Source organism: Terriglobales bacterium (genome assembly GCA_035487355.1).
Lineage (GTDB): Bacteria > Acidobacteriota > Terriglobia > Terriglobales > Acidobacteriaceae > QIAW01.
This window is the reverse complement of the sequence record DATHMF010000115.1, coordinates 57,672-115,342: the sequence shown is the minus strand read 5'-3', so window position 1 is coordinate 115,342 and position 57,671 is coordinate 57,672. Positions and strand designations below refer to the sequence as shown.

The 57,671-nt window shown below is 54.9% G+C and carries 39 protein-coding genes (2 of these 39 cut by a window edge); 21 read left to right on the top strand and 18 right to left on the bottom strand.

Annotated elements, in window-relative coordinates; all coding sequences use genetic code 11:
* The 15 genes from VK738_21240 to VK738_21170 form a co-directional block, all read right to left on the bottom strand.
* Positions 1 to 48: the start of a hypothetical protein gene (locus tag VK738_21240; GenBank protein HTD25188.1), read on the bottom strand. The gene continues 153 nt to the left of window position 1, outside the view; the window shows 48 of its 201 coding nt (coding positions 1-48); it begins with the start codon at positions 46 to 48; the stop codon falls past the left edge of the window.
* Between the two features lie 105 nt (positions 49 to 153).
* Positions 154 to 1,953, bottom strand: coding sequence for a sodium:solute symporter family protein (locus tag VK738_21235; protein ID HTD25187.1), 1,800 nt, complete (start codon positions 1,951 to 1,953; stop codon positions 154 to 156).
* A 119-nt stretch (positions 1,954 to 2,072) separates the two neighbouring features.
* On the bottom strand, positions 2,073 to 4,223 hold the full coding sequence (locus VK738_21230; protein ID HTD25186.1) for a glycoside hydrolase family 3 C-terminal domain-containing protein: 2,151 nt from the start codon (positions 4,221 to 4,223) through the stop codon (positions 2,073 to 2,075).
* A 455-nt stretch (positions 4,224 to 4,678) separates the two neighbouring features.
* Positions 4,679 to 7,207: a glycoside hydrolase family 3 C-terminal domain-containing protein gene (locus VK738_21225; protein HTD25185.1), complete on the bottom strand. Its 2,529-nt coding sequence runs from the start codon at positions 7,205 to 7,207 to the stop codon at positions 4,679 to 4,681.
* Between the two features lie 203 nt (positions 7,208 to 7,410).
* Positions 7,411 to 11,070 (bottom strand): carboxypeptidase regulatory-like domain-containing protein, encoded by a 3,660-nt coding sequence (locus VK738_21220; protein HTD25184.1) that lies wholly within the window; start codon positions 11,068 to 11,070, stop codon positions 7,411 to 7,413.
* 736 nt (positions 11,071 to 11,806) lie between these two features.
* Positions 11,807 to 14,377, bottom strand: coding sequence for a thaumatin family protein (locus VK738_21215; GenBank protein HTD25183.1), 2,571 nt, complete (start codon positions 14,375 to 14,377; stop codon positions 11,807 to 11,809).
* A 20-nt stretch (positions 14,378 to 14,397) separates the two neighbouring features.
* Positions 14,398 to 17,694 carry a thaumatin family protein gene (locus tag VK738_21210; protein HTD25182.1) on the bottom strand — a complete coding sequence of 1,099 codons (3,297 nt, stop codon included), beginning with the start codon at positions 17,692 to 17,694 and terminating at the stop codon, positions 14,398 to 14,400.
* Between the two features lie 33 nt (positions 17,695 to 17,727).
* Entirely contained in the window at positions 17,728 to 20,985 is a 3,258-nt protein-coding gene (locus VK738_21205; protein ID HTD25181.1) for a malectin domain-containing carbohydrate-binding protein, read from the bottom strand.
* Positions 20,986 to 21,016: 31 nt separating this feature from the next.
* Positions 21,017 to 24,802: a malectin domain-containing carbohydrate-binding protein gene (locus tag VK738_21200; protein HTD25180.1), complete on the bottom strand. Its 3,786-nt coding sequence runs from the start codon at positions 24,800 to 24,802 to the stop codon at positions 21,017 to 21,019.
* 159 nt (positions 24,803 to 24,961) lie between these two features.
* Positions 24,962 to 26,305 carry a malectin domain-containing carbohydrate-binding protein gene (locus tag VK738_21195; protein HTD25179.1) on the bottom strand — a complete coding sequence of 448 codons (1,344 nt, stop codon included), beginning with the start codon at positions 26,303 to 26,305 and terminating at the stop codon, positions 24,962 to 24,964.
* 231 nt (positions 26,306 to 26,536) lie between these two features.
* On the bottom strand, positions 26,537 to 29,380 hold the full coding sequence (locus VK738_21190) for a glycoside hydrolase family 3 C-terminal domain-containing protein (GenBank protein ID HTD25178.1): 2,844 nt from the start codon (positions 29,378 to 29,380) through the stop codon (positions 26,537 to 26,539).
* Positions 29,381 to 29,522: 142 nt separating this feature from the next.
* Positions 29,523 to 32,594 carry a malectin domain-containing carbohydrate-binding protein gene (locus VK738_21185; GenBank protein ID HTD25177.1) on the bottom strand — a complete coding sequence of 1,024 codons (3,072 nt, stop codon included), beginning with the start codon at positions 32,592 to 32,594 and terminating at the stop codon, positions 29,523 to 29,525.
* 156 nt (positions 32,595 to 32,750) lie between these two features.
* Positions 32,751 to 36,086 carry a malectin domain-containing carbohydrate-binding protein gene (locus VK738_21180; protein HTD25176.1) on the bottom strand — a complete coding sequence of 1,112 codons (3,336 nt, stop codon included), beginning with the start codon at positions 36,084 to 36,086 and terminating at the stop codon, positions 32,751 to 32,753.
* Positions 36,087 to 36,468: 382 nt separating this feature from the next.
* The gene (locus tag VK738_21175) at positions 36,469 to 38,253 is read right to left on the bottom strand and encodes a malectin domain-containing carbohydrate-binding protein (protein HTD25175.1); all 1,785 of its coding nucleotides are present in this window, start codon (positions 38,251 to 38,253) and stop codon (positions 36,469 to 36,471) included.
* A 1,594-nt stretch (positions 38,254 to 39,847) separates the two neighbouring features.
* Positions 39,848 to 40,273 carry a response regulator gene (locus VK738_21170; GenBank protein ID HTD25174.1) on the bottom strand — a complete coding sequence of 142 codons (426 nt, stop codon included), beginning with the start codon at positions 40,271 to 40,273 and terminating at the stop codon, positions 39,848 to 39,850.
* A gap of 421 nt (positions 40,274 to 40,694) precedes the next feature.
* Between VK738_21170 and VK738_21165 the strand changes: the two genes are divergently transcribed.
* From VK738_21165 to VK738_21135, 7 genes are all read left to right on the top strand, one after another.
* Positions 40,695 to 41,069 carry a hypothetical protein gene (locus VK738_21165; protein HTD25173.1) on the top strand — a complete coding sequence of 125 codons (375 nt, stop codon included), beginning with the start codon at positions 40,695 to 40,697 and terminating at the stop codon, positions 41,067 to 41,069.
* 157 nt (positions 41,070 to 41,226) lie between these two features.
* Positions 41,227 to 41,427, top strand: coding sequence for a cold shock domain-containing protein (locus tag VK738_21160; protein HTD25172.1), 201 nt, complete (start codon positions 41,227 to 41,229; stop codon positions 41,425 to 41,427).
* A 113-nt stretch (positions 41,428 to 41,540) separates the two neighbouring features.
* Positions 41,541 to 41,750 (top strand): hypothetical protein, encoded by a 210-nt coding sequence (locus VK738_21155; GenBank protein ID HTD25171.1) that lies wholly within the window; start codon positions 41,541 to 41,543, stop codon positions 41,748 to 41,750.
* A 21-nt stretch (positions 41,751 to 41,771) separates the two neighbouring features.
* Complete coding sequence (locus tag VK738_21150) at positions 41,772 to 42,149, top strand: RNA-binding protein (protein ID HTD25170.1); 378 nt, start codon at positions 41,772 to 41,774, stop codon at positions 42,147 to 42,149.
* Positions 42,150 to 42,209: 60 nt separating this feature from the next.
* Positions 42,210 to 43,883: an RNA polymerase sigma factor RpoD gene (gene rpoD / locus VK738_21145; protein HTD25169.1), complete on the top strand. Its 1,674-nt coding sequence runs from the start codon at positions 42,210 to 42,212 to the stop codon at positions 43,881 to 43,883.
* 822 nt (positions 43,884 to 44,705) lie between these two features.
* The gene (locus VK738_21140; GenBank protein HTD25168.1) at positions 44,706 to 44,912 is read left to right on the top strand and encodes a hypothetical protein; all 207 of its coding nucleotides are present in this window, start codon (positions 44,706 to 44,708) and stop codon (positions 44,910 to 44,912) included.
* A gap of 298 nt (positions 44,913 to 45,210) precedes the next feature.
* Positions 45,211 to 46,077, top strand: coding sequence for a hypothetical protein (locus VK738_21135; GenBank protein ID HTD25167.1), 867 nt, complete (start codon positions 45,211 to 45,213; stop codon positions 46,075 to 46,077).
* 42 nt (positions 46,078 to 46,119) lie between these two features.
* Here VK738_21135 and VK738_21130 read toward each other — a convergent pair whose 3' ends face one another.
* Together VK738_21130 and VK738_21125 are read right to left on the bottom strand one after the other, a co-directional pair.
* Complete coding sequence (locus tag VK738_21130) at positions 46,120 to 46,473, bottom strand: DUF6804 family protein (GenBank protein HTD25166.1); 354 nt, start codon at positions 46,471 to 46,473, stop codon at positions 46,120 to 46,122.
* Between the two features lie 82 nt (positions 46,474 to 46,555).
* On the bottom strand, positions 46,556 to 46,936 hold the full coding sequence (locus VK738_21125; GenBank protein ID HTD25165.1) for a hypothetical protein: 381 nt from the start codon (positions 46,934 to 46,936) through the stop codon (positions 46,556 to 46,558).
* Between the two features lie 614 nt (positions 46,937 to 47,550).
* Here VK738_21125 and VK738_21120 point away from each other — a divergent pair.
* From VK738_21120 to VK738_21065, 12 genes are all read left to right on the top strand, one after another.
* The gene (locus VK738_21120; protein HTD25164.1) at positions 47,551 to 48,204 is read left to right on the top strand and encodes a Crp/Fnr family transcriptional regulator; all 654 of its coding nucleotides are present in this window, start codon (positions 47,551 to 47,553) and stop codon (positions 48,202 to 48,204) included.
* 673 nt (positions 48,205 to 48,877) lie between these two features.
* Positions 48,878 to 49,288 carry a hypothetical protein gene (locus VK738_21115; protein HTD25163.1) on the top strand — a complete coding sequence of 137 codons (411 nt, stop codon included), beginning with the start codon at positions 48,878 to 48,880 and terminating at the stop codon, positions 49,286 to 49,288.
* Between the two features lie 127 nt (positions 49,289 to 49,415).
* The gene (locus tag VK738_21110) at positions 49,416 to 49,859 is read left to right on the top strand and encodes a hypothetical protein (GenBank protein HTD25162.1); all 444 of its coding nucleotides are present in this window, start codon (positions 49,416 to 49,418) and stop codon (positions 49,857 to 49,859) included.
* Positions 49,860 to 50,027: 168 nt separating this feature from the next.
* Complete coding sequence (locus VK738_21105) at positions 50,028 to 50,243, top strand: hypothetical protein (GenBank protein HTD25161.1); 216 nt, start codon at positions 50,028 to 50,030, stop codon at positions 50,241 to 50,243.
* Between the two features lie 72 nt (positions 50,244 to 50,315).
* Complete coding sequence (locus VK738_21100) at positions 50,316 to 50,807, top strand: hypothetical protein (protein ID HTD25160.1); 492 nt, start codon at positions 50,316 to 50,318, stop codon at positions 50,805 to 50,807.
* Between the two features lie 1,017 nt (positions 50,808 to 51,824).
* Positions 51,825 to 52,727: a fatty acid desaturase gene (locus VK738_21095; GenBank protein ID HTD25159.1), complete on the top strand. Its 903-nt coding sequence runs from the start codon at positions 51,825 to 51,827 to the stop codon at positions 52,725 to 52,727.
* 47 nt (positions 52,728 to 52,774) lie between these two features.
* A complete protein-coding gene (locus tag VK738_21090; GenBank protein HTD25158.1) occupies positions 52,775 to 52,963 on the top strand; it encodes a hypothetical protein in 189 nt (62 codons plus the stop codon).
* A 26-nt stretch (positions 52,964 to 52,989) separates the two neighbouring features.
* Positions 52,990 to 53,181 (top strand): hypothetical protein, encoded by a 192-nt coding sequence (locus VK738_21085; protein HTD25157.1) that lies wholly within the window; start codon positions 52,990 to 52,992, stop codon positions 53,179 to 53,181.
* Positions 53,182 to 53,376: 195 nt separating this feature from the next.
* Positions 53,377 to 53,706, top strand: a complete 330-nt coding sequence (locus VK738_21080) for an RNA-binding protein (protein ID HTD25156.1) — start codon at positions 53,377 to 53,379, stop codon at positions 53,704 to 53,706.
* On the top strand, positions 53,703 to 53,939 hold the full coding sequence (locus VK738_21075) for a hypothetical protein (protein ID HTD25155.1): 237 nt from the start codon (positions 53,703 to 53,705) through the stop codon (positions 53,937 to 53,939). Before VK738_21080 ends, VK738_21075 begins: the two co-directional genes overlap by 4 nt.
* Before the next feature lie 567 nt (positions 53,940 to 54,506).
* On the top strand, positions 54,507 to 55,112 hold the full coding sequence (locus tag VK738_21070) for a DNA-3-methyladenine glycosylase I (protein ID HTD25154.1): 606 nt from the start codon (positions 54,507 to 54,509) through the stop codon (positions 55,110 to 55,112).
* 3 nt (positions 55,113 to 55,115) lie between these two features.
* A complete protein-coding gene (locus tag VK738_21065; protein HTD25153.1) occupies positions 55,116 to 55,559 on the top strand; it encodes a hypothetical protein in 444 nt (147 codons plus the stop codon).
* A gap of 20 nt (positions 55,560 to 55,579) precedes the next feature.
* On the opposite strand, the gene VK738_21060 is transcribed toward VK738_21065, so the two are convergent.
* Positions 55,580 to 56,299 carry a PilZ domain-containing protein gene (locus tag VK738_21060; GenBank protein ID HTD25152.1) on the bottom strand — a complete coding sequence of 240 codons (720 nt, stop codon included), beginning with the start codon at positions 56,297 to 56,299 and terminating at the stop codon, positions 55,580 to 55,582.
* Between the two features lie 409 nt (positions 56,300 to 56,708).
* Here VK738_21060 and VK738_21055 point away from each other — a divergent pair, with 409 nt between their 5' ends.
* Together VK738_21055 and VK738_21050 are read left to right on the top strand one after the other, a co-directional pair.
* Positions 56,709 to 57,548 carry a S1/P1 nuclease gene (locus VK738_21055; GenBank protein ID HTD25151.1) on the top strand — a complete coding sequence of 280 codons (840 nt, stop codon included), beginning with the start codon at positions 56,709 to 56,711 and terminating at the stop codon, positions 57,546 to 57,548.
* Between the two features lie 46 nt (positions 57,549 to 57,594).
* Positions 57,595 to 57,671, top strand: the 5' end (the start) of a protein-coding gene (locus tag VK738_21050) for an energy transducer TonB (protein ID HTD25150.1). The gene runs 625 nt beyond the window's last position; only the first 77 of its 702 coding nucleotides appear in the window; the start codon lies at positions 57,595 to 57,597; its stop codon lies beyond the right edge, outside the window.

Sequence of the window (57,671 nt, the reverse complement as noted above, 5' to 3'; positions counted from 1 at the left end):
GCCCAAAGAACGCTCGTAGAGTGCCTGGTTACTCAAGGCGCCAAACAAAGTCAGTACTATCCCAAACTACGTAAACAGCACGCCGATCGGCAAACGAATATCCAGTCGCATTGTGCGGAAACCTTTCTTTGGATTCCTTCTTACTGAAAATTTTTACCAAAAAATAAAATTAAGTATCACCGTCGCAACCAGCACGCCAACGGCCAGCAAAGCCGGCCTTTGATACCATTTCAAATTCTCCTCCGACGGACGCGGCGTCAGCGAATATACCAACCCGGTCAGCTCTCCTTCGCCGCGTGGCTTGGTCATCAAACTGATGATAATCGTGACAACAAAGCATACCGTCCAGGCAAAAATCGCGGTCCAGAAGTTCTGCGCCATCTCGCTGGGATAGGTGTGGATATCTGCCAGCCATCCTCCCTTCACCCCAGGAACCGCTCCCGTCGGCAAGGTGATGGCATGATGCACAGCAGCGGCCATCGTGCCCGACAGCAGGCCAAAGAAGGCACCATGCCCGGTCGTCCTCTTCCAGAACATGCCCAGCAGGAAGGTGGCAAACAAAGGCGCGTTCACGAAGGCGAAGACCAACTGCAGCATGTCCATGATGTTGTTAAAGCGGCTCGCCATATACGCCGTCATGATGGAGAGGGCTATGCCGAACACCGTCGCCATGCGCCCCATCCATAAGTAATGCTGGTCGCTCGCTCCCTTGCGCAAGTACGACTGATAAATGTCATAGGTCCATACCGTATTGAATGCGGTCACGTTGCCCGCCATGCCCGACATGAAACTGGCCAGCAAAGCGGTCAATCCCAACCCCAACATGCCGGTTGGAAAGTAGTGCAACAGCATCTGGGGAATGGCCAGATCGTAGTCCAACTCCGGATTGCCGTTCTTATCCAGCAGTGGACGGTTAGTCCCTGGCTCCAGCTTGGGTGGAATCAGCCCCATTCCCGTACTGGCGCCCGGCGCCATGGCTTGTGTACTGGCAACCTGCACTCCGCCCTGCGGAGCCGTCGGCAATGCAATTGCAATCAATCCAGGCAGGATCACGATAAAGGGAAACAGCATTTTAGGAATAGCGGCAATCAGCGGCGTGCGCCGCGCTGAATTCATCGAGTCGGCGGCCATGGCCCGCTGCACCACCAGGAAGTCTGTGCACCAGTAGCCGAACGAGAGCACAAAGCCCAGCCCCATCGCCAATCCGAACCACTCCACACCCAGGCGATTGGTGTGCGCGCTTCCCATCCCCGCCCACGAATGGACGTAGCCCGGAGACAATGTCCTGGTCAGGCCCTGCCAGCCTCCTACATTCTTCAGCCCCAGCAACACCAGGGGAAACAATCCGGCGATGATCAGGAAAAACTGCAGCACCTCGTTGTAGATAGCGCTGGTCAGCCCTCCCAGCAGAATGTAGGCCAACACAACTGCCGCTGAAGCCACAATGCCTACGTGGAAGATCCAGGAGGAATCGAGGCCGAAATGCTGAAAGGGCGCATCCAGAATGTGCAGTGTCTGGATGAGCTTGGCCATGGCATACATCGAAATCCCCGATGAGAAAATCGTCATAACGGCGAAGGAGACGGCGTTCAGCGCCCGCGTCTTTTCATCAAAGCGCAGCCGCAGGTACTCCGGTACGGAACGGGCCCGCGAGCCGTAGTAGAACGGCATCATGAAGATGCCAACAAACACCATTGCCGGGATAGCTCCAATCCAGTAAAAATGGCTGGTGGCGATGCCGTACTTCGCTCCCGAAGCCGCCATACCGATGACCTCTTGCGCACCCAAATTGGCGGACAAGAAAGCCAGACCGCAAACCCATGCGGGAATTGCGCGGCCAGCCAGAAAGAAATCTGTGCTGGTGCGGGTGTAGCGCTTCAGCACCACGCCAATGCCCAGCACGAACACGAAATATACCGTCATGATTACCCAGTCAATGCTGGTCAGTTGCATGCAAGAAATCTCCGTTTAGGGATTTTTAACCAATTTGCACTTCGAAAACGATTAGTCCAAATCATTGAGCGACATGATGAGTCGAAACCATATCATCTTCTTCCGGCAGTTGGCCAGTGCTACTCTCCGGCCTTGCTTTTGAGGTTGAACTGGCCTTGCAACCGGATGTCACGTGAAGAAGAACCCAGCATAATTTGGTAGGCACCAGGGGCTATGGTCCAGCTATGGCTCTTCACATCCCAATATGACAGCGCGCGCGGCTCCAGCACTAAATGCACATGAGCTGCTTTACCGGGCTTCAACATCACCTTCTGAAAGCCCTTCAACTGCTTGGGCGGCTGTGGGACCACATTGGTTGACGGTAAACCCAGGTAGAGTTGCACTACCTCTGCGCCCTCCAGGCTGCCCGTATTGGTTACAGTAAGATCCACGCTTACGGTTGGCTCATGCTTGCCGTCGAGAGAGATCACGTTGGGAGAGACCTTCAAATCCTTGTAGGAAAAACTGGTGTAGGAGAGGCCGTGGCCGAAGGGAAAGAGAGGAGTAATCCCCTTGGCATCGTAATGGCGGTAACCGACAAAGACTCCTTCAGAGTAGTGAGCGACGCCGCCGATGCCGGGAGCCGCCTTCTTCTGCAGGTCATATTCATATCCTTCAATGTAGGGTGCGACCGGCCCCGATCCCGGGTATTGCTCCGGCGTGTTGGCCGGAACATCTTCCAGATTTTTCGGAAAGGTGATGGGAAGTTTGCCAGAGGGATTGTAATCTCCAAAAAGCACGTCTGCCACGGCGTTGCCGTCTTCCTCACCGGGATACCATGCTTCCAGGACGGCGGCCACCTGGCCTACCCAAGGCATCAGAATGGCTCCTCCACTCTTGATAACGACAACGGTATGCGGATTCGCGGCAGCGATGGCCTGCACCAACTGGTCCTGATTTCCACTCAACGAGATTGGGTGGTCAAATCCTTCAGTGATCATATCGCCTACCATCAGCACAACCGCGTCAGAAGCGCCGGCCACGAAGAGCGCCTGAGAGATATCACTGCCATCAATAAAGTTGACGGTAACTTTTTCACCGACCCGGTTCTTGATGCCATCTACGGGATCGACGCTGTAGAGCGGGACAACATGTGAGCTGCCACCACCGCCGGTTACAGCCTTCACGGCTGCCGGCCCGATCACGGCAATGGACTTGATGCGCGAGGCATTGAGTGGAAGCACTCCTCCCTCATTCTTCAGCAGCACCATACCCTGTTCGGCGAGACGCCGGGCCGTGGCGCCGTTGGGTTGCGCCGGGAGATCCTTCACCGTCGGCGGATGATCGAAGACACCAACACGCATCATGGTCCGGAAGCGGCGGATCAATTTGTCGTCAATCACGGAGACCGGCACCTGTCCTGACTGCACCGCAGATTTCAGGTCATCGGCGAAATATTTCCCGTTGGGCATTTCCAGGTCGAGTCCGGCCATGGCGGAAGCTACCGTGCTGTGAACAGCACCGAAGTCGGAGGTGATAAACCCTTCAAACCCCCACTCCTTCCTGAGAATCTGATTCAGCAGCACGTCATTTTCACAACAGTACGTACCGTTGACCCGGGGATAGGCGCACATGAGCGAGTCAACATGTCCTTGCTTGACCGAAGCTTCAAATGCGGGTAGGTAAATTTCACGCAGCGTGCGCTCGTCGACTTCTTCGTTGACGTGAAAGCGATTTGTCTCCTGGTTGTTGGCGGCGTAGTGCTTGACGTTGGCAATCACTCCCTGGCTCTGCATACCTATAATATTGTTCACGGAAATTTGACCAGCGAGATAGGGATCTTCCCCGTAACCTTCGAAGGTCCGTCCGTTCTGCGGCACGCGCGCGATGTTAATCGTCGGCGCTTCGACCAATGCACTACCCAGATCTCTGGACTCGGCACCGATAATCACGCCGTTAAGATTGGCTAGTTCGGGGTCCCACGTGGACGCCAGCGAGATGGGAGACGGAAGCGCCGTGGCTTTCGCCTGAGGACGCGTGCCGCCAGGTCCGGCCCCGGCTGGACCGTTGGTGATCTGGAAAGCCGGAATGCCCAGCCGCGGGATTCCCGGAACATAACGAAAGTGACCGGGCTCTCGGAGGCCGTGCAGTTCCTGGATCTTTTCGTCCAAAGTCATGCGGTTGACAAGGTCGCGCGCGCGCGCCTCCGGGTCTTGCGCCCAAACTGCTGCACTCCCAACGGCCAGCACGGCCACCAGAGTATGAAACACAAACATGCGAAACGCCCTCATGAACACTCCTCCGAGAGTTTATTGGGAATAGACAGAATCTTTCCCGTACTGGTGCTACGAACAACAGATGTAATGGATATGGCGATATGTGTTTTAAGCATGTGCTTGTTCGCCGGAATTTTGAGCCCCCTAGCAGTTTCTCCTTTTTCACGTAGCGGGGAGGGGGACTTGCTAGCAAGTCAGTTTCAGATACTCTTTGGGCGTTAAGTACTTTACAATCAACCACATACAACGCCGGCAAACTAACACTTGCTGAGGTAGCGTTCATCCCCTAACGTTTACCCAAACCTCCGAAAGGCACGCCCGCATCGCTGTTGTTCTCACAACTGCAGACGTACCTCAAGAAAATTATAGGCTCCAATTCCTCGAAGACCAACGGTTTGATACCCCTTTGGTACCACTTCTTGTTACCAGGCGTACACATGACAGCTGGCGAGATGCCGGCCCTACCATTGTCACTTGCCTCCCATTGCGGATCCTGAAGCCGCTTCACCGGCTTGCAGGGTGAGCTTGCCCTGAAGATTGATCTGCTCCGCGGAACTGGCTACATAAACGTCAAAATCACCCGGTTCTGCCTTCCACCGTTTATTGTTCACGTCGTAGAACGACAGGGCTCTGCGATCAATGGTCACGCTTGCTTTGCGGGTCTCACCGGGCATCAGGTGTATTTTGGCAAATCCCTTGAGTTCTTTGACCGGACGCGGGACACTCGCATGGCGGTCCCCAACATAAACCTCGGCAACCTCCGAGCCCTCGCGCTCTCCCGTATTGGTTACGTCGAAGGAAACTGTGATCGTACCATCCTCCTTCATTATGTCAGGCGAGATCGCCAGATTGCTGTACTTGAACTTGGTGTATGACAGTCCATAGCCAAAGGGAAAAAGCGGTTTGGTAGCGGCCTTATCGAAATGCCTGTACCCTAAAAAAATACCTTCTGTATAGGTCACTTTCTTCGTATCGCCTTGCGGATAGTAGCTGTCGAAGACTGCGCTATCTTCCCAGCGGCGCTCAAAACTCACGGGCAACTTTCCCGACGGGCTGAAATCGCCGAAGAGAAGCTGGGCCAACGCGGTGCCGCCCTCTTGTCCTGGATACCAGGCGTGCACCAGGGCTGGAACGCGGTCAACCCATCGTGTCATGTCAACATTACCGCCAGCGGTCACAACCACAATGGTTTTCTTGTTGGCGCTCAGAACCTGATTGATGAGTTCATCCTGACCGGCGGGCAATTGGAATGTGCGGTCAGATCCCTCTTTTTCACTCGAGGGATCGAATCCCACAAAAACAATCGCAACGTCGGCCTGCGCAGCCAGGGTTTTAGCCGCCGGGTCGGCAAGGGTTTCAGAGCTGATAATCCCTAAGCCGATATTGGCCTCGTTGCCTTTCTCGAAATACTCCAAGGTGATTTTGTAGGCCCGACCCGCCTGCAACGTTTCATGATAGGTATGAACGGTATCGCTTTCCTGCTGCTGCCAATAGTCGATAACCGATCGATTATCGATATACAACCTGTAGCCGCCCCTGGTGGACACGTAGAATTGGTAGGCACCTGTGCTTTGCGGCGTGTAATAGCCGGTCCAACGCACCGAGAAGTTGGCGGCTGAACCGCCTCCCATGCTGCCGTGAAAATTGACGTGCCGGTCGGTTCGCGTCATGACCGGCTCACCCTGCAGATTGATGTTGTCGAAATATTCCCGCCGAAGCCCCCTCTGACCATCGCTTTCAGCAGTCATGAAATCAGTGGTGTCGAAGGCGTCGTCCCATTTGGGAACGCCGCGGTCGTAATAGACCTTTACGCTGGCGCCCTGGTAGTCGCTGAGCCCTTCCAGGTAACTGACGGCTTTAAACGGCATCACACGCGAGCTGCCCCCACCACCGGGAACAGCCGGATATGCATCCGGTCCAATCACTGCGATTGACTTGATCTTGCTTTTGTCGAGAGGCAGCAGATTGCCTTCATTCTTGAGCAGGACCATGCTGTCTTTGGCAGCTTCCAGCGCAAGCTGGCGCCCCTGCTGGTTATAACGCGGTATGCTCAAATCGGTCTGTTCACGATCCAGAAATCCAAACTGGATCGCTTTACGCAGTATTCTCCGGATTTTGTCGTCCAGCGTGGCAACCGACAACTTCCCTTCCTGGATTGCGGGAAGCAGGTTCTTGCGATTCATGAATTTGCCAGAAGGCATCTCCAAATCCAGCCCGGTGGTGGCGGCGGCAACGCCGTCATAAGTAGAATCCCAGTCCGACATTACAATGCCGTCAAAGCCCCACTCCTTTTTCGCAATCTGAGTGTTGAAATAATTGTTCTGGGTCATGTGGATGCCGTTGACCAGATTGTAGGAATCCATGATGGCGCCCACGTGCGCCTCTTTTACCGCCGCTTCAAAGGTCGGGAGATAGATTTCGCGCAAAGTCCTCTCGTCAATATCTGAGCTGACGTTGTGGCGGTCGTATTCCTGGTTGTTCCCCAGGAAATGTTTCACGGTAGCGATAACGCCCTGGCTTTGTATGCCCCTGATGTAAGCCACCGCCGTGCGCGACGCCAGGAACGGGTCCTCACCGTAGTATTCAAAATTTCTGCCCGCCATGGGCGCGCGATAGATATTCACTCCCGGCCCTAGCATGAAATGAACGCCCCGGGCGCGGGCCTCTTGCCCAATCATCGTGCCCACACGGTTGACCAGCTCGGGGTCCCAAGAGGCGGCCAGCGCGATACCCACGGGGTAGGCGGTCGAGGGGCCATAATTCCTCACCCCAACCGGTCCGTCCGCCATTTTCAAAGCCGGCAGACCAAGCCGTTCATAGCCACGAATGTAAAACGCATTCTGGCCGCCGATCATGTCAATTTTTTCTTCGAGGGTCATCTTGCTGAGAATCGAATCCACTTTTTGTTCAATCTCAGACTGGGAACGGGGCAGATCTTGCGCAAAAACACTGGGTGCAAGCAGCAACATGATTGTGAGGAAATAACAGAGTCTTCTCATTGTGAAGGTCCTTGACGTTCTACCGCGATTGCTCCTTGCCGCTTCCCGCTACTGACCTACCATGGATCATCTTCCGTAGCTCTCTACCCGCTATAGAAACGGGTTTGGGGCCGCAAGGATTTATTTCTCAAATGTTCGATTTCCCGTGGCTGGGACTCTGTTGCGAGTTGTGAGTTCTCGCAACAGAGTCCTAACCCCATGGTTCAGAAGGCGAACTTCAAACCGAATTGAAGTTGGCGTGGAGGTGCAGCCGAGTTGATGATTCCGAGGCCTCCTGAGGCACTTGTGCCCGGATTGCCCCAGTTGGCACGGTTAAAGGCGTTAAAGAAGTCTAACTGAAACAGCAGACCCATACTTTCTCGGGGCAGGCGAAACTTCTTGCGCACGGAAACGTCCCAGTCGTAATAGCCTGGACCAATGATGTTTCCCGTGGGGGCATTACCTACATGGTTGAACGGTCCGCTTGGTGCCCCGGTCGTCGGGACGGAGGCTATCACGAACGCTGGCGTGTTGGTGGTAACACCTCCTGTATTGCCCGGGTCAAACCAGCACTTGGTTACCGGCGGGCAGGTAAATCCCGAATAGATCGGTACACCAGGGACAATGTCAGCTCGTCGAGTGAAACTCTGGTTTCCCACCTCTTGCGTGGCGGTTATGGTGAGGGGTTGGCCGGTCTGGGCCCTGGTTATGCCGCCCAACTGCCAGCCTCCCAGGAGAACGCCGATTGGACCTTGCTGACTCTTGAAGAACGGGAATTCATAGTTATACGTAACTACGAAAATGTGGCGCCGGTCAAAACTCAGCGGCCCGGAATCGAAGCGCCGCCAGGTTATTGCTTGACCGTTGGGGAGAACACAGGTAAAGGCACATTCAGGTTCAGGGTTGTCGTTGATGCCGCTGGTGTCGCCTAATGCTCTCGACCAGGTATAGCTAGCCGTGGCCAGCAGGTTGCCCTTACGCTTGGTGGCAAAAAGCTGCAGGGCATTGTAGTTGGAGTTGCTGTCGCTGCGGAACTGAGTGATGTCGGTGTACCCCACGAAGGGGCGAATGGGGTTGACTACAACCTGGGTAATCCTTGTAAATGCAGGAGTAGCGTTGAGCACCGCATTGACGGTTTCAAAGGTCGGCACATTGATGTTAGGTTGGCGGACCTCATGCCTCCCCTGGTTTCCTACATAATTCATTTCCATAAGAACACCGAAGGGAAGTTCGTGCTGTATGCCAAAGCTGTACTGCATGCTCATGGCGTTTTTGAAATTCGGGTCTACCGCGCTCAGGCCAAAGATGGTCGGGGTAACCCCGGCGCCGCCGGTAATGTTCGACAGATTGGCATTGTTGTATTGTACCGACTGCAGAAAAGGCACTACGCCAGTTTGTCCGAAGATGATGTTGCCCTCGGGCTTGTCGTAGAAAATCCCGAAGCCTCCGCGAATGACGGTCTTGTCATCGCTAAACGGCGAGAAGGAAAAACCAAAGCGCGGCGCGAACAGATTTTTGCCTCCATAGAGGCCACGCGAACCTCCCGCAGGCACAGCCAGCACAAAAGCGCTGTTTCCGCCGGGCACGCGAACCAACTGCTCTGCAGGTACGGCGCCCGGACGCACCAATCCATTAATCACATATCCCTGGTCGAGAAAGGGACCACCGGGAATAGTGAAATTTCCGCCACTCAGGGTTGGAGCAGCAGCCGGGTTGTACAGGGCTGGGTCGAAGTTGGCGACGTTATTGCCCTGGGTGTAGGTCGGCCCTATGTATTGATAACGAAGACCCAATTCGAGACTCAAATTACGGGTGACCTTCCAGTTGTCGTTAATGTAGGCCTCAGTGTTGTTGTAGCGGAAGTGGCCGACCGGGTCCGCGGACTGTTGCGAGAAGCTTTGAAAGTTCCCCAGGAGCGCATCGGCGAAGGGATCGTTGGTAGTGTTCGGGTTCCCACCAGCCTGGAAGATTATTCTGCCGTTATAAGAATCCGTACGCGAGTTCTGGTCCTTACGATTGCGGGCATACATCACCCCGAATTTCAGGGTGTGGCTTCCTAGGGTCCAAGTTAGGTTATCGGAGGGGCTAATATCCACGGTGGGCGCGAGCAACGAGAAAAATGGACCTGGTGCCTGGGCAGGCCCCGCGGTTGGAGCATTATTCCCGATCCCGGTGAAGCTAATGTGAGGAATTCCATTAGGAAAAGTTCCGACGAACCCTAGCGGCGGGGTGAATTGGAAGCCATAGGTTGACCGTTGCCAGAGGTTGCCCGCGGGCGGGATGCGCTGCTTGTTCCAAGAGACGTTGAACTTCGCCTCATTGATTAGATGCGGATTGATGATCCAGACGTCGGCTACCTGATAGCTATACCCTGGCCGTATACGGTTGGTGGGAGTGGTGGGGAGGCTACCCCCGGGAACAAAGGTCCCAAAGGAGTCAATCAGGTTAAGGTCATCGTGAATATAGCGGCCGTATATGCTGTGGGCGTTGTTGAGCTGATAGTCAATACGGACGATATCTTCGCGCCAGTTTTGCGGATTGTTGGGTTGAAAAAGCGCATTTTGAGCTTGGACCGCGTTGCTGAAGGTCGAAGCCACCGTCGCCATCTTGGCATAGATCGCAGCGATGGCAGCGCCGTCGGGCGTGATGCACTGCGGCGATAACACATTCGGAGCCAAGAGCGTGCAGCCCGCGGGACGGAAGGCAGGCGGAGGCAGTTTGAGTGACTGTGCCGGTGTCAGCCCTGAAGCACTGAAGTTACCAGCCAACTCGGCCGCAGTAGGAATCGTGAGTTTTTGGGACGCGGCAAGCTGACGAATCCGCTTCCATTCCTCCCCTACGAAGAAAAACAATTTCTTATGGATAATGGGCCCGCCGAAGTTCCATCCGAAGTCGTTGTAGCGGAGAATGCTTTCCAGATTTTTGGTTGGCGTACCCGGAGGTATGTTCACCTTGTTGTTGGGGGGGATGGCATCGAATGCGTTGTTGCGCAGGTATTCAAAGGCCGTGCCGTGGAACTGATTGCCTCCGCTACGGGTCACCACATTGACGGATGCGCCGCTGTTACGCCCGTATTCCGCGGAAAAATTGGAGGTTTTGATGGAGACCTGCTGAATAAAATCAATGCCAACGTTATCCAGTTGGGTGGCGTTCGAGCCCGAGTCCATGTTGAAGCCACCGTCCACCGTAAAATTGTTGCCGTCAGCCCGGCGGCCGTTGACGCTGGAGGCGGTGGTGGACATGCCGGTGGTCAGCGCAGTCTGGTCGAAGGCGGTAAGCGCCGCACCGGGGATAAGCGAAACCAACTCTACGTAGTTGCGCTCGTTGAGGGCCAGGTTCTGCACCTGCTGAGTATCGACGGTACGGGCGAGCTCGCCGGAAACCGTATTGACGGTCTCACCTGTTGCGGTCACCTCTACGACATCGGTAGTGGCGCCGACCTGGAGCTGCAAATCCACGGCCAAGTGAGCACCGGCGGACAAATCATTGCCCGTCTTTTTGAGGCCCTTAAAACCCTGTTGTGCAGTAGCGCCCACCGTATACAAGCCGACGGGCAGATCGTCAGCAACGTAGAAGCCGTGAGCATCAGTTTTCAGGCTCCGTGAAATCTTCGTCTGCTCGTTGGTAATGGTGATGGTCGCATCAGGAATAACGGCGCCCTGAGTGTCTGTGACCGTCCCGGAGATGCGCCCGAAGACATCCTGCGCGCTGGCAGGCTGTGCAAACGCGGTCAGAAACAAAACCGCAAATACGGCCGCGAAGGCCGCTAACGCAAACCAGCGAAATTGCCCGCTCGCTTGCAAAAGAAGTGATGTTCGAAAATGCACGCGCTTTGAACGATCAGCATGTGCCTCTTGTTTTAACTGATTTAGATTCGTCTTCATGGCTGTTTCTCTCCTCCAGAGTGTTGCAAAGTATGGTCTCTATGTTTTGCCTTCCCCTTGCTCCTACTTCATGCAGCCGCTCACGCTGAGACCTGCGCGAGCCAGCTTACTGAATTCCGTCTCCGCTGATTGCGGCTTTCCGAACTTGTGTGCATCCCGGTACCTGCGGGTGTCCCCGGCCAGCGAAAAGTCACGCTGGTATTCACCGGGAGCGCGTAGTGGAACACTCGCGAGTGCCAGCGCACTTTACAAGGACTGCTCCATCACCTTCCATCGTCTGGAAAGTCTTGGTGTCACCCACGTCTAAGGCAGCCGGTTGCTGCTTTAAGCCAATAACGATCTCAGTGGCGCCAGAGGTGTTCACCCAAAGTTGGACAGGGCACCGTTGAGCCCATGCCACGCTTCCATGGGAAGCGCTAAGCACCTACAAACAGGGCGCTTGGCGCAAGCACCGAGCGGAGGCTGCATAGCTGCTTCATCCCCTTAAAGACCCCTTCCTCTCGTCGTTGCTTGCCTCAGCAGCTGTAGACAGTGCTGAGTTTTATCCAGCGCGGAGTTTCTTCTGCTTCCCAAAAGGAGTCAAGTTTCATGCGGTTAAATTAACTTTTTAAAACGTTAAATTTAACAAGCTGCCTTGTCGGGCGCTCAACAAGCAGAACTGTACCCCTCCAGAGAAAAAAGAGCCAGCGAAAAAAGAGCCTGGGGGAGGGCCTACTTCCCAGGCTCGAGTTGATTGCTACTGGACTTCGATCCCACTGACCAAGGACTTGTCTTTCAGCGTAGTAAATGTAATCGAATACTGGTTGCTGCTGTTTGCGTTCACCGTAAACTGCTTGATGACTGCCTTGTTCTTGGCGCCAGCGGCGGCAAAGATATCGAAATTGGTCAATACCGGCGTCCCGTTGATGGTCACGTTGAAGATTCGGCTCCCCGCCGTCCCCCAGAAGGTTTCAGCAAAGTGCAGCCGTACGGTATGGCTGGATCCCGCCGTGAAGCCCGGAATCGTATAGGTGAAAGTGCCAACGCGCGCGGTCTGGTAGACCGCCATGGGCGCCGGATTGGTCACTCCGCTCAGGTCAATGGTGTTGGCGTGATTAATGGTGCTGCCACCGGTGAAGTCCATGTCGGCAGCGAACGGACTCACCGCCGGCCCGCCGGCATTGATCTGGACGGGCGCAACAACACACGCTTGCGTGGTTGCGCTGGCTTGGTTCGAAGGTGACGACGTGCCGCCTGAATTTGCCGCTTCCACCAGATAGAAGTACGCGGTGTTACAGGTCAACCCAGAATCCGAGAAGGATGTGACTGTCACTCCACTCGCAATCTGGTTGCTGCTGGAGGGTGAGAAACCAGACGTCGTGCTGCGAAAGACATCGTAGGTAACGCTGGAGGTCGGCGACGCTGTCCAGCTCAGATTGATGGCGGAGCTGGAAACCGCATTCGCCATGAGATTCGAGGGCGGTTGCGGCGGCTGTACAGACCCAGTCACTGTCAGCGTCACGTTCGCAGGATGCGACAAGCTGCCGCTCGTACCGGTGATAGTGAGCGTATAGTTCCCTGCCGGAGTTGTGCTGCTGGTCGTAATGGTCGCAATGGATGTGCCCGAGCCGCTGATCGAGGCAGGATTAAAGCTGGCGCTCGCGCCGGAGGGCAATCCGCTGGCGCCCAGCGACACGCTCCCAGTAAAGCCGTTCTGCGGACTGACTGACACCGTATAGGTGGTGCTATTTCCGGCTACGACACTCTGCGAACTGGGCGTGGCTGCGATCGTGAAATCTGGGGTTCCACCCGTAGACAGCGTCAGGCTAGTCTGGAAATCATGCAGGCGATTCGCAGTAAAGGTGCTGATGAGCGGGTAATAGGTCTTCTTCGTCGCCGTAGACGGAGTGGCAAGGGTGAGCGTAGCCGTCTGGGAACCCGACCCAGAAAGCGTAACCGTGGCCGGATTGAACGTGGCTGTGCCCGGAACACCACCAAACGAAGCCAGGCTCACCGTCCCGCTGAACGCGTTCAACGGCGTGAGCGTCAGGTTATAGGTAATCGAGCTGCCCGGCGCGATGGTTTGCGGAGCAGTGGGAGTAACTTGAAGCGTGTAATCCGGCGCCGTAGGATCGGCCACCGTGATTTGCCCTTCCCAAACATTCTGATAAGCGCCGCTACGCCCCATCACCTCGATACCGCTGGTTTGAAGGCTGGGGGCGGGGCTGGTGTTCGCATGGATGGTCAGCGTCACAGGCACTACCGCGTTCGGCGTCAGCGAAACCGACGGCGTGCTGAACGTGGCGGTCGAAGCCACATGGCAGCTCGATGAGTATTTACCACCGGTGCCGGACCACGTGCAGCTCGACGGTGCGTCGTTCAAGCTTAGGGCCACCGTCCCGGTAAACGTGCTGCTGGCCGTGAGGTTCAGGTTGTAGGTCACCGAGTTACCCGGGGTCACCGTCTGGCCGTCATTGCTGGCCGTAATCAGAAAACTCGGTGAGACCGTGGGATCGCCGTTGGGGACCGTCGAAGCCGGGCAGAAGGTGACGATATAGCCGGTCGCGGGGGCGGGAAGGCAAGCGATGTCGCTCGAAGGGTCGTCATACGGATAGCCGTAAGAGGAAGGACAGTGCTTCTTGACGACCGTCCCCCGCCAATTCGTGTTCCACGAGACGTTGTTGCAGGATGCGGGCACTCCATACAGGCCGGTGCAGCCATAGTTCGGCGTCAGGTATTTTCCGAACAGGCTCTTGCACCCGACCACGTTTCCCGCCGAATCCAGGGTCCGCTGATCCCCCGTACAAAAGCTGCGGAGATCCGCCGAGCATGCGGAATTTACACAATGGTTCGGGTTGGGGTCATCGAGCTGGATCGAGATGGGAAAATCGAAGGCATCCACAATGCTGACGTCATAATTGTCGGGGATGGTGCCGCCGTCGAGGGTCCACTCAGTAAGCGTGGTGTTCCCCGCCCCGGAATGCGCGCAATTCAGAACGCCGCCGCAGTCTCCGGTGGCGCATGATCCCTTGCCGCTGCTGTCGAAGGTGCAGTTTCGCCGCCCCCAGATCCTTCCCGCAGACCACGGTATTGCAACGGTTGCGGTTGCGGTCGCGCCGGGGAGCAATTCTATACCCCCCGTAGAAGTGCCGTTGAAGACGAGGGGCCCCTGGGTGGCGGACGCCGCCGCCCAAACGGTTTCGGAGCAATTATTTTTAACCGTGAACGTACGCGTTTGAGCCGCTGCCGGAGCAGCGACGATGGCAATGATGATCAGAAACAGACCCGCTCGCTCTATTGTGCTACACGAACCAAGCTGCGTTTTCATGCACTCCTCCCAATCTGCTGCTACTGGACTTCAATCCCGCTCACCAGAGACTGGTTGACCACTGAGGTGAACGTGATCACGTACTGGCCACTGGGGTTCGCGTTTTCCGTGAACTGCTTAATCACTGCCTTGTTCTTGGCTCCGGCAGCCGCAAAAATATCGAAGTTCGTCAATACCTGAGTCCCGTTGATGGTCACATTGAACGTTCGGGAGCCGGCGGAAGCAAAGAAGGTCTCGGCAAAGTGCAGCCGCACCGTGTGGCTCGATCCCGCCCCGAATCCTGGAATCGTGTAGGTGAAGTTCCCCACGCGTGCGGTTTGATAGACCGCCATGGGCGCTGGGTTGGTCACCCCGCTGAGATCAACCGTATTGGCGTGATTGATTGTGGCGCCTCCAGCGAAATCCACGTCGGCTACGAACGGACTCACCGCCGGCCCACCCGAGTTGATCCGGATTCCCATACAGGGTGGGGTGGTAGCACTCACCTCGTTCGACGACGCTGATGTGCCGCCCGAATTGACAGCCTCGACTACATAGAAGTAGGTAGTGCTGCACGCCAACCCTCCATCCGAGAAGGACGTGCCCGTCACTCCGCTCGCGACTTGGTTGCTGCTCGAGGGTATGAAGCCGGAAGTTGTGCTGCGGAATACGCTGTAGGTCACCGCGCAGGAGGAACTGCTCGCTGCCCAGCTCAGGTTGATCTGGCTGCTGGAAGCTGCTATGGCGCTCAGTCCGCTGGGCGTGGTGGGCGGCGCGCAAGATTGGGACGTGAGAATTTCGATCCCGCTCACCAGAGAGTTGTTGACCACCGAGGTGAACTGGATCACGTAGTTGCCGCTGGAATCTGCCGCTTCCGTGAACTGCTCGATGACCGCTTTGTTCTTCGCGCCTGCGGCCGCAAAGATATCGAAGTTGGTCAATACCTGCGTGCCGTTGATAGTCACGTTGAACACCCGGGAACCAGCAGCCGCGAAGAACGTTTCAGCAAAGTGCAGCCGCACCGTCTGGCTCGACCCGGGGGCAAAACCCGGAATCGTGTAGGTGAAATTTCCTGTACGCGCGGTCTGATACACCGCCATCGGCGCCGGACTAGTCACGCCACTCAAATCAATAGTGTTGGCGTGATTGATCGTGCCGCCGCCCACGAAATCTACGTCGGCGGCAAAGGGAGCCACCGCCGGCCCGCCCGAGTTGATGGCGAGGTTCGGCCCGACGCAGGTTTGAGTTGCCGCGCTGGCCTGGTTGGTCGGCGTGGATGTACCACCCGCGTTGGCGGCTTCCACCTGATAGAAGTACATTGTGCCGCACGTCAGTCCAGAATCTGCGAAGGATGTGCTGGTCACGCCGCTCGCAATCTGGTTGCTGCTCGAAGGTGTGAAACCGGACGTCGTGCTGCGGAAGACACTGTAGGTCACCCCCGAGGTCGGCGATGGTGTCCAACCCAGGTTGATAGCGGAGCTGGAGACCGTGCTCGCTGTCAGGTTTGAGGGTGGTTGAGGTGGCGTGCCCGTGACCGTCAGTGTAACGTTGGCAGGATGCGACAAGCTGCCGCTCGTGCCCGTAATGGTCAGCGTATAGTTCCCTGCCGGAGTCGAGGTTGCGGTCGTAACCGTAAGCGTGGATGTGCCGGAACCGCTGATCGAGGCAGGATTGAAGCTCGCGTTTGAGCCCGAAGGCAAACCGCTGGCTCCCAGCGACACGGTTCCAGTGAACCCGTTCAGCGCACCGACCGATACCGTGTAGGTGGTGCTATTCCCTTGAACTACGCTCTGCGAACTGGGCGTGGCTGAGATCGTGAAGTCTGGGGTTCCGCCAGTAGACAGCGTCAGGGCGTTTTGGGAATCGTGCAGGCGGTTCCCGGTGAATGTCGTAATCAGGGGATAATAAGTCTTTTTCGTGGCGCCTGTTGAACTGTTGACTGTAAAAGTTGCCGTCTGGGCCGAGCCCGACAAGGTGACTGAACCCGGACTGAACGAGACTGTGCCCGGGGGCGTACCAAAGGAAAGGAAATTGACGGTCCCGGTGAAGCCGTTAAGCGGCGTCAGAGTCATGTTGTAAACCATCGAACCGCCCGGTGCGATGGTTTGCGGCGTGTTCGGTGTAACTTGCAGCGTGTAATCCTGCGCTGTAGGATCCGCCACAGTTAATGCGCCTTCCCAAACATTCTCCAGAGCGCCGCTTTGCCCAATCACTTCGATGTTGCTTGTGCCTAAGATCGGCGCTGGGCTGGCGTTGGCTTTGATCGTCAGCGTAACCGGGACGGTTGCGCCAGGCGTAAGCGCCACCGATGTTGTGCTAAAGGTCGCCGATGACGCGGCAGTAGAACAGCTTGCCGCTCCTCCGGCCGCCCAGGTGCAGCTTTGCGGCATGTGGGCCGTGCCCAGATTCACCGTCCCGCTGAAGGTGCTGCTTGCTATAACGTTGAGGTGGTAGGTGACGGAGTTACCCGGCGCTACTGTCTGGCCGTTATCGCTAGCGGTAATCGTGAAAGTAGGGTTGGTATTAGGGTTCGCGTTAGGAACGCTGGAATCCGGGCAGAAAGTGACTATATAACCGGGTGCGGCAGGAGGATGACATCCGAAATCGCTGGAAGCATCGTCATAAGCATAGCCGTAGACCGATGGGCATGCGTTTTTGACGACCGTTGCGCGGAAATTCGTATTCCAGGAAACGTTGTTACACGCTCCCGGCACGCCATAGGGACCACCGCAGCAGTAGTTGGGTGTGCTGTACTTTCCGCACAAGCTCTTGCACCCGACCACGTTGCCCGCCGCATCCTTATTCTGTTGGTCTGCGGGGCACAAAGTGCGCAAATCCGTCTGGCACGCGGGATTGACGCAGTGCGAGGGAGCAGGGTCGTCGAGCTGGATCGAAATGGGAAAATCGAAGGCATCCACCAGGCTGACGTCGTAGTTGTCGCTGCCGGTGGTGCCGGTCAGGGTAAACTCAGCCAGGCTGGTATTCCCCGCCCCGGTATGTGTGCATTGCAACAGACCGCCGCAGTCGCCGGTGGCGCATGATCCTTTGCCGCTGCTGTCGAAGGTGCAGTTCCGCCGTCCCCAGAACCTGCCTGCCACCCACGGTGCTGGAACACTGGTGATTACGGTGGTGCCGGGCGCCATTGCCAACCCGCCGGGGGAACCGTTGAAGACCGGCGTTGGAGTGCCCGCGCCTGCCAACCAAACGGTTTCAGAACAATTGTTCTTGATGGTGAATTGACGTGTTTGAGCCGCTACCGGAGCGGCGACGATGGCAATGATAAGCAGGAACAGACCCACCCGCTTTATAGTGCGACTCGAATCAAACTGCGTTTTCATGCACTCCTCCAAAAATTGAGTTGGTTGCCACTGCTACTGAATCTCGATCCCGCTGACAAGCGATTGGTTAACTACCGAGGTGAACGTGATCACGTACTGCCCGCTGGAATTCGCGTTCTCGGTGAACTGCTCGATCACCGCCTTGTTCTTGGCGCCCGCGGCGGCAACGATATCGAAGTTCGTCAATACCTGCGTCCCGTTGATGCTCACGTTAAATGTCCTGGAACCGGCGGTTGAAAAGAAGGTCTCGGCAAAGTGCAACCGCACGGTGTGACTTGATCCCGCAGTGAAGCCCGGAAGTGTGTAGGTGAAGTTCCCCACACGCGCGGTTTGGTAGACCGCCATGGGCGCTGGGTTCGTCACCCCGCTCAGATCAATGGTGTTGGCGTGATTGATGGTGCCGCCTCCGGCGAAGTCCTGATCGGCGAGAAATGGGCTCACTGCCGGGCCACCGGCATTGATGCAGAAACACTGCAATATGATCGTGGTTGCGCTGGCTTGATTCGATGGTCCGGATGTGCCCGCCGAGTCGGTGGCTTCTACTAGATAGAAATACGTCGTCGAAGCGGCCAGCCCGGTATCGGAGAAGGCGGTACCCGTCACTCCGCTGGCGACCTGGTTGCTGCTTGACGGTGTGAAGCCCGAAGTCGTGCTGCGGAACACGTTGTAGGTGACCGTGCATCCTGACGCCGTACTTGCAGTCCAGCTCAAGTTGATCTGGCTCCCGGAAACTGCCGTCGCCCCCAGCCCGCTGGGCGCGGTGGGCACTGTTGTGCAAGAGGCAAGCGTGGTTGCGCTGGCCTGATTGGATGCCGCCGATGTGCCCGCTGAATCGGTGGCTTCTACTAAATAGAAGTACGGCGTCGAAGCCGCCAGCCCAGTATCAGAAAAGGACGTGCCCATGATTCCGCTGGCGATCTGGTTGCTGCTTGACGGCGTGAAGCCCGATGTCGTGCTGCGGAACACGTTGTAGGTCGGCGTGCAGTTCGACGTGCTGGCGGTCCAGCTCAGGTTGATCTGGCTGCTGGAAACCGCCATCGCGGTCAGACCGCTGGGCGCTGTGGGTATGTTGCAAACAGCACCCGTCGTGATTTCGATCCCGCTTACCAGCGAATTGTTGACTACCGAGGTGAACTGAATCACGTACTGGCCGCTGGAGTTCGCAGCTTCACCATTGAACTGCTCGATGACGGCCTTGTTTTTGGCGCCCGCAGCCGCAACGATATCGAAGTTCGTCAGCACCTGTGTCCCGTTGATGCTCACATTGAAGACCCGGGAACCAGTCGTCGAGAAGAAGGTCTCAGCAAAGTGCAGCCGCACCGTCTGGCTCGATCCGGGACTAAATCCCGGAATGGTGTAGGTGAAATTGCCTGTGCGCCCCGTCTGGTAAACCGCCATCGGCGGGGGGTTAGTCACTCCGCTCAGGTCAATGGTGTTGGCGTGGTTGATGGTGCCGCCGCCCGCAAAGTCTTCATCGGCTACAAACGGACTCACCGCCGGCCCGCCGGAGTTGATCTGAATGGTTGGAGTAACGCAGGCCTGGGTTGTCGCACTGGCCTGGTTGGCTGGCGCGGAGGTGCCGCCCACGTTGGCGGCTTCCACTAGATAGAAGTAGGTGGTATTGCACGATGCCGTCGTATCCGAGAAGGACGTGGTGCTTACCCCGCTCGCGATCTGGTTGCCGCTGGAGGGCGTGAATCCAGAGGTCGTGCTGCGGAAAATGCTGTAAGTAACGCCCGAGGTCGGCGAGGCTGTCCAACTCAGGTTGATCTGGCTGCTGGAAATGGCGCTGGCCGCCAAGTTTGAAGGCGGTTGCGGTGGTGGTGGTGGAGTGCCTTTTCCGGTCAACTCTACGATGGCTGCACTGGCTGCAGGGACAGCGATGCTGAAATCTCCGGAACTCGCTGGCGAGATCGTAGACGCCGTGCCGTTCCAGGTGCCGTCTCCACCGATGGTTGCACCACCAAGCGTAATGCCGGTGGCAACGGTAACGTCGCCGTTCGCTTGCTGCAGAGCCCACATTTTTCCGCCGGTATAAGCTGCCCCAGGATTCAGAGTAACCGTCGCGTTCTTCGCTCCCGTGAAGTGCTCCTTATTGATGAGGGTTACGAACAAGTTTCCCGTTGTGGGATCCAGCAGGCCGTAGGCCGTGATATTGACACTATTCGGATTCGAGCTGACCGTAGTTGTGACGTTTTGCCCCGCGCCCCCGAGACTGAAGGCCTTGATTCCATAGGCAACAGGTCTGGCGGTGTAGCTGCTGCTCAACGTAGTCGGCACGAAGGCGTTATAAACAGACGAAGCGCCTTCGTGAAAATTGAGCCCGCCGGCGTTGCGCTGCTGGGCCCACCAATGCTGGTAGTCAAGCGCCCAAAGCGTAGATGTATAAACGTCGCTCACGCCCGTCTCGCCCTGGCTGACCAGGCTATTGGTCTCCTCGAGCCGCCAGGTTTCTCCTGCGGCTACGGCGAAACTTGGAAAGTTGTTGTAGTACTGGGTGTAGTTGTTCGCGCCTCCGACCAGTCTGCTGGGGTCCAATATATAGTTGATGTCGCCGGTAATCGTGCCTGTCCGTGCACCCGGGTAATAGTGTCCGCAGACCAATTGAATCGTTGGGTCCCCCTTGTACTCGGTCGCGAATGACTCGGCCCAGGGCTGGCCGCCGCCATTGGTCACTGCCGGAGCACAGAACGTCGCGGTGGGAGCAACGTTCAAGACTGCACTCCTATAAGCCTTGAAATCGGTGTCGTATGTGCTGTAACTGTCGATGTAGACGTTCGGCTCGTTGCCCACCTGAAAGCACTTGGTCAACCCAGCGTAGTGCTTCATGATGTAACCAGCTTCTACAGCGGCTGCGTTCGGATCGTAAACCTTCAATCGCAACGTGAAGAGCACATTGACGCCGGCGGCCTGGGCAAAGGCGTACAGGCTGTCGGCGTTGGGGCATTTATTGGCCGCCGCGCAGGTTGCATCGATTGGGAGCTGGCCGTTGTTATCGGCGACATTGTCGGCGCTGTTGCCGCCCATGCGCAGGCTTTTGATGCCAAGGCTCTTGAACATTCCGATGAGAGCGGTGTTATTCCCGCTGAATAGGTAGTTCCCGCTGCTGTCGGGAAAGGCCAGGAGCATTTCGACGCTGAAGCCCTCGAAGTCAGGGGAGACCGTCTGTCCGGGGGTGGTTTGGTCAACCGTCACTCCAACGGGAGATTGGGTCCAAGCAGTTCCCGGCACACAAAATAACGCCAGGACCAGAAACAGAGTGATCGCGCCGATTTTTTTGTGTTCCAGCATTGCATGCCTCCTGGATTCAATCGCTCGATTGCTACTGGACCTCGATCCCGCTCACCAGTGAGTTGTTGACCACGGTCGTGAACGTGATCACGTACTGGCCGCTGGCATTTGCATTCGCAGTGAACGGTTTGATCACTGCCTTGTTCTTGGCGCCGGCGGCCGCAACAATATCGAAGTTGGTCAGCACCTGCGTGCCGTTGATGCTCACGTTAAACGTCCGCGAACCAGCGGCGGTGAAGTAAGTCTCGGCAAAGTGCAGGCGCACGGTATGGCTCGATCCGGCGGCAAAACCCGGAATCGTGTAGGTAAAATTCCCAATGCGCGCGCTTTGGTAAACGGCCATCGGCGCCGGGTTCGTCACCCCGCTCAGGTCAATGGTGTTGGCGTGATTGATGGTGCCGCTGGCGGAGAAGAACTCATCGGCCACGAAGGGGCTTACCGCGAGACCGCCACAATTGATCTGGACAACTCCCGTTCCGGCTTGCGTGGTTGCACTCGTCTGATTGGAAGCTGCTGATGTACCGCCCGCGTTCGTGGCTTCCACTACGTAGTAATAGGTTGTCGAAGCCGCCAGCCCCGTATCCGAGAACGAAGTACTGCTCACGTTGCTCGCAATCTGGTTGCTGCTCGAAGGCGTGAAGCCTGACGTCAAGCTGCGAAAGACGTTGTAGTTCACCGCGCAAGATGACGTGCTTGCCGTCCAGCTCAAATTGATCTGACTGCTGGATGCTGCTGTGGCGCTCAATCCAGTTGGGGCCGACGGCGCAGTGCAAGAACCACCGCCGCTGATGATTTCAATGGCGCTGGATTTGGCGTTGTCCTTGACAGTGACATACTGAATCACGATCTGGCCGCTGCTGTTGGCGGTAGCCGTGAACTGCTCGACGATTGCCTTATTCGCCGCTCCCGCAGCCGCAATGATGTCGAAGTTAGTGAGCACCTGGTTCTGGTTGATCAGAACGTTGAAGACGCGCTGCCCCACCATCGTCCAGTAGAATTCGGCGAAGTGCAGCCGCACCGTGTAGGAAGCCCCGGCATTGAGGCCGGGAATGGTGTAGGTGAAGTTGCCGAAGCGCTCGGTCTGATAGACCGCCATCGGCGCCGGATTGATTACAGCGGATGTGTCTATTGTGTTGCCGGTGCCGCTGGCCCCCCCTCCCACAAAATCTTCGTCGGCCACGAACGGACTTACCGCCGGACCGCCGGAGTTGATCTGGATGCTGCCGCCGCCTGTCCCAGCTTGTGTGGTTGCGCTGGTTTGGTTCGAGGCTGCTGATGTCCCGCCCGAGTTGGTGGCTTCCACTAAATAGAAGTACGTCGTCGAAGCCGTCAGACCGATGTCCGAGTAAGTCGTGGCGGATACTCCGCTCGCAATCTGGTTGCCGCTCGAGGGCGTGAAGCCCGAGGTAGTGCTGCGGAACACGTTATAACTGGGCGTGCAGGATGAAGTGCTCGCGGTCCAACTCAGGTTGATCTGGCTGCTGGAAATTGCGGTGGCGCCCAGTGCGCTCGGAGCTGTGGGCGCGCTGCAACCGCCGCTGCTGATAATTTCGATACCGCTGGACTTGGCGTTGTCCTTGACGGTTACATACTGGATCACAAACTGGCCGCTGGGATTTGCATTCGCATTAAACTGCTCAACGATCGCTTTATTCTTGGCCCCAGCCGCGGCAATAATGTCGAAGTTGGTCAGCACCTGCGTTCCGTTGATCAAAACGTTGAACACGCGCTGCCCCGCCGTGCTCCAGAAAAAATCAGCGAAGTGCAACCGCACGGTGTAAGGAGCTCCGGGATTGAAACCCGGAATGGTGTAAGTGAAGTTGCCGAATCGTTCGCTCTGGTAAACCGCCTGGGGCGCAGGGTTGGTAACCGCCGAGCTGTCAATAATGTTCGCCGAGATGGAGGCGCCACCACCATTGAAATCAGTATCGGCGATGAAGCTGCCCGCCGCGCTTCCCCCGGAGTTGATGGCAAACGCTGCCAAGCCGGTTGGTGTGGTTGCGCTGCCCTGGTTCGAAGGCGCGGAAGCGCCCGCCAAAGTGGTTGCTTCCACCAGGTAGTAGTAGGTGGTAGAGGCTACAACCGTGGGGTCTGAGTAAGTCGTAGCGAAAATCGCACTCGCAATCTGGTTATTGATAGAGGGCGTAAACCCTGGCGTTGTGCTGCGGAAAACGCTGTAGCTGACCGGGCAGTTCGACGTGCCAGCCATCCAGCTCAAGTTGATCTGACTGCTGGAAGCTGCGGTCGCACTTAACCCAGTTGGGATCGTAGGCACAGTGCAATTGGTAGGCAACACAGCGTAGACGCAAAGTTGCCCGCTACCGGCGTCGGCTGTGCCAAAGCTCGGGAGATACACTTTTCCGTTGGCGATTGTGGAGTAGCCATTCTTGGCGAAATTATTGCAGCTATCGCGGCCAGCGTTCTGCTGGTTGTTATAAAGCTCAGTGGCGATATTGTTGGCGTTAAATGCCCGGAGAACACCAGGGATCGTGCCGTGATTGGCGTCGCCGCTGAGGACAGCGTTGGCCCACACGATCCCGTTGGTGTTGCCGTTGGCCGAAAGCGAGAGATAGGCGCCGGGTTCTCCGCCGATAAAATCGGAGCTCGTCTGAAAATTGGGCGTGTTCAAAGTGTTGCCGTTGAACTGAAACGCCTTCAAGTTGTCACTTTGGGCCCACATGTAGACTTCGGGTCCGTTCACGGCGCTGTTCCAATAGATAGCGCTGCCATGAAGGGCTCCACCGAGCGTGATCGTCTGCACGGCGCTCGCGTCGCCCAGATGCCCAAGGTTGGTGGCGTTGATCACATATCCCGTGGCGGATTTGCCGACCATGATCAGCCGGTTCCCCGGCGGCACCAGCAGCGGGCCTGAGGTATCGAGGTCTAGATCGCCTCCATCCAGGTTCGCGTGATTTGCAGCGGTAAACCAGTCGGCAAGCGTGAGGTTCGGGTTGAGCTTGATGAAGCTCTCGCTAAAGTTCGAAACTCCGTCCCAGGTGCCGTTACTGGTTCCGAAATAAATGTTGCCCGCCGAGTCGACCGCCGGGCCTTGCCCTGACATCCACAGGCTATCCTGGCTGCCCGTAGGCGACGTGTTAAAAACCGCCACCGGCGCCAGAGTCGAAGCGTTGTAAGCAAACAGGAATCCGTGATATGCCCCCATGTCGCAGTGGGAGCTGAAGGGAACCAGAACGTTGCCATTGCTTAGCGCTAAACCCGCGCGCTGGTTCTGGACCAAAGCGCTAAAAGCCGTGTTGGTAATCTGCACCGGGCTTCCGGCCTTGTCCGCCCCGGTGCTAATACTGAGCGCGTGCAGCATGAAGGAAAAAGCGCCGCCGCTGTTGAGGGAGTTTACGACGTAAAGCGTTCCCGCAACGGGATCAATCACCGGCGTGCCGATGATCCCGGCGTTGCCGTTGATATCCACGCAGCCGGCGCCGTAGTCGGTGTTGGCTATCGGGGTTCCCAGATTGACATGCCAGTACTGAGTCCCGCTATCGGCGTCGAAGGCATAGACGCTGTTGCTCGTGGTAACGATATAGACCACGTTGTGCGTGCCGCCGCCGATGCTGACACCCGATACGATCAGCGGTTGCGCGTAAACCTGGTTATCTACCGGGGCCTTGAACAGCAACCCGAACTGATTCACGTTCACGTTCGCCGGCGTCAGTGCAGTTTCATTGAGGTTCTGCCCGGTCCGCGCCAGATCGTTGTGCTGAGTGGTAACGTTGACTTGAGCAAATGCGGAGACACTGCCAAGCAGCAACACGGCTGCGAGACCGAAAAAACACAGCCAGGCCCATCTTCCCTTCGACATTACAGCGCTCATTGCATTTCCTTTTCTTGCGGCTCTTTCAGAGGCAGGTTCTGGTTTCACAAACCCTGGACCTGCTTAACTGAGTTAAGTCTTATAGCTATGAACACCACTGCTTTGGGTGGGGCAATCTTGATGGACTGCCCCACTTACTCACATGAGTTACTGAACCTCAATCCCGCTTACCAGGGAGTTGTTGACCACCGAGGTAAACGTGATCACGTAACCGCCGGTGGAGCTCGCGTTTTCCGTGAACTGTTCAATCACGGCTTTGTTCTTGGCGCCCGCGGCCGCAAAAATATCGAAGTTCGTCAATACTTGCGTGCCGTTGATGCTCACGTTGAAGGTTCGGGAACCCGCTGCCGAGAAGTAGGTTTCGGCAAAGTGCAGCCGCACCGTGTGGCTCGATCCCGCAGTAAAACCTGGAATCGTGTAAGAGAAGTTCCCGCTGCGCGCCGTCTGGTAGACCGCCATAGGCGCCGGGTTGGTCACTCCACTTAAATCGATCGTGTTCGCATGAGTGATGGTGCCGCCGCCGGCGAAGTCCTCGTCAGCCACGAACGGGCTCACTGCCGGCCCGCCGGAGTTGATCTGGACGCTGCCCGTCGTCGGGCAGGTGCTCGTTGTAGCGCTGGCCTGGCTCGAAGCTATCGAAGCGCCCGCGGAATCAACTGCCTCTGCTGCGTAGTGATAAGTGGTGGCACACACCCCCGTCATATCGTCATAGGACGTGGTGGTCACTCCGCTTGCAATCTGGTTGCTGCCCGATGGTGTGAACCCCGCGGTCGTGCTTCGGAACACGTTGTAGAAGCCAACCGTGCAGCCTGAGGGCGCGGTGCTGGCTGTCCAGTTCAGGTTGATCTGGCTGGTAGAAACTGCCGCCGCACTCAGCCCGCTGGGCGCGCTGGGTGCACTACTGCAACTGGGAGGGGTTCCGCCCGCCGTTATGTCCAGGACATCAACCCGGGAAACACCATCTCCCGCCACGTTGAACATCTGAACGGTATTCGTGCCGGCCTTCAGGGGAATCACAATACTCGCGTATTCAAAGGTCTCGAAATTGCCGGTGATGGGGAACTGCATGTCGTTGGTAATGACGACGCCGTTCACCATGATTCCCTCCGGTCGCACTGTGATCCCGGGGAAGAGTCCGGAGGCATAGGCATAACGGACACCCAGCGTATAGTTGCCGGTCGTTGGCACCACCACGTTGAAGAACGTCGCCGTCGCCATGGCCGCGTAGGCCATATCTACGTTAATCTGGGTGGGAGAAATCGAGTTCGAGGAGTGAAAATACGAGGGGAACCAGGCGCTCAACTGTTCGAAGCAATCGAAATTCTCGATCAGGGCATCTTTCATGTAATACCGGCTTCCTCCCGGTATGGCTACCCCGGCGACCTGGCCGTTACCGCGCGAGGTCGGGGGACCCGGAGGACAAGCTCCCCCAAACGCAGTCCCGACTCCAACAGACAACAGGATCAGCAAAAGACAAAATGCTTTTTTCATGCGAACTCCCTTCAGTGTTCACGAGCAAGAAGTCTTTGCAGACCCCTTGCAGTTTCAATGAATCGTAGTTTTGATCTTGCAATTGAATTTCGCGCTGGCTGGGAAAATCCTTGGATATTCCCCACGTGCGCTCGTCATTAATTGCTGCTCCGCTTTGCCTCCATTCCGTTCATCACCTTGGTGAACCGCTTCTTTGTGTTGTTTTGCGAACTGCTCGATCACACTTCCGCATCAGTTGACTGCAATTTGGCCCTGCAACCGGACGTCACGCGAGGACGCCCCCACCATGATCTGGTATGTGCCCGGGGCGACTTTCCACCCATGACTGTTCGCATCCCAGTAAGCAAACGAGCGCATATCCAGAAGCAAATGGACATGGCCCGTCTGCCCCGGCTGCAGAGAAATTCTCTGGAACCCCTTCAACCACTTGGGCGGCTCGGGCACGGCGACCGAAGGCATTCCGACGTAGATTTGTCCTACTTCTGCCCCAGCGACCGAACCGGAGTTGGTGATATCGAAGTCCACCGCCACGATTTGGTTCGGATTGCTGCTGAAAGAAGTTATAGCGGGCGTTATAGCAAGATTTTGAAAAGAGAACGTGGTGTAGGAGAGCCCGAAGCCAAATGGGAACAGCGGCTGCAGGTTGTTCGCATCATAGTAGCGATAACCCATTTTTACGCCTTCCGAATAGGTCTCAACGTTGTTGATGCCGGGATATTGCGAGGGCGTGTTCGCCGCAATTTGCGTATCACTCGCCGGGAAGGTGATGGGAAGTTTTCCCGAAGGATTGAAATCGCCAAAGAGGACCGCAGCTACAGCGTTACCATCTTCCGATCCCGGGTACCAGGCTTCCAGAATCGCAGGAACACTGTTTACCCACGGCATCAGAACGGGTGATCCACTCTTGATGACCACAATGGTCTTGGGCTGCGCCGCCACCACCTGTTCGATCAAAGAGTCGTCGGTGCCGGGCAACGCCAGGGTCGTCAGGTCGGTCCCCTCACTCTCGTCGACGCCAACCATCACGATGGCAACGTCGGAGCTTGCAGCCAGAGAAACCGCGCTGGAGATGTTGCTTCCGTCATTGAGGGTGACGGTCACACCAGACCCGACGCGGCTCTGAAGGCCCGCTTGCGGGTAAATGGAGTAAATTGGATTGACAGTTGCGCTGCCGCCACCGCCGGTCTTGGGATGCGTGGCGAAGGGGCCGATCAGGGCAATCGAATGCAGTTGTGATGCTTTCAACGGCAAAATTGCGCCCGCATTTTTCAGCAGCACCATGCCCTCTTCGGAGACGGGGCGCTCGGCGGCGCCATCCTGTTGCGCCATGGGAGAAGGAATGAAGCAGTTGGTAGGATCGGGACATTGATTCACGGGCGGGGTATCCCATATACCGAAGTCCATCATGGTCGCAAAGCGTCGCACCAGAATGTTATCCACGGTGGAGACTGCCACCTGCCCGTTCTGAAGCGCGGTTTGCATTGCCGACCCGTAAAAGATCGGTTGCGGCATCTCGACGTCCAATCCGGCATTGGCAGAACCTACCGTGCTATGCGTGGCCCCGAAGTCAGAGGTCACGAACCCGGTGAATCCCCAGTCTCCTCGCAGGATCTGGTGCAAAAGGACATCGTTTTCGCAGTTGAAGAAGCCGTTCACCTTGTTATAGGCGCACATGAATGCACCCACGTGGCCTTGCGTGACCGATGCTTCGAAGTGCGGCAGATAGACTTCGCGCAGTGTGCGCTCGTCAATCACCACGTTGACTGAGCCACGATTGGTTTCCTGGTTGTTGGCGGCGTAGTGCTTGGATTCGGCAATGATTCCGTTGCTCTGCACACCCTGAATGTCGCTGACGACAATTTGACTCGCCAGGTAGGGATCTTCGCCGTAGGCTTCAAACGTGCGTCCATTGAATGGAACGCGCGCCATGTTAATGTCCGGGCCTTCGACCAGGCCATTGCCGAAGAATTTGCACTCCTTCCCGACCAGAGTTCCGTAGGTATAGGCTGCGCTGGGGTCCCAGGTTGCGGCCAGGGATATGGGCGCCGAAAAAGCAACGGCCCTTCCGCCGTGTCCAGGGCCTGCACCCGCTGCGCCGGCAGGACCGTTGGTCAAATTCAGGTCAGGAATACCTTCGCTGGGTATGCCCACCACGACCCGATAGTGAGTGGAATCAAATGTGCCGTGAAGCTGGGAAACTTTGTCGGTCAGCGACATCTTACTCACGATTCCCTGCGCCCTGGCCACATTGCCGGTGCCGCTATTCACATTCAGTGTCACTGTGGTTGTGTGGGTCAGACTGCCACTTGTTCCCGTAATGGTAACGACCGACGAACCGCTTGGCGTTGAACTTGATGTAGAAATGGTCAGCGTTGAAGATCCGGGCGCGCCGATGGAAGCTGGATTAAAGCTGGCAGTCGCGCTGGTTGACAGTCCGCTGGCGCTCAGGCTGATCGTCCCGCTAAAGCTGCCACTCGCGGTGGAAGTAATGGAAATGGTGGTACTGGCGCCGGCATTCACGGTCGCGCTGGTTGGGCTCGCCGTCAGTGAAAAATCAGGGGGAGGACTTCCCTGCCCTAGGACCTCGATTCCGCTCACCAGTGATTTGTCTTTTACCGCGGTGAACTGCAGCACATATTGGCCGCTGGAATTTGCATTTAACGTGAACTGCTTGATCACGGCTTTGTTCTTGGCTCCCGCGGCGGCGAAGATATCGAAATTGGTCAATACCTGCGTGCTGTTGATGGTCACGTTGAAGATTCGGCTCCCCGCCGTACTCCAATAGGTTTCGGCAAAGTGCAGCCGCACGGTGTTGCTGGCACCAGCCGTGAAGCCAGGAATCGTATAACTGAAACTTCCAATGCGCGCTGTCTGATAGACCGCCATGGGAGCCGGGTTGGTGACCCCACTCAGGTCAATGGTGTTGGCGTGGTTGATAGTAGTGCCGCCGCTGAAGTCCTGGTCGGCAACAAACGGTGCCACCGCGGGTCCGCCCGCGTTAATCTGTACCTGTGCGCCCGCAGGAAGCGCGAACAACATCAAAGCGATTGCCAACAGCAACAGCGAGGTTCTCATCTTCACCAATCCTTACTCCTTTGAGTTCATTTACACGCATTGCTACTTCTCACGTGTGGACGCAAACTAGCGACGACCTGACTTGCCGATGGGGAGATCCTAGGATCTCCCCATCTTCAGGTTTTCTCTTGCTGGCTTGCTGTTACTGGATTTCGATCCCGCTCACGAGGGAGTTGTCTGTCACCGGCGTGAACTTGATCACATACTGGCCGCTGGCATTTGCGTTCCCCGTGAACTGCTCGATCACGGCCTTGTTCTTGGCACCCGCGGTCGCGAAGATATCGAAATTCGTCAATACCGTCGTCCCGTTGATGCTCACGTTGAAGACCCGCTTCCCGGCGGCTGACCAGTAGATCTCGGCAAAATGCAGCCGCACCGTATGGCTCGATCCAGCGGTAAAGCCGGGAATCGTGTAAGTGAAGCTCGCAATGCGTGCGGTTTGATACACGGCCATGGGCGCCGGGTTCGTCACCCCGCTCAGATCGATGGTGTTAGCGTGGTTGATGGTGCCGCCACCGGCGAAGAACTCGTCGGCGACGAATGGACTCACCGCTGGTCCGCCGCAGTTGATCTGAACAAGAGTTGTCGGACAGGTTTGTGTGGTTGCGCTCGCCTGGTTGGACGGCGTGGAGGTGCCGCTCGAGTTGGCTGCTTCTACCAAGTAGAAGTACGCGGTGTTGCACGTCAACCCTGTATTCGAGAAGGAAGTACTCGTCACGCCATTTGCAATCTGGTTGCTGCTCGAAGGTGTGAAGCCCGACGTCGTGCTGCGGAAGACATCGTAGGTAACGCCGGAGGTCGGCGATGCCGTCCAACTCAAGTTGATCGCGGAGCTGGAAGTCGCAGTCGCCGTCAGGTTCGAGGGTGGTTGTATTTGTGGGCAGGTTTGCGTAGTTGCGGTCGCCTGGTTGGACGCCGCTGATGTGCCCGCCGAGTTCGCCGCTTCCACCAGATAGAAGTACGCGGTGTTGCACGTCAACCCCGAATCCGGGAAGGATGTGCTGCTCACCCCGCTCGCGATCTGGTTGCTGCTCGAGGGCGTAAACCCTGATGTCGTGCTGCGGAAGACATCGTAGGTAACGCCGGAGGTCGGCGACGCCGTCCAATTTAAGCTGATCGCGGAGCTGGAAGTCGCAGCCGCCGTCAGGTTCGAAGGCGGTTGCGGCGGCGTGGCGGTGACGACCAGCGTCACGCCGGCAGAGTGCGACAAGCTGCCGCTCGTGCCCGTGATAGTGAGCGTGTAGGTTCCTGCCGGAGTCGAGCTGCTGGTTGTAACCGTCAGCGCGGAAGAGCCCGAACCGCTGACTGAGGTTGGGTTGAAGCTGCCGCTCGCACCGGAGGGCAAACCGCTGATGCCTAACCCCACGGTTCCGGTAAACCCATTCTTGGCAGCGACTGCAACCGTGTAGCTGGTGTTGCTTCCCGCGGCCACGGTCTGCGAACCTGGAGTAGCCGAGATGGTGAAGTCCGGGGTGGTAGCTGGGATGACCTCGATACCCCTGAGGCTGGGATTTGTGTGTGGCGCCCCGTTCGTCCCGAGGGTAAAAGCGATTGTGAGCTTGCCACTGCTGTCTGCCGTCACATTAAATTGCTGAATGTTGGCTATGAACTCTCCGCCGGCAGCGGCAAAGAGGTCAAAGTTCGATAGCACTGTCGTGCCATTGATGGCAACGTTAAAGGCCCGCTGGCCGGCCGCAGTAACCGCGGTCTCGGCAAAGTGAAGACGTACGGTGTAACTGGCGCCGGGTGTCAGGTTGGGAATGGTATAGGTGGTCGGTCCCCAACGCTCAGTGCGGTAGACACCCTGCGGAGCAGGGTTGACGACCTTGGAAACATCAATCACGTCGGGATACGCATTCGAGGCCCCGAGGTTATAGCCGATGTCTTGCACAAAGTTATCTGTTCCCACCAGGCCGCCGGAATTGATGGCAATCGCCTGGACATTCGTCCCTGTCGTGGGCAGTGTGACACTGGCCTCATTGGAGAGAGGGGATTCGCCCGACTCCTGGCCTGTTGCTGTAACCACGTAGTGGTAGGTCGTACCCGGAGTCAGCAGAACGTCGGTAAAGCTGGTTCCATGAACACCGGTGGAGATCATGTGGGTCATGTCGGTATTCGAGATGTTGTGCGCTGTACCCGCCGTGGTGCTGCGAAAGATGTTGTAGGTAATACCAGGATCGCTGGCTGCGGTCGCGCTGGCGCCCCAACTCAACTGCACCTGGCTATTGGAAATCGCCGTCGCGGTCAAAGCTGTAACGCTCGCCGGCGCGGGCGTCTGGTAAACATGAACGTAGTCAATATTCATGAACTGCGGCACGACCGTGCCCGCGCCCGGAGGTCCGACGAATCCGCCGCCCACCGCCACATCGTAGATGACAAAGAAGGGATGGCCAAAGAAATCCCACTGGCCGAGCGTTGATGCGCCGTTGCTGGGATTCGTGCCGACGCCCATGACTTCGCCGGGCGTATAACTGGCATAGATGTTGGTCGGATCATCAACATAGAACTGGACCAAAAAAGGCGACCAAATCAGGCCGTACTTATGAAATCCATTGGGGAGAGGCGTTGCGGAATTGAAGTGCGCCCCCAAGCCGGTGTTCGCATAGCCGATGCCATGGATGGTTCCCTTAATCTGGGTCGGCTTGGCGCCGTTGTTCTCCATGATGTCAATTTCGCCGCAGCCCGGCCAGGTGACGCCGTTGTCGCCCAGCATCCAGAAGGCAGGCCAGATGGCCTGGCTGGTAGGAATTTGAATGCTCGATTCGACTCTGCCGTATTGAAAGTCAAAGCCACGACCGCCGTTGAGCTGCGACTTGAAGCGGGCAGAGAAATAGGTACTGCCTGACAAGTAAGTCTTGATGACCAGATGGCCGTTGCCGTCGAGATAAGACGTGGTGCCATCGTCAATCATGTCTTCGATCTCGCCGGTGCCAAAGACGCCCTGGCCGGTATTGAAAGTCCAAAACTGGTTGTTGCTGCTGGTGGGCGTAAAAACCCCGGCCGCGCCGTTGAACTCATCAGCAAAGACCGGCGTTCCCCAATTCTGTACCTGTGCGTTGGCCAGCGGCGCCAGAAGTAATAGCACGGCCATCATGAACAGCAAAGATAGACCCGCACCTGAAATAGACTGCAGTCTCATTCGCACGGAGCGATCGGTACGAAACTCTTTTGAGCTTAAGCTTTCCGATTCCTGTAACAGCGACAGCTTCCTCATCGTTGATTCTCCTTTTATAGAAACTTTCGAATAGCCCTCTCTCTATCGTTTCCGCAAATCCGCGCCAAAGTCGGCCCGAGTAGTTCGGCGTAAATCTACTCGGGCCGTTTTGGTCACTGCTAGCCTTCCCCCAAGTCGTGTCCGTTTAAGGGGTCTCTATTGGACCTCGATTCCACTAACCAGGGAGTTGTCCTTCACCGGAGTGAAGACGATCACGTACTGGCCGCTGGAATTTGCATTCTCCGTGAACTGCTCGATGACGGCCTTGTTTTTGGCGCCCGCGGTCGCGAAGATATCGAAGTTCGTCAATACCGCAGTGCCGTTGATGGTTACGTTGAAGATTCGGCTACCTGCCGTACCCCAGTAGGTTTCGGCAAAGTGCAACCGTACCGTATGGCTCGACCCAGCGGTGAAGCCGGGAATCGTGTAAGTGAAACTCGCAATGCGTCCGGTTTGATACACGGCCATGGGCGCCGGGTTCGTCACACCGCTCAGATCAATGGTGTTGGGATGATTGATGGTGGCGCCGCCAGCGAAGAACTCGTCGGCAACGAATGGACTCACCGCCGGCCCGCCGCAGTTGATCTGGAGGGCGGTGGCTGGCAGCGTGGTTGCACTGGCCTGGTTGGAGGCTGCCGATGTACCGGCCGTGTCCGTAGCCTCTACTAGATAGAAGTACGTAGTGTTTGCCGTCAGTCCAGTATTCGGGAAAGACGTCCCGCTCACACCGCTGGCGATCTGGTTGCTGCTGGAAGGTGTGAAGCCCGACGTAGTGCTGCGGAAAACGTTATAGGTGACCGTGCAGCCCGACGCTGTGCTCGCAGTCCAGCTCAAGTTGATCTGGCTGCTGGAAACCGCCGTCGCCCCCAGCGCAGTTGGTGTACTGGGCACTATCGTGCAAGAGGGAAGCGTGGTTGCGCTGGCCTGGTTGGATGCCGCCGATGTACCGGCCGTGTCCGTAGCCTCTACCAGATAGAAGTATGTAGTGTTGGCCGTCAGTCCCGTATTCGGGAAAGACGTCCCGCTCACACCGCTGGCGATCTGGTTGCTGCTGGAAGGCGTGAAGCCTGACGTGGTGCTGCGGAAAACATTGTAGCTAATCGTGCAGCCCGACGCCGTGCTCGCAGTCCAGCTCAAGTTGATCTGACTGCTGGAAACCGCCGTCGCCCCCAGCCCGCTTGGCGCGGTAGGCACTATCGTGCAACCACCGGCACCGGGAACGATTTCGATCCCGCTTATCAGCGAGCTGTTGACCAGCGCGTTGAATGTGATCGTGTAGACGCCGTTGGCATCTGCGTTCTCCGTGAACTCCTCGATCACGGCTTTGTTCTTGGCGCCCGCGGTGGCAAAGATATCGAAGTTGCTCAATACCTGAGTGGTGTTGATGAACACGTTAAAGGTGCGGGAGCCGGCAGTCGCGAAGAAGGTCTCGGCGAAGTGCAGCCGTACCTTCTGACTCGAGCCGGGAGCAAAGCCCGGGATGACGTAGCTGAAAGTCCCGATTCGCGCGGTCTGGTACACAGCCATGGGCGCTGGGTTGGTCACGCCGCTCAAATCGATGGTATTGGCATGGTTGATGGTAGTGCCGCCATTGAAATCCTCATCGGCAAAGAACGGACTCACCGCCGGCCCGCCGGCGTTGATCGCAATGTTCGTAATCGGCGGTCCGGTTGTGACCATGGCCTGGTTCGAGGGAGCGGATGCGCCTTTTGGATCATTGCCCTCCACTAGGTAAAAATAAGTAGTAGACGGCGTAGCCGTATTGTCCGAGAAAGTGGTGGTGAACACACTGCTCGCAACCTGATTGTTGCTCGAGGGTGTAAACCCGGGAGTCGTGCTGCGAAAGATGCTATAGCTCACGGTGCAGGGCGTCGCCGTGCTTGCCGTCCAGCTCAGGTTGACCTGGCTGCCGGAAGCTGCCGTCGCCGTCAGTCCGCTCGGTGCGGTGGGTATAGGACAATTGGTCGGAAACAGCCCATAGACGCAGAGTTGTCCGGTACCGGCGTTGGCTGCGCCGAAACTGCCCAGATACACCTTGCCGTTGGCAATTGTGGGATAGCCATTCTTAGCAAAGAGGTTGCAGCTATCCCGGGTGGCGTTCTGTTGGTTGTTATAAAGTTCTGTGGAAATCTTGTTGGCGTCGTACGCACGAAGGACGCCGGGCACCGAACCGTGATTGGCGTCGCCACTCAGGACCGCGTTGGCCCACACGATGCCGTTGGTGTTTCCGCTGGCCGAAATCGCAAGATAGGCTCCAGGTTCTCCGCCAATAAAATCTGGCCCGGTCTGAAAGTTCGGCAGGTTCAAGTTGTTCCCGTTGAACTGAAACGCCTTCAGGTTGTCACCTTGAGCCCACATGTAGACTTCGGGACCATTCACTCCGCTGTTCCAATACACAGGGCTTCCATGAAGAGCCGCTCCGAGCTTGATGGTCTGCACCGCGGTTCCGTCCCCCAGGTGTCCCAGACTGGCGGTATCAACCACATACCCCGTCGAAGATTTGCCGACCATGACCAGGCGGCCTCCCGGTGGAATCAACAGTGGTCCGGAGGTATCGAGGTCCAAATCGCCTCCATCGAGGGTGGCGTGGTTCCCAGCCGTAAACCAGTCAACCAATCCCAGGCTGCTGCTGAGCTTGATGAAGCTCTCGCTGAAATTCGAAACACCGTCCCAGGTCCCGTTGCTGGTTCCGAAATAAATGTTGCCGGCAGAATCCACCGCCGGCCCTTGTCCCGACATCCACAGGCTGTCGCCATTGCCCGTTGGGGAGGTATTAAAAACTGCCAGCTTCGCCAAGGTCGTGGGGTTGTAGGAAAAAAGGAATCCGTGATACGTCCCCATGTCGCAGTGCGAACTGAAGGGAATCAAGAGAGTGCCACTGGCCAGCGCCATCCCCGCCCGCTGGTTCTGCGCCAGGGCGCTGAAGCCGCTATTCGTGATCTGGACCGGGCTTCCGGCTTTGTCAGCTCCCGTGATGATATCGAGTGCGTGCAACATGAACGAAAAGGCACCGGCATTGTTGAGAGAATTCACCACGTAAAGTGTTCCGCTGGCAGGATCAATCACCGGCGTGCCGACGATTCCCGCGTTGCCGTTGATATCCACGCATCCGGCGCCGTAATTGGTGTTGGCGATCGGGGTCCCTAGATTTACGTGCCAGTACTGGGTCCCGCTGTCGGCGTCAAAGGCGTAGACGCTATTACTCGTCGTCCCAACGTAGACCACATTGTGCGTGCCCCCGCCAATGCTGACATTCGCCACGACCAGCGGCTCTGCGTAGATTTGGTTATCAACCGCAACCTTGAACTGCAGGCCAAACTGGGTAGCGTTCACGTTCAATGGCGTCAGCACGGTTTCGTTCAGGTTTTGCCCGGTTCGCCCAAGGTCGTTGTGCTGGGTTACGACGCTGACTTGGGCCGATGCGAGCAGATTGGCAAACAGCAGAAGTACAGCCAAACCGAAAAATAGCGAAGTTCCTCTCTCGTTTTTCACTTCGTATGTTCCTCCTCAGGCTTTCGTACTGGCTATGGGTTTACGTTGTGATTCGTTTTGCTTATGCAGGTCAATTTGCCTTGCTTATTTGTGGCATTTGTATCTCAAATGGAACCTAGCTCGATCAGGTGCGGCAGTGTGCTCTGCTTTCCGGGTGGAATCAAGTTTCATCGGGTTAAATTAACGCGTCGAAACGGTTAATTTAACCGAGTGGACTGCTGAAAGGTGGGCTTCGGCGCCACACTCAGAAAACAACGGGTGAATTTTCGATCTGGTTGTCTTTTCCCTAAATGGAAGATGTGTTGTACGACTGGACAATAAATTTATGTCCGGTTGTACAACAGGACGCCATGGAGAAACACTTTTATCAGCGCGCCAAGCCTTATTCCTCAGTTACCTCGACGGCGGTGACCAGGGCGTAGTTATTGATAGGAACAAATGTGAGGTTGATCTTGCCCTGGGGCGAAGCCGGTATATTGTGGAAAACCTTGACCACAGCCTGGTTTCCGACGCCGCCGGTCTCCTTGAGAATATCAAAGTCTTTCAAGAGCGTGGTACCGTTGCAATAAACATCAAATACTCGGCTTCCAATTCCGCCCACCGACTCGGGAGTGGCGAAGTAGGTCTCGGCAAAATACAGCGTGATGGCATAGTGGCCGCCTTCGGCCACCGGGATGGAATAGGTGAAATGTCCGAACCGTTGCGCAATATACAGCTCTGGATCTCCTGTACCTTCGATAGCCGTCTTTCGGGAAGACCTGCGGCCGCCGAGAAAGTACTGGTCCGGCATCCAGACATGGCCGAGTTGGTCGCGATAAGTTGTGTCACGCGCCGCTATGCGGACAGGAAGCATCTTGCCGGGAGTGCCCGGCAGAATTTCCAGGGCGTTTACGAAACTGGGGCCAGTGCCCTGAAAGGTCAACTGCAATATGCCGTCCTTCGCCGGAGAGATGTCCTTAAAAATCTTCATGGTGGCGGTATTCACGCCCTCGGCATCGGAAGCCACATCCAGCGTTGAAACCGGCAACCCATTGATGGCGAGACTGACGCTGCGCAGGGCCTCACTCTCAAAACCGGTCTCGGCGAAGTAGAGGTGCAGTTCGTAGGTTCCCGGACTTAGGGGAATCTCGTATACGAATTGGCCTTGCCGGCCGTTGCGAAAGATTTCCGGATCTTGTGTGCGCGCGATCTCGCGAGAATCGCGGCGAAAGGTTTCGCCGCCTTTAAAGTAGCGGTCTGACAGCCAAAGATGGCCGGCTTTGTCAACATAGTTGCCTTGATGATCGCCCGCCAAAATGCGTATTCCTTGGGCCTCTCCCAGCGCAACGGCAGCAGGGCCCGTTTTGTTTTGCGCCGCATCTCCCGCCTGCGAAACAACAGGTCCTGCCGTTCTGTTTTGAGTTGTATTTTTCCCATCGGTGGGGTGCGACCGGTCAATCGTTATCCATAGCAACCCGCCCACCAGTGCGGCGGCAGCCAATCCCACGGCAAGCCGCAACCAACTGGGTGAGAAGGGTTTTGATTTTTCCTCTTCTGCTCTGTCTCCTTCCAGATTTTCTTCCTCGCTACCCTCGCCTGCTAGCGTCAGCGCCTCATCTGTTAATTCTGCCTCCTGGGGCTCGTTGTGTTGCGGCTGGCCAGAGTCTGGATACAGCACAAATTTCGGAGTGTACTGTCCTGTGGGAATAATAATTTGGAGCCGGTGGCCACTCCCCTCACCGGCATAGAACTGCTTGAGCCGTTTCCTCAGATGGTGGGTATCAACCCGTACCACGGCATTAAGCTGCGGATCAAACTCGGTATCGCGTCCAAGCACATCCACGGCGATGCTGTATTCTTTGAGCTCGCCACCTTCACCACTGAAATACTTATCGCAGAGGTAGGTCAGCAGACGGGAAAGCTTCGGCGAGCGCTTGAATATCTCCGTTCCCAGCACGCTTGCAAGTTCAGCCCTCTCCTGTTCCCTCGTAGGTTGGCCTGCGGCTTCCGCGTCTGATGATAAGGAAGAATCTGCGCTGGAAGCTGTCACTTTAGAATGCGCAACAAGGGATGGACCGTCCGGGTCGTGTAATGTGGCTCGGTCGGAACCCACATTTTTGTGGCTCTGAGCGGCATTGCCAGACTCTTGCACAGCATTACCCAATTGATGATTATCAGGTTTTTGCATACCAGGCAGCTTCTAGCGGATGAGCATATCACAGGGGAATCTACTGATACATAGGGGGTGTGTACTACTGGATTTAACAGTTTTAACGTGGCAGCCTGCGATTTAACGCCCCCAACCCTTGGGTGAATTTCTCTGGATAGTTAGTGGAATACCTTAGAGGCACGCTAATCATAGCGGGGATGGGCTCAGTAATTTAGGCGTCATCGTGGCCTGTGTGTGTGAGCGATCAAACTGGGGCAGTTACCTTAAACTGTACGTACCCCGTCGGCATTCCCGAACTGGGGCATCACCCCAAACTACGGACAGTGAACTTTACTGGCTGACCGAGAGAAGAGGCATCCGCGGAAGCCGAAACACTGGTCGAACTGCCATCTTGGTTCCAGATCACCATTGCCCCAACCATAGATTCCGTTCCCGCTCTCATGCTTCCAATTCGATTCGTCCAGCGGACCAGGCCGTTAAATTCATAGCTCAATATTAAGGTCCACGTTTTGAGCAGCGCCAGAGTGCACCAGAAATAATGACACCACTTTGAGTGTCAACTGAATGCATGCTACCGTTCACGCACAAGGGTTCCCGCTGCTGCTCCCCAAGAGCAGTCAAGTTTCATTCGGTTAACTTAACCGTTGAATCAGCAAATTTAACGGGCCGAAACTTGATTGTCGGATGACTAAGCCCTATGATTCGGGACGCTTTAGATTCAAACATTCAAGGAGGAAGACAGAATATGACTTGGCAAAAACCGGAGTTTGAAGAAATCTTGTTGAATTGCGAGATTAACTCTTACGCGCCCGCCCAACTGTGAACTGCTGCAAGGCATATGACAATCTCGGGTCCCCGCCGGGGGGAGGATTCCTAATGCGCAATTGCGCCTGCAGGGAATAGCTCTCCCTGGCAAACATGATCTGTGCTACGGCACGAACCAGCATTTTTGCCCGGTAGGATCCACCTGAACATTGCTGATCGTGGATCTGCACAACGAAAGCGCTGGAAGATCTAAGGAGAATTACTTATAGAGGCATAGAGGCAACGGCGCCGACGAAAGCCATCCGGCTACAAGAAAGCCATCCGGCTACAAGAAGACGAGATTCAAGGAAAAGTGAGGAGACTAGCTGGCGTGACTTTGAGAGCACTGCCAGGCGAGGGTCTTTGCTTAGACCGACGCGGCCTCATGGCAAACGAATGCCGCTGAATATTCAGCATTGAGGGTTTGTTTCCGAAGCCCTCGCGCAGGACCGGTGAGTGGCTCAAAGGCGAAATATTTAGGCCCAGGATTTCTGGTCCACGAAGCTCTCTTCCAAATGTGCTCCATTAAAGACCCATGGATATCGTCGCTCTCTTCGAAGCAGATCCAATTCTTATCTGTGAATATGGCATAAACGCCTGAGACTTTTGGCGCATGCATGTAAACAGACGATACCGTAAAGGGAATACCTACACTTCCGTTCCAGGGCATTGTTACCTCCAAACAACGATTCAAGTAAATAATGAGGTTGAAACATATGTCCGAAGTTATGTCTCGAAGCTATGTTTCAAAACCATGTTCGTTCGGCCAAGCGTAAAGCTTGACAATCTCCGCAACTTCGACGAGGCATCAAGCTGCTAAAAACGTCCGGACTCTTTCAACAAAATCTGCTGGGTCATCCCGTTTTGGAATTGAATCAATCAGGGTGATAACGGGGTGGTGATGCAACGAATTGTTAATTAAAAAAGCGACCCGCTGCAACGGATTAGAGCGTTTGATCCGGTTCCAAAGTTGTAACTCTGCGCCACGTTCCTCGCTCAAAGCCAGAAGCACCAAGTCAGGCTGCTCGGTTCGGCAGAAAAGATATGCGTCTTCCAGATTGGCAGTCAATTCCACGTCATATCCATGCGTATGCAGCATAATGGCCCGGATTTGTTTTTCACGCGGGCTATTGTCAATGAGCAAAATCCTGCTGCGGCTTGCCGAGCGAGTTCGTAATTTGGTCATCAATAGCTTTTCAGTTTGCCCTTTTGGCAATCGCCAGAGATTTGTCATTCACTGCACTGAGTGAGTCATTAATGGTCTCTGGCACCGAAGCGCCGGGACGGTGGAGCTGGGTAATAGACGCCGAAACGATCCGGCAAAGCAGGAAACGATTAGGCACCTTTATGGAAGCCGTAAAAACCAGGCCAGATCGCATGTGGCACCTCGCAATGCAAATGGGCTGCATCGACGAAGGCCCGACTGATAGGGACCGTGTCTCCGGGAAGTAGCTGTTCGCAACTATACTGTTTCCCACACTGAAACTCAACACAATTAGTGCTGGCATTCGCTCTGGTTCGGGCGTATACTTGAGTTGTCTCTTACGCATCCTTCCGAGATACCCCCTCCAAACGGTACTTTGCGCAATCTGACGGAATCATCTTCAGATGGTGCTAGAGCGCCTCCCACTCTTCCAAGATAAGGAGCATTCGTCATGTCATCAGGAATCAAGAACGGAACTATCATGATCGAGGAAGGCATAACCTTGCCGGAATCGTTCAACCTGGAAAGCGAACCCTATTCCAAGGGTTGGAGGGTTGTAACCAATTTTGAAGGGCACAGATTAGATAAGTATTTGCGCAAGATCGGGTGGACTTTTTTCTATATGGCCGCACCTGTGAGAGTGTCTGTCTTAGGGTTCGGAAAGGACCGGACTTTCCGCAGGGCATTCCGCAAGATCGTGGAAACTGGCCGGGAGTTGAAGTTCAACTGCCTGGAAATCACCGAGGCGGTTCCAAAACACTTTCTGGGCTTCGAGTACGTTTACATAGCCGGCCATGCCAGGAACATTATGCCGAACTGCTCCTAACCTCCTAAGAACTAAGGAACCGGGGGGACTATTGTGCTATGATCAAAGCACGTCAAATTGAATTGGTTGTGAGCAGTTCTTGTCTGATCAGCAGCCCCTGCCCTGCAGTATCCTCCGACTCATTTCAACGTAAATCGAAACAAAGGAAAAGAAACACATGGAACAAGGTACAGTGAAGTGGTTTAACGACTCCAAAGGGTTTGGCTTTATCAGCCGCCAGAGTGGCGAAGATGTTTTCGTGCATCACACGGCCATCCAGAGCAATGGATTTCGCAGTCTGCAAGAAGGCCAGGCCGTTCAATTCAACGTTGTCAAAGGGCCTAAGGGACTCCAGGCCGAGAATGTACAGCCCCTTTAATCGCTAGCTTTTGAGGCGATTGCATGTCAGTCGCCTCTCTACTTTAGCTCTCCGGACTTCTTTCGTTTTCTTCTATGACAGCGGGTCGTCCAATCCCAGGATTAGGAGGATGTATGTCCGGCAGACCTGGCAGCACCTTCGGTAAACTTCAGAGAGAACGCGCCCGAAAGCAGAAACAGCTCGAAAAACTAGTCCGCAAACAGCAGCGCAAGCTCGAGAAGCAGACCGCTGTCGTGGGCTTGGAGAGCTCCGAGGAATTCATTGGGGAGGCAGCCTCCGATGATGTTCCCACAAAGGCGCCCGCTGATTCTGATGGTCAATGAGGGATTAAGAAGCGTTAGCCTGTGAAAGTTTTTGCCGAAACGACTGAAAATCTCATCATGAGCGGCCTTCATTGGCGAATCGTAAATCCGGAGAAGATAGCCATGAAAAGAATCTACGTCGGAAATTTGAATTTGCTGACCAATGCGAATCAGGTGCAGACACTATTTGAAAGCTACGGGAGAGTACTCAGGGCCGGAATCATGCGTAGCCATAACACCGGGAGCTCACTCGGGTTTGCCTATGTGCTCATGAGCAACGACCGTGAGGGAAATGAAGCCATCCAAAAGCTCAATGGCGCAAACCTGGATGGCCGGCCGATGGATGTGCAAGAAGCGTTTCCCCCCGAACGTACTAAAAATGAAAGTCGTTTTCATGGTATGGAATTACGCTCACGTTGATCAATTCCAAATACGAACACCATAGATTCGAAGCACGAGCATTAAGGATCGGGGGAAGGCATTAAAAAATTCATTCATGCAGAGAAAGACAAAGACCATCTCAAGTACAACGAGATGAATGGCCTGATTTCGCACGACTCTTCTTCTCCTGAAGATTTGGATGACCTTCTCATCACTATAGGTAGCCAGGGCATTGACGTGCTTGAGCGCCAACCTGTCCTGCCGTCTATGGCCCGCGCAAGAGGGTTTGACCAGGAAGATACCGCGGCCGGCGATGAAGTCGAGCTTGACTTGACGGCCGGCGCTCTTGATAAGACCGACGACCCCATACGCATTTATTTGCGGCAGATGGGCATGGTGGATCTGCTCACTCGCGAAGGTGAGGTTGATCTTGCGAAGCGCATCGAGCGCGGGCACTTGTGCGTGCTCAAAGCGCTTTCCCGCTCACCTGTCGTGATTCGTCATGTCATCACGATCGGTGAGAATCTAAAGCGTGGCGTAGGTTCCATCAAAGAGATCGTCGTTTTCGATGAGGAAGAGATCACCGAAGAAGTTTTGCAGAAGCGCCTTAAGCATCTCATCCCCCGCTTCGACGAGTTGCAAAAGCGCTACCAAAAAGCCAATCTCCTTGCTGAAAAATTGCGCACGATCAAAGCAAGAAACAAGACATCCGCATACCGCCGCTGCCGTCACCGCTTGGCCCGTGAAATCGTTGGCATCTCGCGCCTCATCCGCAACCTGGGATTCACCAAATCCGAGCTGATGCGTCTGGCTGATCGAGTGACCAAAACCGTGGACGTCATGCGCTCACTCGAATACGAGCTCAGCAAGTTGGAAAAAAAGATTGCCGGCACGCGCAGCGAAGAACTCCAAAAAGAATACCGTAAGTCCCAGCGGCAGTATCGTCAGGATCTGGAACGACTGGAAAGCGACGCCGGAGTGAGCTTCCACGACTTGCAGCACACCAAACGCAAAATCATCCAGGCAACGGTGGACGCAGATCAGGCGAAACATGAACTTATTGAAGCCAACTTACGCCTGGTTGTTTCCATCGCCAAGAAATACATGAACCGGGGGCTTCATTTCCTCGACTTGATCCAGGAAGGCAACCTGGGGGTCATGAAGGCGGTTGATAAGTTCGAATACCGCCGTGGTTATAAGTTTTCGACCTATGCCACCTGGTGGATTCGCCAGGCCATCTCCCGCGCCATTGCCGACCAGGCGCGCACCATCCGCCTGCCCGTGCATATGTACGAGGTCGTGAACAAAGTAAATCGTATCTCGCGAAAATTGCTGCAGGAACTGGGCCATGAGCCTACGACGGAAGAGATTGCCCGGCATATAGACATTCCTGCCGCCAAAGTGCGCAAGGCCTTGAAGATTGCACAACTGCCGGTCTCGCTGGAAACGCCGATCGGCGAGGACGGCAATACCAGCCTCGGTGATCTCATCGAAAACCGCAATGAAGTGTCGCCGGCAGACGCCGTCATCAAAGTGGACCTGCAGGAACAGACTGCCCACGTGCTGCATACCCTTACGGCCCGGGAAGAGAAGGTGGTCAGGATGCGCTTTGGTCTGGAAGATGGCTCCGAACACACACTGGAAGAAGTTGGCAAGACATTTGCCCTCACCCGCGAACGTATTCGTCAAATCGAAGCCAAGGCCCTGCGAAAACTTCGCAGGCCGGCGCACTCCCATAAACTTAAGGCATTTCTAGACGATGGACACAAATAACGTCGGACTTCAACTGCAGATCGGCGGAGAAAGGGCCTTACCTAAGCCGAGTGTATCGGAGCTTTTCTTGCGCACTCAGGCCGCGACCAATCGGAAAGCGGGATGATTCTGGAACCTCTCTGGCTTTGACTCAATGTCGGCCGAAAAGACATCCAGCCCAGAGTATTCTCCTTCACCCTGGCACTTGTAACAACGCGCATCGAATCGAACCGGGGGCTGATACTGTTGCTGCCTCTGGTCTATCGTCTTCAGTTCGACCAGAGGTATGAGCTCAGCGTTCTGGCAGCTTTGACACCTCACGCAGAGGAAACGATTCTCTTCCATAATGAAAATCCAATATAGAGTGATTCTTTGTAGATATGTCCAGACCGCAAAAGAAAACTGAGGAGCGGGCTTTAGGAAGCACTCGTATGAGCCCGTTGATTATGTCACAGAAGTATCCTCAATGAAACAGATCAAGCAGGGAGTAGAGCTTGTTTCATAAATAGGGTTGTGTCGGCGCACGGATTTATCAGTGCCGTTGACCAAGCCGGCGGTTTGATCATATTCCAATCAGGCGAAAGAGAGTAAACTAGTGTGAACACCTGCTCTCTGCAAACTGAATCGACAGGCGGCGTCATCGTGCAAGACGTTCTGCCGAGAGCGGTCATGGGAACGTCATAAGAAATAATTGAAGATGTGTTTCACGCAATTTGCTGGGAGCAAGGCGCTGTTACCGCCCATTTCTTCTGCTTTCTGCCAGATCGGACCACCTATCAAGTCTGGGCTGAAATCGTGATCCTATGAACTGCGAAAAAGAAGAGGCCACAATGGAGAGCCACAATGGCAAGAAACTTAACCTGGGCAGATGAGAAGAGCTTTCGCGACCCATCCTGCGACAATTGCGGGTGGGTGTATGTCAGCTTTGCCATGATCGCGGGCGAAAGGATTTCCAGAGAACAGGCCAGAAAAGCCTATCAGGATAAGGTGCGCGTAGAGTTCCAAAAACATGAATGCGCCAAATACCCGCGCAAACCCGAAAATCAGTGATCGGGTATGCGATCTGCCGTTGGCAAACTGCTATGAAGCGTGCAATAACCCCGGGGCCTCTCTCAACGATGGCCGTTGCTTGTTAGCTCAATAACAAATGTGAGCGGTTTTGAGCAGATTGCTTGCCTTTCTGAATTTACAATCCAATTTACACGTGAATCCATAGGTGTTTTGGGGAAAGCGATTCCCGGATCCATCTATCCATCTGAACATCTGGCGAGGTTGACGTTTGGGTGACCCGCAAAAAACTGGACTCCAATCCTAAACAGAACTTCAAAGCTGCGAAAGGCGGCGAACAATGAAAATTAGCATCCGAAGATGTCTTTGGTTTCTGGTAGTTTGCTTTGGCCTGTCGCGGGTTCCGGCAGTTGGGCAATCGGCCGAGTCTGCCCGCGAGCAGAATCTCTCCGCTTGTAAAAGCGCCTTGGGGTTGTGTGATCGCTCTAAACTGACTCCGTCGGAGCTAAGCGAGGTGGCCTTCGTCGAGCATCAGCGCGATGTCTCCAACTGCAGGGATAGTGAGAGATTTTGCGACCATTCCAAATTGACTCAGCCGGAAGCGAACGCGTTAGCTGTCGCCGAATACCGGCATAACATCTCCGACTGTATGGACGGTATGGGGTCTTGCGATCACTCCAAGTTGACCCTGTCCGAAGCGCAGGATGTGGCTGTTGCTGAACACCAGCGTAATATCTCGAACTGCAGTGAGGGCTGGGAAGCCTGCGATCATTCCAGACTGACTCAGGCGGAAACAAAGGAGGTGGCCGTCGCCGACCGTCGGCGCAATCTCTCCAACTGTACGGAAGGTATAGAATCTTGCGACCATTCCAAACTGACGCTATCGGAAGCCAGGAATGTGACGGTCGCCGAACATCAGCGTAACCTCTCCAATTGCAGGGAGGATTGGGGTTCTTGCGACCCCTCAAAACTGACTTCATCCGAAGCAACGGCAGTAGCCAGGGCTGAACATCAGCGCAATCTATCGAATTGCAAGAAGGGTGGAGCGTCATGCGACTACTCCAGACTCACCGAACTGGAAGCCAATGCACTGACTGTTGCGGAGCACCAGCGCAACTACGCGGCATGTCTCAAAGGATACGGTTATTGCGATCGCTCTCAGCTCACACCGTCCGAAGTGGACACGATTCCACCGAACGCACGTTAGCGCCTCGGTAAAGTGATCGTCGACCCTCCTGAAGTTGGTTTTTTACAATGACTGGTTTCGCGGACCGGAGTCGGTAATGGAAACAACAGAAAGTCGCGGGCTCGTCTTCAACAAAGCCAGAGAGACCAGAAACATGGTGAGGCATACTGCATCCAACCAGAGAAAAATACCACGTGAAAACGCAACCGGTAAGACGGGGTTAAAGAGTACAGCAATTCCGAAAAACCCGGCGGCCCACAAGCGTTGTCTCTCTCGAATCGCCTGCACGAACACCAGCCCAGCGCCTGCACATACGATGAACTGCACCGCTATTCTGAACTCTACAGAAGAATGCCAGGAAAAAACCGCCACGATCAAGGCCACAACAGAAGCCCACTTCATGATTTCCGTCAACATGAGAACCTCGATTCTCTGACTCCGCACGTAAAAAAACGGGGAGGATGGAGTTAACCTCCCCCTTGGAAAAAACCTTGCTGCCTTAGGCCACTGCTACGCTGGCTTTTGCCACGCCTGCAGTTGCTACACCCGCTGCAACTGGGCTTGGTGCTGCTCCGGCAGCGATCTTATGGAAAGTCGAGTGAACGACCTCGGAGATGCGAACGTTGGGCGTTCCATCAATTACTTTTGCCAGCAGCTTCAGCACTTCTGGGTAGGTCGTGCGGTTGTAATTTTCCGCGTTTTCTTTGTTATCCCACAGGCTAATCGCAATCACGTCAGCTCCGCCGGGAATGGAGAATGTAATTTCGTCCTGAAAGCCTTTCTGCTTGCGCAGCACAGGGACTACTTCTTTCTCAAAAGTCTCGGTAAAAGCGGCAAGCGTATTAGGCTTCAGATGGATGGAGATATTGCGTGCAAACATGTCAACCTCCTTCAAGGGGTTGTTGTTAGCTAAGAGGGAGAGCTTCAGATGGACTGACTTAGTTCAGAGGACCTGAAAGAGGAGAAGAGGTGCTTTACCCCATAGATGATGCTATCTGAATTCTTGCTGCGTTGTCAATAGCTGTAAGAAAACCCAGCAGGCATGAATTATTCTAATTGCTGTATAGAGGCAGAGGTTCTGAAAATTGATTTCTGATGGATGCCGCCAAACGTCGAATTCAGAAGAAGGTCAGATACAGCCGCCATTGGATCGACAACCTGGCGACAGTTTTTTCTGTTTGCCCGCGAACTGTAAAAATGGAAGAGAAATAGTAAGCCAGGTCAAGCACGATATAACTGAATACCCAAGTGAGTTCCTCATGCCGAGGCTCAAAAGTCCAAGAACGAAAAGAATAACAAGAATTGTTCGAAACATGTGCGCCACCTGTACTCACGGAGAGCACCCGCATCTAGAGTAATTTTACGAAAGCCAGGGTTGCCCCGTCTGTTCACAAATGCTCACATTTGAACTGAAAACAGTGGTTCCGGACGCAAATTCCTTGGCGCTGGGCGTAAAATTCCTATAAATACGGTTTATCTAGATACCGGAGGGACATGCCCGCAATCCGAGTTCCGTCATTTGATCCAAAGGTTTTTCTCGCCAGTATTGGCCGTGGAAGGCGGATCCTGGAATTTCGCAAGAAACGGCCCATTTTTACCCAGGGTGAGCCCGCGAACGCCGTATTTTATCTGCAAAAAGGCAGGGTAAAGCTTACGGTCGTCTCCGCGCGCGGCAAAGAAGCCACAATCGGGATGCTCGCCGCAGGAGACTTCTTTGGCGAAGGATGCATTGCAGATCAGCCTCTTCGCATGACAACCGCGAGCACAATGACCGATTGCACCGTGGTCAGAATTGAAAAGAAGGCGATGATGCAGGTGCTCCACCAACAACGCACATTTTCTGACTTGTTTGTGGCATACCTGGTGTCGCGCAATATCCGGTTCGAGGCGGATCTGGTTGATCAGCTTTTCAACTCAAGCGAAAAGCGGCTGGCCCGGATTCTGCTGCTGCTTGCCCGTTTTGGGAAGGAAGGAAAACCGGAGGCGTTAGTCCCTAAAATAAGCCAGGAAACTCTTGCCGAAATGGTCGGCACAACCCGCTCACGCGTGAGCTTCTTCATGAACAGGTTCAGAAAATTGGGATTTGTCCAGTATAACGGCGGGTTGTACGTGCATAGTTCTCTTCTCAACATCATTCTGCATGACTGAGCTTCTGGTCCCTGCGGCGGGGTGGGCAGTATAGACCACCTGCTTCTTTACTTTCTTTGGGCGTCTTTTATGTTTCTTGGGTCTTCTGGGCATGCTGAATAGTCCCAGATCTGGCGAATGGATACTGTTCTAAATTGCACAGTTAATTGATCCGCGGGTGCGATAGCCTAACCGCATGATTTTGGCTCATACCTCTGAGATAAGAAAACAGTACCTGCACCTCTCAGCTCACCATTGTGAGAAGTGCAAAGGTCCGGTTGTCACTGCCTGGCTTGCTGTACGCGAGAAGGAAATTGAAAGAGAAACTCAAATTAGAACAATAGGGGTAGTTTGTGTTTCTTGCGGCAATAAGCAAGAACACATGATGAGGCCCGATACCACAAGCCAGTTCCCGCCGGTGGAATGGGAATAATGGTTATCTGAAAAAGCCGGCCTTGCACAAGCCTCCGTGAGCGCATCCTCGATACATGTTTAAAGATATCCTGAAGCGCAAGAAGATTTTCATCCACCCGATGGGCGCGACCATAATGTTCACTTTTGACCATTTCTGTACCTTCCACTGAGAGTACCCTGGAGATGTCGGATTGTAACGAGGACGGCTTACGTCCCGGTTACGTCGCGAAGTTTTCGGCAATGTTCGTTAAAGGAAACTTGATGCATCCGGGGAGGCAATATGGAATTTGAAACGGCGCTTGGACTAGCGGTTATTTCTTGTTGGGAAGACATGGTCAAGCCAAATGAAGATTGCGCAATACATATCGAATATCCGAACGTGGCCGGAAACCTGGTTGAATCATTGAAGGTCTGGACGGTAACGCACGGGCATTGGACATTAGTGTGCGACTATTCGACCATCGTGTCTCGCACCTTCCCGGTTCTCGGGGTCCACTTCGAGAACTCGTTTCATTCGGAAATGCTGGCACGGAACCTTGCTTTCATCATGGAGCATCAGCGTCAACTCACCCGCCGGGCGGCAGGCAGTTCTGAGAATGGTATCGTCCAAGTTTCGCTTCCCAATAGCGTAGAACGGGCCAACGCGGCAGCCTGGAGTGCAGCGATGACGGCCGGTCGTGTGGCCGCATAGGCAAACAAAACTAAATGGGGTGGTCCAGATAATAGAACACGCACCAGCCCACGCACGCGATTTCACTCCTGCCGTGTTGCCGGTACTGAGGTGGAGCTTCGAGTGGTAGACAGGAAAGGCAGGAAGTATGGAATTCGAAAAGGCCATTGCGCTAGCAATGATGTCATCCTGGGATGAGCTGGTTAAATCCAACGATGAAAATTGCACTCTACGTGTTGAATACCGTGACATATCAGGCACGTCGCTGGAATGCCTCAAGGTGTGGTTCGTGAGGAAGAACGGGCTCTGGGTGCTGGTGTGTAACTACTCAATCAAGGCATCGCACTCTTCTCAAGATCTTCGTTTTAGCTTCGCAAACTCCTACCAGTCGGAGGCCTTAACCCAGAGTATTGATTACATCATGCAAAATCAGCTTCGCTTCAGTCGCCGCGCAGCCGGTAGTTCTATGAAAGGCATGGTCGAAGTTGGGCCTCCCAATCAAGAAGAACGCGCCAACGCGGTCACTTGGAGAAAAGCAATTACGGATAATCTTGCAAAAGAGAAGTCCACACCGTATGCCAAACGAAATTGACAACGGCCCCAATCTTGATCATGCAGGAGTTATCTTCGTGGCGTCCGGTTGACAATCTCAGCGCCGAAGACTAGGGTGAAAGTTGAGCACATTGTTCCTCTGCTCTTCAGATTTCCTGAACTAAGTCAGCCCATCTGAAGTTCGCCCTCTTAGACGACCGAGCATACTATGGCGAAACGACGTGGAAATCCGAACTGGTGTAACCCGCAGCCGTTCGAATCATTTGTGATGCCCAGTGCGTTTGAACAAACGGTCAAAGTTTTCAAACTGTCGCCCGAGCAATATGTTGATTCTGTGGCCCTGAAGGAATGGGTGCGGGCCAACAAGCACAACAAGTTTGTGCCCGAACAATTGCTTGAAGCCTGGGGCTTCGATCCGACGTGAACTCCGCTGGTTTGATTCTCCGAGATCTGGCCGTCATTAAGCCCAAATGAAGAAAACAAAACCTGAGCAATTGTGAGCAGCACACTTTCATGCCCAGCGCTTAACATTGAATTTACCAATATGAACTCAGGCAACAAAGTCGATGCACCCAGCAACGGGAACGGACCGGGGCTGCAGCATGTCGAGAATGGACCTGCACAGCAACAGGGTTTAGCTGCAAAAGCCCCTACGGCCCTTAACTATCTCTGCGAAGCCATCAAAGCGGCGGTTGAAGATCTGAATACGCGCTTCAATGCCGGCCTCGAAACTCGGCAAACGCAAACAACATTCGAAGTACGTGAGCTGGAGAAATCCTCTGCGCTGATTCGCGTGGATTTAACCGACCAAAACGACATTCAATACAGTCATTTCATAAAGCGCAATGACGAAATGCAATCGGGCATAATGCATGTTTGTGTCGGCGGAAGTGGAGAAAGCAGCATCATGTTCCCGGACTTGCCGCACTCCCCTCTTCAAGTGAGTTATCAGGAAGCCTCAAAACGGCTGTTAAACCCCACTTTTTAGGGCTGGTTTGCTGACAACGGTCTAGCCAGATAGCGCGCCGTGAGAACAGGCGCAGATCCGTTTACATACAGGAGTCGTTGTGACGACAGCATCAGAGACCACAAGTGAAGTAACCGGCATTACGTATGAGGGTGTGACATATTCTCTCGTCCCGAGGGCAAAACAACCTGGGGGTCGCGTCGAGACATGCCCTGTTTGCGATGGCACAGGGCAGATGTACAGTCGCAAGTGCAAAGAGTGCCACGGCCGAGGTCTGATTCAAGTGTCGTCTGAAGTACAACCGGAGTTGAAAAATGGCGACGCTTCCTGAATGGCCTAAAACCAGTGCACCAAGATTCGACCCGCTGACCAAGTACAGAGCGAACCACAATGGAGAAAGGGCATCTTTATGAATTCAATTGTTATTTCCTCCAGTGTGCTGATAGCAATCTTCGTGATCCTGTTGCTCTACAGGATGCGCAGACTGAAACCAAAGATTGCCGGGTCCGGATCGCTGAGAATGTGCCCATTTTGCGGGCTGATCACATCTCGATCAAAACCATGTTGCTTGGAGTGTGGTAAATCGCTTCCAGCAGTCTAGCAATTCCATACTGTTCGTAAGAGGTTAAAAGCGTTTCCCAGCGTGGCTATACTCTTCGGCGGGATCTCGTGTCAGGGCACGACTTTACGCAGGCATCAATAGCCTGTGCTAACCAACCCGAAATCTGAAAAGAGCTAAGAACATTCTTGGAATGGTCAATTTAGAACAGTTTTCAAAACTCTAAAACCCCATACTGAAACTGGGGAACACTCTGTATAAAGTCTGGCTTCGGGAGTTCCTGGCAAGTTGTCCGTCAACGTTTCCTGCATGTTCCCGTGATTGCGGCCAGCGGGAGTTTTGGCGAGGCAGGTTGCCGACCGAGGTACTGGCAGATGCTTATTTGGAAAAGGGCAACTATACTGCCAAAGCAGTTGTGCGCCACCATTGCGGGTTTGGTGGCTGCTTCTCACCGTTAGACCGCGATTTAGGAGTGACCAGTGCAAACTACTGACGTCGAAGTGCAATCTTCTGTGAACCAAGCGACTATTGAATCAACGATTGTTAAAAGCTATCCGTGGGAACGTCCCTTCTGGAAGCCAACAAAAGGCAAAGGGTTTATCTTTTTTTATCTGATTCTCATACATGTGTTGGCGGTTGCTGGGTTGATTCTCTTTCCACTTCCCAGCCTCCGGGTCATCGGGCTGACGTTGATTCTCTCTTGGCTGGGTGGTCTGGGGACCACCGTTTGTTATCACCGCACCCTGTCACACCGCACCGTTAAGTTGAACAAAATAATCGAGCACATGTTGATTTTCTTTGCCATGTTCAACGGCTCAGGCGCTCCCGCCAGTTGGGTCGCCTACCATCGGCACCATCATTCCAAGTCCGATACGCCCGAAGATATTTCCAGTCCCACGCATGGCGGGTTCTGGTGGGCACACCTGCGCTGGTTATATCAGTCTCCCCGTGCGAATGCTCAGTACTGGTGTCCGGAGTTCAACAAGGGAATCTACAAAATGTGGACTTATGCCGAAGTCCCCGTCATCCTGGTCTCGCTGTTGTGTGGAGCTGTTTTGGGATGGCAAGGCTTCTTCTGGATGGGCGCGATCCGGCTTGTCTACTCGTTGCATATGCAGTGCTTCGTCAATAGCCTCACTCACTTAGGCCACAGTACGGACGGCGACACCAGCCAGAATGTCTGGTGGCTGGGCCCGCTGCAAATGATCGCCTGGGGAGAGAATTGGCACCGCAACCACCACTCCAACGCCGGGTCGGCACGCTTCGGACTGCGCTGGTGGCAGGTAGACTTTGGCTGGTATTTCATTTGCCTTTTGGAAGCCTTAGGCTTCGCCCATAACGTCCGGCGTCCAAGACCTGCAAACCAGACCATAGCGACCTAGAACTGGGCGCGTGCGTCCTTTAAGCGAGCTTTCAAGGAGAAAAAGAGATGAGCACAACAGTAACAGTAGTAGATCCTTCAGCCGAGGTAACGCCCGAGAAGGCGCCAGTCATCCAGCAGCAACATGCTTCTCCAGCGGGCCCAGTTGATAAATTTGCCGAGGCCAGAAAGGCTAGAAAGAAGGCAAAGCGCGCAACCCATAGGGCGAAGTTGAGAAGATCGCACGCCAACGGCTAATTCTTGCATTGATTGGAACGTTTGCTATGAGTATCAACAAAAAGAAGGTCCCTGGCGACATGAGCACTCCGCTTTCACCCGGTGCGGACCCACGGCTTCCTGAACAGTCCGGCAATCCTCCTCGTGATGGGGAAGCTTCATTGCAAATGTCTGATGAAGGCTGCCCCAACGAAGGTATACCGAGCGTGCCCGACGCAACCGGATACTCAGAAAAATGAGGACGTGCCGGCAGTGGCTCGTTCATGCGGGCTCACCCGGTGATTTATTCGCCGCAGCATTGCTTTCAGGTGTAGTATGAAGGCTAGCACCTTCAGTTGTCCTCGACTCGGATAGACACGTTATCCATTTTTGTCCTGCCTATTTCTGCTGAGAACAGCCAAATCCAAGCACCACAACATTTAAGGAGTCGCAAAGTGAAGAAGATTTACGTCGGCAATTTCTCTTTCAAGATGACAGAACCAGAACTTCGAGCGCTGTTCGAACCCTTTGGCAGCATCGAGACCGCCACCGTCGCCACCGACCGTGAGACCGGCCGGTCACGCGGTTTCGGCTTTGTTTCCATGCCTAATGACGAAGAAGCTGAAAAGGCAATGGCAGCCTTAAACGGTAAGGAATCGGACGGACGGGCGCTCACCGTCAACGAGGCGAAACCTCAAGTTCAGCGGGGCGGCGGATTTCGTGACGGTGGCGGCGGCCGAAAAGGCGATCGCGGTCCTCAGCAGCGTCGAGAGCCCCGTTGGTGAAGCCGAGCGTTGCAACACGTTTGCGGGCGCCGACCGAACCTCCCTCCGGCGCTGCTATGGCGGAGACGATCGTGTGCGGCAATTGCGGCCAACGCTTTGCCATCCGCAATGGTCCGGACTTTCAGAACGCCGAGTTGGTCAAAAAGCAGGCCTCCTGGGTAGCAGATCAGCTCGTTTGGGACCATATCCAGGAGCGCAAGCACCATGGAACCATGAAGCTGCCCAACCTGTAAAAAGTTCGCGACTCTGAGTAGGTGAATAGGTGACAGCTCCATTCTGTGCCCGGGAGCGGCAAACGCCGTGAGTGACGCCTCTAAGGGTTCGCCCTTGGCCCAGTAGGTGGGGGGTGGGGTACTTGCTGCTAATGGGTGAAACCCTAGAAACAGCGCTGATCGCCGCATATCTAGCGGTGAAAGTTGATGTCTGGGGTGGGGACCAGCTGAGCAGGTAAAAGTGGTACTCAGCCAGCATTCTGCTGCGCGTTCGATCTACCCGTAACAAATTTTCAAAGAACCTTGAGGGCACACGTCCCCGCATTCTTGAATGCTGTTCGTTCTAATGAGTCGCCGTAAAAACACTCCTCCAGCACAATGATGGCATACAGTTCCCAGGAAATCACGGTTTTGATATCACGGTGATACCACTGTTAGAGCTGAATAGATGCCGGGGAATAAATCAATTTTCTTTCCAGCCATTTGCGCCAATCGCAGAAGAAATCATGCCTTGCTGCTAGGTCACCCCTTACGTTCCGTATCCCAGTCGCGATAGCATTACATGACAGGTTAACAATAGAGGATCGAATGAAACCAACCAGCCGATGCAGTTGGGCAACTACAGAAGCCATGATCGCTTATCACGACACAGAGTGGGGCGTCCCGCAACATGACGACCGCGTACTGTTTGAATTTCTGATTCTGGAAGGGGCGCAGGCTGGTCTGAGCTGGTCCACGATTCTGGCTAAGCGCGAAGCCTATCGCAAGGCATTCAGCAGTTTTGACCCACGGAAGGTGGCCAGGTATGGAGCTGAAAAGCTGTCTCGACTGCTTGCGAACCCTGGTATCGTTCGCAATCGCTTGAAGATCAGCGCCGCAGTCCGCAACGCAAAGGCGTTCCTGCAAGTGCAAAAGGAATTTGGCAGTTTCGACGCCTACATCTGGCAGTTTGTCGGCGGGCAGCCGATCAGGAATTCATGGCGAGCCGGCGGAAAGCTTCCCGCTCAGACCATCGAATCCACAAAGATGAGCAAAGACCTGGTAAAACGGGGTTTCACTTTCGCCGGCCCCACGGTTTGTTATGCCTTCATGCAGGCGACGGGCATGGTGAACGATCATCTGGTGAGCTGTTTTCGCTACTCCGAGGTCAAAGATACGTCTTACCACAAAGGGCACAAAGGAACACAAAGTTGATCAATGAAGAAGAAGTTATTTAAGCCAGAAATCCTGTTGAGTCATGAATCCGGATTGCGAAAGATGGAGGCCGAGAGTACTGGGCAGCAATACGTCTCGTTCAAGTCGCTTAAAGAAGCACAACAAGATCCCCAGGGGATAGTCATTCTCGAAGGTGATGAAGGAGGGCAAATCTATGTTGTTTGTCCTGTTTCGATAGTCAGATGTAGTGAGGAATCTCTTCAGCAATTACTGCAAGACCTCGATGCACTCAAGTGGAGTGATCCCTCTTCAGCACATCTGTTCTACGAACGCCTGCCTCTGGGGAGTGGAGTGTCCGGAGGCATGGGAGGAGGATTGGTTCAGAGTTCAGTGTGGCTACGCCCGCGGCTGGTAAAGCTAGAACTTCTTGAGAAAGTCAAAGCGGTAATTGAGGGGCGCAGGCCAAGACTCGAGAACGTCCAGTAGATGTTACAGTCTGGCAGCTATCATTTGCGCGTTCTTGCGGATGCCGGCGATAAGCCTGTCATGCGCTGGTCAAATTCCCGATGTAACCAGACTTGAAGCTTCTCGGCGCACGATGTTGGAAGCTGTGTGAGCTTTAATCCGGCGTCTCCGGAATCACGGACCCAGACGACCTCACCTTTACATTCCATCCTGGTGTCTTCCTCCGGCAGCCGAAAAGTCAATGTAACCAGTTGGTGCGGTTTTAAACACCCGTCAACGTTCTTCAATCCGATACCGCTTTCACTGATGTTATAAGCACGAAGGCGATGTGTCCCGGTTTCGCTCTTGACCGTTGCCTCGACGTCCAAAACCTGGCGAAACGAGCGCCGTTCCATGGCCAGCATGGATCCCACTCCCGCTTTCAACATTCGCAGCAGCAGATCAGGGGAAAGAGGTTTTTCAAGAACGAAATTTGCACCCATGGCATAGGCATCACGCACGCTGGTTTCGCCGTTTACAATGGCAAAGCTCACGGCAGAGCGGTTGGATTTGCCCTGACGAACATCCAGAAGGAACTGTTTGCCCGATTCCAAATCGTCGCAGTCTATAATCACCCCGTTGACGCGAGAGGTCTTCAGCAAATGTTTGGCTTCAGCCACCTCCGTGCATATCTGCCGGCTGATCTCGCATTTCTCCAAGGCAGCCGTCAAGACCGAGAGTGATTTGAGTTCGTCGCAGAGAATGAGGCAATTGAGTTTCATAAATAAGGGCGGTTGCTGATTCTTATCTGGAACTTCAAGTCTAAATCAAATGGCGCGCGCAAAACAGTGCCCCCACCGCTGCCAGAAACAGGCCGCGTCTGCGTTGAAACATGAACTGTGGGACTCAATGCTGGACTCGCCCCCGATTTTGTCTAGCCCGGCATTTCAGCGCTCTCCTGACAACTTCAGCACCGATTCGCTGCGGGGGGATTGGAATCTGTTTTGAAATCTATCATTGCCATCTCACGAACCTCAAGTTACCGAAGTAATACAATGAAAATGCATGCCGCCGACTGTCCGTCTTATTTTTCATTCTCAGCGGGAACTTATCTAACATATTATTCTGCATAGCATAGAAGCGATGTGCATAACCCTGATACCATCGCATATCATGTATCCAGAAAAGTTTATGAAAAAGTTTGCTGCTATTCTCGCTCTGCTTACGCTCTCGTCGCTTCAGTTATTTGCCTGGGGCCCCAAGGGACACCGCATTGTAGGAGCCATTGCTCAGGCTCACCTCACCGACCCGGCCCGGCAACAAGTCCTGCTGTTGCTCGGCAATACGAATCTCGCCGATGTCGCCAACTGGGCGGACGATATCAAAGGCCAGCGCCGCGAGACCTATGGCTGGCACTTTGTTGATATTCCCAAGGATTCGAGCGGGTTCTCTCAGGCGCGTGACTGTTATCAACCGAATGATACCCGTCCTTACACCAAAGACGATCACCATAACTGCGTGGTTGACCGAATTGACATGTTCCGGCAAACCCTGGCCAACAAAAACGCGCCGCAATCCGACCGCGTAGAGGCATTGAAGTTTCTGGTCCACTTTATTGGAGACGTTCACCAACCTTTTCACGCCATCGGCGAAGCGCGCGGAGGAAATGATATTCACGTAACCGAATTTGGCTCGACTCAGTGTGGCGACTGGCCCTGCAATCTTCACTTTGTCTGGGATATTGACCTCATCGAGCATACCGGCCGCTCTGAGGCTGATTATGTTGCTTACCTCGAGCAACTGATTGCGTCCAAAAACTTGCAGGCCAAAGCCGGCGGAACGCCGCAGGATTGGGCGAACGAATCTTTTCACGACGCGCAGCAGGCCTTCCTGGAAAACGGGGCCTCCGTGGATGAAGCTTATTACAAAGCCAACATTGGCATGTTGGATGAGAGACTGGCACTGGCCGGCTTGCGGTTGGCTGCCTTGCTGAATGAAACGTTGAATGAACCATTGAAAAGCAGCAAGTAGCATTCTCGAAGTTACACATATTAACTAATATGGAAGCATAACTGGTATGGAAGAAAGTCAGCGCCAGGAATCACCGCTGTTCACCTCCGCCCCAAGCCCTTCTTCAAAAGGCAGGCGATACTG

Coding starts and splice junctions, on each gene's coding strand:
- VK738_21070 (HTD25154.1), top strand. CDS start 54,507: ATGAAACCAACCAGCCGATGCAGTTGGGCAACTACAGAAGCCATGATC.
- VK738_21135 (HTD25167.1), top strand. CDS start 45,211: ATGAAAATTAGCATCCGAAGATGTCTTTGGTTTCTGGTAGTTTGCTTT.
- VK738_21225 (HTD25185.1), bottom strand. CDS start 7,207: ATGAGAAGACTCTGTTATTTCCTCACAATCATGTTGCTGCTTGCACCC.
- VK738_21190 (HTD25178.1), bottom strand. CDS start 29,380: ATGAGAACCTCGCTGTTGCTGTTGGCAATCGCTTTGATGTTGTTCGCG.
- VK738_21220 (HTD25184.1), bottom strand. CDS start 11,070: ATGAAGACGAATCTAAATCAGTTAAAACAAGAGGCACATGCTGATCGT.
- VK738_21160 (HTD25172.1), top strand. CDS start 41,227: ATGGAACAAGGTACAGTGAAGTGGTTTAACGACTCCAAAGGGTTTGGC.
- VK738_21170 (HTD25174.1), bottom strand. CDS start 40,273: ATGACAAATCTCTGGCGATTGCCAAAAGGGCAAACTGAAAAGCTATTG.
- VK738_21110 (HTD25162.1), top strand. CDS start 49,416: ATGGAATTCGAAAAGGCCATTGCGCTAGCAATGATGTCATCCTGGGAT.
- VK738_21210 (HTD25182.1), bottom strand. CDS start 17,694: ATGAAAACGCAGTTTGATTCGAGTCGCACTATAAAGCGGGTGGGTCTG.
- VK738_21085 (HTD25157.1), top strand. CDS start 52,990: ATGAGTATCAACAAAAAGAAGGTCCCTGGCGACATGAGCACTCCGCTT.
- VK738_21120 (HTD25164.1), top strand. CDS start 47,551: ATGCCCGCAATCCGAGTTCCGTCATTTGATCCAAAGGTTTTTCTCGCC.
- VK738_21185 (HTD25177.1), bottom strand. CDS start 32,594: ATGAGGAAGCTGTCGCTGTTACAGGAATCGGAAAGCTTAAGCTCAAAA.
- VK738_21195 (HTD25179.1), bottom strand. CDS start 26,305: ATGAAAAAAGCATTTTGTCTTTTGCTGATCCTGTTGTCTGTTGGAGTC.
- VK738_21130 (HTD25166.1), bottom strand. CDS start 46,473: ATGTTGACGGAAATCATGAAGTGGGCTTCTGTTGTGGCCTTGATCGTG.
- VK738_21055 (HTD25151.1), top strand. CDS start 56,709: ATGAAAAAGTTTGCTGCTATTCTCGCTCTGCTTACGCTCTCGTCGCTT.
- VK738_21175 (HTD25175.1), bottom strand. CDS start 38,253: ATGCAAAAACCTGATAATCATCAATTGGGTAATGCTGTGCAAGAGTCT.
- VK738_21230 (HTD25186.1), bottom strand. CDS start 4,223: ATGAGGGCGTTTCGCATGTTTGTGTTTCATACTCTGGTGGCCGTGCTG.
- VK738_21090 (HTD25158.1), top strand. CDS start 52,775: ATGAGCACAACAGTAACAGTAGTAGATCCTTCAGCCGAGGTAACGCCC.
- VK738_21065 (HTD25153.1), top strand. CDS start 55,116: ATGAAGAAGAAGTTATTTAAGCCAGAAATCCTGTTGAGTCATGAATCC.
- VK738_21125 (HTD25165.1), bottom strand. CDS start 46,936: ATGTTTGCACGCAATATCTCCATCCATCTGAAGCCTAATACGCTTGCC.
- VK738_21060 (HTD25152.1), bottom strand. CDS start 56,299: ATGAAACTCAATTGCCTCATTCTCTGCGACGAACTCAAATCACTCTCG.
- VK738_21200 (HTD25180.1), bottom strand. CDS start 24,802: ATGTCGAAGGGAAGATGGGCCTGGCTGTGTTTTTTCGGTCTCGCAGCC.
- VK738_21165 (HTD25173.1), top strand. CDS start 40,695: ATGTCATCAGGAATCAAGAACGGAACTATCATGATCGAGGAAGGCATA.
- VK738_21155 (HTD25171.1), top strand. CDS start 41,541: ATGTCCGGCAGACCTGGCAGCACCTTCGGTAAACTTCAGAGAGAACGC.
- VK738_21105 (HTD25161.1), top strand. CDS start 50,028: ATGGCGAAACGACGTGGAAATCCGAACTGGTGTAACCCGCAGCCGTTC.
- VK738_21205 (HTD25181.1), bottom strand. CDS start 20,985: ATGCTGGAACACAAAAAAATCGGCGCGATCACTCTGTTTCTGGTCCTG.
- VK738_21115 (HTD25163.1), top strand. CDS start 48,878: ATGGAATTTGAAACGGCGCTTGGACTAGCGGTTATTTCTTGTTGGGAA.
- VK738_21215 (HTD25183.1), bottom strand. CDS start 14,377: ATGAAAACGCAGCTTGGTTCGTGTAGCACAATAGAGCGAGCGGGTCTG.
- VK738_21235 (HTD25187.1), bottom strand. CDS start 1,953: ATGCAACTGACCAGCATTGACTGGGTAATCATGACGGTATATTTCGTG.
- VK738_21140 (HTD25168.1), top strand. CDS start 44,706: ATGGCAAGAAACTTAACCTGGGCAGATGAGAAGAGCTTTCGCGACCCA.